Origin of the sequence: Kitasatospora sp. NPDC101157, assembly GCF_044768255.1 — a bacterium.
Lineage (GTDB): Bacteria > Actinomycetota > Actinomycetes > Streptomycetales > Streptomycetaceae > Kitasatospora.
Genome location: NZ_JBIWPL010000002.1, coordinates 449738 through 507408 on the forward strand (window position 1 = coordinate 449738; position 57671 = coordinate 507408).

Annotated in this window: 43 protein-coding genes and 1 pseudogene (1 of these 44 cut by a window edge); 27 read left to right on the forward strand and 17 right to left on the reverse strand. The window is 73.8% G+C overall.

Annotated elements, in window-relative coordinates; genetic code table 11:
* Window positions 1-120: 120 nt before the first annotated feature.
* Genes ACIRVF_RS05400 through yjfF form a run of 3 tightly spaced genes read left to right on the forward strand, consistent with a single transcriptional unit; the run spans window position 121 to window position 3691 of the window.
* Window positions 121-1644 carry a sugar ABC transporter ATP-binding protein gene (locus ACIRVF_RS05400; protein ID WP_402814008.1) on the forward strand — a complete coding sequence of 508 codons (1524 nt, stop codon included), beginning with the start codon at window positions 121-123 and terminating at the stop codon, window positions 1642-1644.
* Window positions 1641-2723 (forward strand): ABC transporter permease, encoded by a 1083-nt coding sequence (locus ACIRVF_RS05405; protein WP_402814011.1) that lies wholly within the window; start codon window positions 1641-1643, stop codon window positions 2721-2723. The genes ACIRVF_RS05400 and ACIRVF_RS05405 overlap by 4 nt, the downstream gene beginning before the upstream one ends.
* Window positions 2720-3691, forward strand: a complete 972-nt coding sequence (yjfF, locus tag ACIRVF_RS05410; protein ID WP_402814014.1) for a galactofuranose ABC transporter, permease protein YjfF — start codon at window positions 2720-2722, stop codon at window positions 3689-3691. The genes ACIRVF_RS05405 and yjfF overlap by 4 nt, the downstream gene beginning before the upstream one ends.
* 155 nt (window positions 3692-3846) lie before the next feature.
* Here yjfF and xylA read toward each other — a convergent pair whose 3' ends face one another.
* Complete coding sequence (gene xylA, locus ACIRVF_RS05415; protein ID WP_402814018.1) at window positions 3847-5019, reverse strand: xylose isomerase; 1173 nt, start codon at window positions 5017-5019, stop codon at window positions 3847-3849.
* Between the two features lie 94 nt (window positions 5020-5113).
* Between xylA and xylB the strand changes: the two genes are divergently transcribed.
* Both xylB and ACIRVF_RS05425 read left to right on the forward strand, forming a co-directional pair.
* Window positions 5114-6544: a xylulokinase gene (gene xylB / locus ACIRVF_RS05420; protein ID WP_402814020.1), complete on the forward strand. Its 1431-nt coding sequence runs from the start codon at window positions 5114-5116 to the stop codon at window positions 6542-6544.
* Between the two features lie 72 nt (window positions 6545-6616).
* Window positions 6617-7774 carry an ROK family protein gene (locus tag ACIRVF_RS05425; protein WP_402814623.1) on the forward strand — a complete coding sequence of 386 codons (1158 nt, stop codon included), beginning with the start codon at window positions 6617-6619 and terminating at the stop codon, window positions 7772-7774.
* A 113-nt stretch (window positions 7775-7887) separates the two neighbouring features.
* On the opposite strand, the gene ACIRVF_RS05430 is transcribed toward ACIRVF_RS05425, so the two are convergent.
* Window positions 7888-10122, reverse strand: a complete 2235-nt coding sequence (locus ACIRVF_RS05430) for an alpha-L-fucosidase (RefSeq protein ID WP_402814023.1) — start codon at window positions 10120-10122, stop codon at window positions 7888-7890.
* Between the two features lie 562 nt (window positions 10123-10684).
* Between ACIRVF_RS05430 and ACIRVF_RS05435 the strand changes: the two genes are divergently transcribed.
* On the forward strand, window positions 10685-12247 hold the full coding sequence (locus tag ACIRVF_RS05435) for a ricin-type beta-trefoil lectin domain protein (protein WP_402814625.1): 1563 nt from the start codon (window positions 10685-10687) through the stop codon (window positions 12245-12247).
* A 357-nt stretch (window positions 12248-12604) separates the two neighbouring features.
* Here ACIRVF_RS05435 and ACIRVF_RS05440 read toward each other — a convergent pair whose 3' ends face one another.
* The 6 genes and pseudogenes from ACIRVF_RS05440 to ACIRVF_RS05465 all read right to left on the reverse strand — a co-directional run bounded on the left by ACIRVF_RS05440 (window position 12605) and on the right by ACIRVF_RS05465 (window position 16369).
* Window positions 12605-12988: a FadR/GntR family transcriptional regulator gene (locus ACIRVF_RS05440; RefSeq protein ID WP_402814628.1), complete on the reverse strand. Its 384-nt coding sequence runs from the start codon at window positions 12986-12988 to the stop codon at window positions 12605-12607.
* Window positions 12979-13306: pseudogene (locus ACIRVF_RS05445) on the reverse strand (FadR/GntR family transcriptional regulator); the annotation flags it as partial. The gene ACIRVF_RS05440 and the pseudogene ACIRVF_RS05445, both read right to left, overlap by 10 nt.
* A gap of 249 nt (window positions 13307-13555) precedes the next feature.
* Entirely contained in the window at window positions 13556-14554 is a 999-nt protein-coding gene (locus ACIRVF_RS05450; protein WP_402814025.1) for an aldo/keto reductase, read from the reverse strand.
* On the reverse strand, window positions 14551-15315 hold the full coding sequence (locus ACIRVF_RS05455; RefSeq protein ID WP_402814028.1) for an SDR family NAD(P)-dependent oxidoreductase: 765 nt from the start codon (window positions 15313-15315) through the stop codon (window positions 14551-14553). Before ACIRVF_RS05455 ends, ACIRVF_RS05450 begins: the two co-directional genes overlap by 4 nt.
* Window positions 15312-15506 (reverse strand): hypothetical protein, encoded by a 195-nt coding sequence (locus ACIRVF_RS05460; protein WP_402814030.1) that lies wholly within the window; start codon window positions 15504-15506, stop codon window positions 15312-15314. Before ACIRVF_RS05460 ends, ACIRVF_RS05455 begins: the two co-directional genes overlap by 4 nt.
* Before the next feature lie 11 nt (window positions 15507-15517).
* On the reverse strand, window positions 15518-16369 hold the full coding sequence (locus ACIRVF_RS05465) for a fumarylacetoacetate hydrolase family protein (RefSeq protein ID WP_402814033.1): 852 nt from the start codon (window positions 16367-16369) through the stop codon (window positions 15518-15520).
* 373 nt (window positions 16370-16742) lie between these two features.
* Here ACIRVF_RS05465 and ACIRVF_RS05470 point away from each other — a divergent pair, with 373 nt between their 5' ends.
* Window positions 16743-19781: a glycoside hydrolase family 2 TIM barrel-domain containing protein gene (locus ACIRVF_RS05470; protein WP_402814035.1), complete on the forward strand. Its 3039-nt coding sequence runs from the start codon at window positions 16743-16745 to the stop codon at window positions 19779-19781.
* A 202-nt stretch (window positions 19782-19983) separates the two neighbouring features.
* Here ACIRVF_RS05470 and ACIRVF_RS05475 read toward each other — a convergent pair whose 3' ends face one another.
* Entirely contained in the window at window positions 19984-20736 is a 753-nt protein-coding gene (locus ACIRVF_RS05475) for a DUF72 domain-containing protein (RefSeq protein WP_402814037.1), read from the reverse strand.
* Between the two features lie 264 nt (window positions 20737-21000).
* Between ACIRVF_RS05475 and ACIRVF_RS05480 the strand changes: the two genes are divergently transcribed.
* Window positions 21001-21423, forward strand: coding sequence for a hypothetical protein (locus ACIRVF_RS05480; protein WP_402814040.1), 423 nt, complete (start codon window positions 21001-21003; stop codon window positions 21421-21423).
* Here ACIRVF_RS05480 and ACIRVF_RS05485 read toward each other — a convergent pair.
* Entirely contained in the window at window positions 21375-22415 is a 1041-nt protein-coding gene (locus ACIRVF_RS05485) for a GlxA family transcriptional regulator (protein ID WP_402814042.1), read from the reverse strand. The genes ACIRVF_RS05480 and ACIRVF_RS05485 overlap by 49 nt on opposite strands.
* Window positions 22416-22559: 144 nt before the next feature.
* On the opposite strand from ACIRVF_RS05485, the gene ACIRVF_RS05490 reads away from it, so the two are divergent.
* The 5 genes from ACIRVF_RS05490 (at window position 22560) to ACIRVF_RS05510 (ending at window position 27661) form a co-directional block, all read left to right on the forward strand.
* Window positions 22560-23483, forward strand: a complete 924-nt coding sequence (locus ACIRVF_RS05490) for an NADP-dependent oxidoreductase (RefSeq protein ID WP_402814044.1) — start codon at window positions 22560-22562, stop codon at window positions 23481-23483.
* 233 nt (window positions 23484-23716) lie between these two features.
* Window positions 23717-25372, forward strand: coding sequence for a hypothetical protein (locus tag ACIRVF_RS05495; protein ID WP_402814047.1), 1656 nt, complete (start codon window positions 23717-23719; stop codon window positions 25370-25372).
* Between the two features lie 327 nt (window positions 25373-25699).
* A complete protein-coding gene (locus ACIRVF_RS05500) occupies window positions 25700-25960 on the forward strand; it encodes a GlsB/YeaQ/YmgE family stress response membrane protein (RefSeq protein ID WP_402814049.1) in 261 nt (86 codons plus the stop codon).
* A gap of 278 nt (window positions 25961-26238) precedes the next feature.
* A complete protein-coding gene (locus ACIRVF_RS05505; protein WP_402814052.1) occupies window positions 26239-27027 on the forward strand; it encodes a phytanoyl-CoA dioxygenase family protein in 789 nt (262 codons plus the stop codon).
* 79 nt (window positions 27028-27106) lie between these two features.
* Complete coding sequence (locus ACIRVF_RS05510) at window positions 27107-27661, forward strand: hypothetical protein (RefSeq protein ID WP_402814055.1); 555 nt, start codon at window positions 27107-27109, stop codon at window positions 27659-27661.
* Window positions 27662-27687: 26 nt separating this feature from the next.
* Here ACIRVF_RS05510 and ACIRVF_RS05515 read toward each other — a convergent pair whose 3' ends face one another.
* The 4 genes from ACIRVF_RS05515 to ACIRVF_RS05530 form a co-directional block, all read right to left on the reverse strand.
* Window positions 27688-28791, reverse strand: coding sequence for a glutamate--cysteine ligase (locus tag ACIRVF_RS05515; protein WP_402814057.1), 1104 nt, complete (start codon window positions 28789-28791; stop codon window positions 27688-27690).
* 156 nt (window positions 28792-28947) lie between these two features.
* Window positions 28948-30219: a sugar ABC transporter permease gene (locus tag ACIRVF_RS05520; protein ID WP_402814060.1), complete on the reverse strand. Its 1272-nt coding sequence runs from the start codon at window positions 30217-30219 to the stop codon at window positions 28948-28950.
* Complete coding sequence (locus ACIRVF_RS05525; protein WP_402814063.1) at window positions 30216-31004, reverse strand: ATP-binding cassette domain-containing protein; 789 nt, start codon at window positions 31002-31004, stop codon at window positions 30216-30218. The genes ACIRVF_RS05520 and ACIRVF_RS05525 overlap by 4 nt, the downstream gene beginning before the upstream one ends.
* A 169-nt stretch (window positions 31005-31173) precedes the next feature.
* Window positions 31174-32268 (reverse strand): sugar ABC transporter substrate-binding protein, encoded by a 1095-nt coding sequence (locus tag ACIRVF_RS05530; protein WP_402814064.1) that lies wholly within the window; start codon window positions 32266-32268, stop codon window positions 31174-31176.
* Between the two features lie 645 nt (window positions 32269-32913).
* Here ACIRVF_RS05530 and ACIRVF_RS05535 point away from each other — a divergent pair.
* Window positions 32914-33654 (forward strand): ATP-binding cassette domain-containing protein, encoded by a 741-nt coding sequence (locus ACIRVF_RS05535; protein ID WP_402814067.1) that lies wholly within the window; start codon window positions 32914-32916, stop codon window positions 33652-33654.
* Window positions 33651-34433, forward strand: coding sequence for an ABC transporter permease (locus ACIRVF_RS05540; protein WP_402814070.1), 783 nt, complete (start codon window positions 33651-33653; stop codon window positions 34431-34433). Before ACIRVF_RS05535 ends, ACIRVF_RS05540 begins: the two co-directional genes overlap by 4 nt.
* Before the next feature lie 89 nt (window positions 34434-34522).
* Here the strand turns inward: ACIRVF_RS05540 and ACIRVF_RS05545 are convergent, their stop codons facing one another.
* The gene (locus ACIRVF_RS05545; protein ID WP_402814073.1) at window positions 34523-35365 is read right to left on the reverse strand and encodes a TauD/TfdA family dioxygenase; all 843 of its coding nucleotides are present in this window, start codon (window positions 35363-35365) and stop codon (window positions 34523-34525) included.
* 4 nt (window positions 35366-35369) lie between these two features.
* Complete coding sequence (locus tag ACIRVF_RS05550) at window positions 35370-36872, reverse strand: IucA/IucC family protein (RefSeq protein ID WP_402814076.1); 1503 nt, start codon at window positions 36870-36872, stop codon at window positions 35370-35372.
* 48 nt (window positions 36873-36920) lie between these two features.
* On the opposite strand from ACIRVF_RS05550, the gene ACIRVF_RS05555 reads away from it, so the two are divergent.
* The 3 genes from ACIRVF_RS05555 to ACIRVF_RS05565 all read left to right on the forward strand — a co-directional run bounded on the left by ACIRVF_RS05555 (window position 36921) and on the right by ACIRVF_RS05565 (window position 42114).
* Window positions 36921-38453 carry an IucA/IucC family protein gene (locus tag ACIRVF_RS05555; protein ID WP_402814078.1) on the forward strand — a complete coding sequence of 511 codons (1533 nt, stop codon included), beginning with the start codon at window positions 36921-36923 and terminating at the stop codon, window positions 38451-38453.
* 297 nt (window positions 38454-38750) lie between these two features.
* Window positions 38751-41294: a collagenase gene (locus ACIRVF_RS05560; RefSeq protein WP_402814081.1), complete on the forward strand. Its 2544-nt coding sequence runs from the start codon at window positions 38751-38753 to the stop codon at window positions 41292-41294.
* 202 nt (window positions 41295-41496) lie between these two features.
* A complete protein-coding gene (locus tag ACIRVF_RS05565; RefSeq protein ID WP_402814083.1) occupies window positions 41497-42114 on the forward strand; it encodes a YbaK/EbsC family protein in 618 nt (205 codons plus the stop codon).
* Between the two features lie 17 nt (window positions 42115-42131).
* Here the strand turns inward: ACIRVF_RS05565 and ACIRVF_RS05570 are convergent, their stop codons facing one another.
* The gene (locus tag ACIRVF_RS05570) at window positions 42132-42986 is read right to left on the reverse strand and encodes an erythropoiesis-stimulating protein (protein ID WP_402814086.1); all 855 of its coding nucleotides are present in this window, start codon (window positions 42984-42986) and stop codon (window positions 42132-42134) included.
* A 513-nt stretch (window positions 42987-43499) separates the two neighbouring features.
* On the opposite strand from ACIRVF_RS05570, the gene ACIRVF_RS05575 reads away from it, so the two are divergent.
* The 9 genes from ACIRVF_RS05575 to ACIRVF_RS05615 all read left to right on the forward strand — a co-directional run.
* Window positions 43500-45041 carry a nitroreductase family protein gene (locus ACIRVF_RS05575; RefSeq protein ID WP_402814089.1) on the forward strand — a complete coding sequence of 514 codons (1542 nt, stop codon included), beginning with the start codon at window positions 43500-43502 and terminating at the stop codon, window positions 45039-45041.
* Between the two features lie 78 nt (window positions 45042-45119).
* Window positions 45120-46301 carry an acyl-CoA dehydrogenase family protein gene (locus ACIRVF_RS05580; RefSeq protein WP_402814092.1) on the forward strand — a complete coding sequence of 394 codons (1182 nt, stop codon included), beginning with the start codon at window positions 45120-45122 and terminating at the stop codon, window positions 46299-46301.
* Entirely contained in the window at window positions 46294-47781 is a 1488-nt protein-coding gene (locus ACIRVF_RS05585; protein WP_402814094.1) for a class I adenylate-forming enzyme family protein, read from the forward strand. Before ACIRVF_RS05580 ends, ACIRVF_RS05585 begins: the two co-directional genes overlap by 8 nt.
* Window positions 47778-48074, forward strand: coding sequence for a hypothetical protein (locus ACIRVF_RS05590; RefSeq protein WP_402814097.1), 297 nt, complete (start codon window positions 47778-47780; stop codon window positions 48072-48074). The genes ACIRVF_RS05585 and ACIRVF_RS05590 overlap by 4 nt, the downstream gene beginning before the upstream one ends.
* The gene (locus tag ACIRVF_RS05595; RefSeq protein ID WP_402814099.1) at window positions 48071-49093 is read left to right on the forward strand and encodes a hypothetical protein; all 1023 of its coding nucleotides are present in this window, start codon (window positions 48071-48073) and stop codon (window positions 49091-49093) included. The genes ACIRVF_RS05590 and ACIRVF_RS05595 overlap by 4 nt, the downstream gene beginning before the upstream one ends.
* Window positions 49090-49839, forward strand: coding sequence for a 4-hydroxy-tetrahydrodipicolinate reductase (locus ACIRVF_RS05600; protein ID WP_402814101.1), 750 nt, complete (start codon window positions 49090-49092; stop codon window positions 49837-49839). The genes ACIRVF_RS05595 and ACIRVF_RS05600 overlap by 4 nt, the downstream gene beginning before the upstream one ends.
* Window positions 49836-50528 carry a 4'-phosphopantetheinyl transferase superfamily protein gene (locus tag ACIRVF_RS05605; protein WP_402814104.1) on the forward strand — a complete coding sequence of 231 codons (693 nt, stop codon included), beginning with the start codon at window positions 49836-49838 and terminating at the stop codon, window positions 50526-50528. The genes ACIRVF_RS05600 and ACIRVF_RS05605 overlap by 4 nt, the downstream gene beginning before the upstream one ends.
* Before the next feature lie 51 nt (window positions 50529-50579).
* Window positions 50580-52505, forward strand: coding sequence for an AMP-binding protein (locus tag ACIRVF_RS05610; RefSeq protein ID WP_402814106.1), 1926 nt, complete (start codon window positions 50580-50582; stop codon window positions 52503-52505).
* Window positions 52505-57671, forward strand: partial view of an SDR family NAD(P)-dependent oxidoreductase gene (locus tag ACIRVF_RS05615; RefSeq protein ID WP_402814110.1) — the 5' portion only. 503 nt of this gene lie beyond the right edge of the window; only the first 5167 of its 5670 coding nucleotides appear in the window; the start codon lies at window positions 52505-52507; its stop codon lies off the right edge, out of view. The genes ACIRVF_RS05610 and ACIRVF_RS05615 overlap by 1 nt, the downstream gene beginning before the upstream one ends.

The following is a 57671-nucleotide window of genomic DNA, read 5'->3' on the forward strand; positions in this document are numbered from 1 at the left end:
TCGCGTCCCCCGGGCCCACCCCCCCCCCCTCATTGCGGCGGCTGGCGGGGGCGGGGGGTGCGGGGGGGCGGCGCCCCCCCCCCCGCCCCGGCCGGATCGCACGAGGAGAGGAGAGCCGGGGTGCGGCAGCAACCGGTCCTGGAAGTACGGGGAATCCGTAAGGAGTTCCCCGGGGTGGTTGCACTGGACGGGGTCGACTTCCGGCTCTTCCCCGGTGAGGTGCACGCCCTGATGGGCGAGAACGGCGCCGGGAAGTCCACGCTGATCAAGGTGCTCACCGGCGTCCACCCGTCGGACGGCGGCGAGGTGGTGCTGGCCGGCGAGCAGGTGTGGATCGCCGGGCCGCTGCAGGCGCAGGAGGCCGGCATCAGCACGGTCTACCAGGAGGTGAACCTCTGCCCGAACCTGTCGGTGGCGGAGAACATCTTCATCGGCCGCGAACCCCGCAGGTTCGGCCTGATCGACTGGGCGGCCATGCGCCGGCGGGCCGCCGAGCTGGTCCGGGAACTCGACCTGGACGTCGACGTCAGCGCGCCGCTGAACAGCTACTCCATCGCCGTCCAGCAACTGGTGGCGATCGTCCGCGCGGTCGACGTCTCCGCCAAGGTGCTGATCCTGGACGAGCCGACCTCCAGCCTGGACCGCGACGAGGTACGCCAACTCTTCGCCGTCATGCGGAGGTTGCGCGACCAGGGCGTGGCGATCCTGTTCGTCTCGCACTTCCTGGACCAGATCTACGAGATCTGCGACCGGATGACCGTGCTGCGCAACGGCCGGCTGGAGGGCGAGTACCTGACCAGCGAGCTGAACCAGGTCGAACTGGTCTCCCGGATGATCGGTGCCGAACTCGCCGGACTCGACCGGATCGGCGGCGGCAAGCGGCGCGAGCGCACCGCACCGGCCGACGGGGCGGCGTTCCTGCAGGCCGACGGGCTGACCCGGCGCGGCGCCGTCGAGCCGTACGACCTGGCCATCCGGCCCGGCGAAGTGATCGGCCTGGCCGGGCTGTTGGGCTCCGGCCGGACCGAGGCCGCCCGACTGCTGTTCGGTGCCGACCAGAGCGACGGCGGCACCCTGCGGATCGAGGGCGCCGTGACCGCGCTGCGCAGCCCGCGCGACGCGATCGCCCACGGCATCGCGTTCTGCTCCGAGAACCGCAAGACCGAGGGCCTGGTCGGCGAGCTGACCGTCCGCGAGAACATCGTGCTGGCGCTGCAGGCCGCCCGCGGCTGGACCCGCCCGCTGTCGCGCACCGCGCAGGAGGAGTACGCGCTGCGCTGGATCCGCGCCCTGGACATCCGCCCCGGCAACCCCGAGGCGCTGGTGCGCAACCTCAGCGGCGGCAACCAGCAGAAGGTGCTGCTCGCCCGCTGGCTGATCACCGACCCCAAGCTGCTGATCCTTGACGAACCCACCCGGGGCATCGACATCGGGGCCAAGGCCGAGATCCAGAAGCTGGTGGCGAACCTCGCCGAGGACGGCATGGCGGTGCTGTTCATCTCCGCCGAGCTGGAGGAGGTGCTGCGGCTGAGCCACCGGATCGGCGTGCTGCGCGACCACCGGATGGTCGCCCAGCTGGACAACGACGGCGAGCTCACCCCGGAGCGCGTCATGGCCACCATCGCGAGCGGAGCGCAGGAATGACCACGGCACCGATCACCCCGCGGACCAGGGCGGTGACCAGGTCCCGGCTGTTCTGGCCGGCCGTGGTGCTGGCCGTGCTCCTGGTCGCCAACCTCGCCTTCACCCCCGACTTCTTCTCCGTCCACCTCCAGGGCGGCCACCTCTACGGCTCCCTGATCGACATCCTGCACTTCGGCGCCCCGTTGATCCTGGTCTCCCTGGGCATGACCCTGGTGATCGCCACCGGTGGCATCGACCTGTCGGTCGGCTCCACCGTCGCGATCTCCGGCGCCCTGGCCTGCCTGCACATCAGCGATTCGGCCGACCCGGGGAGCCTGGGCACCGTGCTGACGGCCCTCGGCATCGCGCTGGGCACCGCCCTGGTGCTCGGCGCGGTCAACGGGGTGCTGGTGGCCAGGGTCGGCGTCCAGCCGATCATCGCCACCCTGATCCTGATGGTCGCCGGGCGCGGTGTGGCCCAGCTGATCACCGACGGCCAGATCATCACCGTCACCAGCGACCCCTACAAGATGATCGGCGGCGGCTACTGGCTGACCATGCCGTTCGCGATCCTGCTCAGTGCCGTGGTGGTGCTGGCCGCCGTGCTGCTGACCCGCTCCACCGCGCTCGGGCTGCTGCTGGAGTCCGTCGGCGGCAACCCGGTGGCCAGCCGGCTGGTCGGCATCCGGGCGATGCGCCTGGTCGCCCTGGTCTACGTGTTCAGCGCGCTGTGCGCGGCACTGGCCGGCCTGATGGTGTCCTCCAACGTCTCGGCCGCCGACGGCAACAACGCGGGCCTCTGGATCGAACTGGACGCCATCCTCGCGGTGGTGCTCGGTGGGACGTCGCTGAACGGCGGCCGGTTCTCCATCGGCGGCACCGTCCTGGGCGCGCTCATCATCCAGACCCTCTCCACCACCGTCTACACCATCGGCATCCCGCCGGAGACCACCCTGGTCTTCAAGGCGTTCGTGGTGATCGCGGTCTGCCTCGTCCAGTCGCCCAAGTTCCGCGCCGGGCTGGCCGCCCGCGGCCGGCGGACCCGGCGCAGCACCCGGTCGCACGCCGCGGCCCCCACCAACCGGGAGGTCGGCGCATGAACGCCAACGCCCTGCTGACCCGCCTGCGCGGTCAGATCCCGCTGCTGGTCACCGCAGTTCTGCTGGTGTCGATGTTCGGCGCCGGCTCGGTCCAGTACGACGGCTTCTTCTCCGGCCAGGTCGTGCTCAACCTGCTGATCGACAACGCCTTCCTGCTGGTGGTCGCGGTCGGCATGACCTTCGTCGTGCTGACCGGCGGCATCGACCTGTCGGTCGGCGCGGTGGTGGCGCTGTCCACCATGGTCTCCGCCTGGCTGGTGGAGAAGCACGGCTGGCCGCCGCTGCTGGTGATCCCGCTGGTCCTGCTGATGGGCACGGCCGGCGGCTGGCTGATGGGCTGGATCATCCACGTCTTCGAGATCCAGCCGTTCATCGTCACCCTGGCCGGCATGTTCCTGGCCCGCGGCCTGTGCTACACGATCAGCGTCGAGTCGATCTCCATCACCGACCCGCAGTACACCGCGATGGCGCAGACCCGGATCCCGCTCGGCGACCTGTTCGTCTCACCGAGCGCGCTGGTCGCGCTGCTGGTGGTCGCCGCCGCGTTCGTCGTCCTGCACTACACCCGGCTCGGCCGCAACGTGTACGCGCTCGGTGGCAGCGAGCAGTCCGCGCTGCTGATGGGCCTGCCGGTGCAGCGCACCAAGACCGCCGTCTACGCGATCAGCGGATTCTGCTCCGCCCTCGGCGGCGTCCTGCTCACCTTCTACATGCTGTCCGGCTACGGCCTGCACGCGGTGGGCCTGGAACTCGACGCGATCGCCGCGGTCGTCATCGGCGGCACCCTGCTGACCGGCGGCTCCGGATACGTCCTGGGCACCCTGCTCGGCGTGCTGGTGCTCGGCCTGATCCAGACCGTGATCAGCTTCCAGGGCACCCTCAGCTCCTGGTGGACCAGGATCGTCATCGGCGCCCTGCTGTTCGTCTTCATCGTCCTGCAGCGCCTGATCACCGCTCGCCGGCGGTAGGGCCTGTCCGGGTGCACCGCGCCGCCCCGGCACGGCCTGTCCGTGCCGGGGCGGCGCGGTGCTCGAACACCGGGCGGTCGCGTCGAGGCGCTCGATCGCACGTGTCGGGGCGGGTCGTGGCCCTCGCACGCCCCGGCCCGACACGGCGGCCGGGGTCAGCGGGCGCCGAGGAGGTGCTCCAGTGCGAGCTGGTCCAGCTGCTCGAAGGCCATGCCGCGCGCGGCGGCGGCGTCGACGTCGAACTCCTCGAAGGCGGAGCGGTCCGCGAGCAGGCCGGCCAGGCCGTCCCCGGCGGTGGGCAGGGCCAGTTCGGGCAGGCGGGAGGCGGCGAGCGCGGCCTTCACCTCCGGGTCGGCCCGGAAGGCGCGGGAGCGCTCGGCCAGCAGCAGGTAGTTGCGCATGCAGCCGGCCGCGGAGGCCCAGACGCCGTCGAAGTCCTCGGTGCGCGGCGGCTTGAAGTCGAAGTGCCTGGGGCCCTCGTAGCCGGCCGTCTCCAGCAGGTCGACCAGCCAGAAGGCCTGCCGCAGGTCGCCCGCGCCGAAGCGGAAGTCCTGGTCGTACTTGATGCCGGACTGGCCGTTGAGGTCGATGTGGAACAGCTTGCCGTGCCACAGCGCCTGGGCGATGCCGTGCGGGAAGTTGAGCCCGGCCATCTGCTCGTGGCCGACCTCCGGGTTGAGGCCGACCCGCTCGGGGCGCTCCAGCTCGTTGATGAACGCCAGGGCGTGGCCGACGGTGGGGAGCAGGATGTCGCCGCGGGGCTCGTTGGGCTTGGGCTCGATCGCGAAGCGCAGGTCGTAGCCCTGCTGCTCGACGTACTCGCCGAGCAGGTCGAAGGCCTCCTTCAAGCGGTCCAGCGCGGTGCGCACGTCCTTGGCCGCGCCGGACTCGGCGCCCTCGCGCCCGCCCCAGGCAACGTAGACCGAGGCGCCGAGCTCGGCCGCCAGGTCGATGTTGCGGATGGTCTTGCGCAGCGCGTAGCGGCGCACGTCGCGGTCGTTGGCGGTGAAGGCGCCGTCCTTGAACACCGGGTGGGTGAACAGATTGGTGGTCGCCATCGGGACCTTCATCCCGGCGGCGTCCAGCGCGGCGCGGAAGCGCTTGACGGCGGTCTCGCGAGCGGCGTCGTCCGACCCGAAGGGGATCAGGTCGTCGTCGTGGAAGGTGACGCCGTGGGCGCCGAGCCCGGCCAGGCGCTGCACCGTCTCGACCGGGTCGAGGGCGGGGCGGGTCGCGTCGCCGAAGGGATCGCGCCCCTGCCACCCGACGGTCCACAGGCCGAAGGTGAACTTGTGCGCGGGGGTGGGGGTGAGGCTGTCGCTGGACATGGAGCGGCTCCGGATCGGATCCAGGGGTGTTTGTAATGGCTCTCAACAAACTAGTATGCCGGAACGTCAGAAGGAACCCCCTCCGGAGGAACGCATGCCCGAGCAACGTGTCGTGATCGGCTTCGACAGCTCCACGCAGTCCACCAAGGCCCTCGCCGTCGACCTCGACACCGGCACCGTCCTCGGCCAGGGCCGCGCCCCGCACACCGTCAGCACCGGGGCCGGCCGCGAGAGCGACCCCGAGCAGTGGTGGCGGGCCCTCGGCGAGGCCGCTGCGGCGACCGGCTGGGCGGACCGCGCCGCCGCCGTCTCGATCGCCGGCCAGCAGCACGGCCTGGTCGCCCTCGACGCCGACCGCGCACCCGTCCGCCCGGCCCTGCTCTGGAACGACGTCCGCTCCGCACCCCAGGCCGCCGAGCTCCGGACCGCCTACGGTGCGGCGGAACTCGCCCGCCGCACCGGCAGCGTCCCCACCGCCGCCTTCACCGCCGCCAAGTGGGCCTGGCTGCGCGCCGAGGAGCCCGCGGCCGCCGAGCGCGTCGCCGCCGTCCGGCTGCCGCACGACTTCCTGACCGAGCGGCTCACCGGGCAACCGGCCACCGACCGGGGCGACGCCTCGGGCACCGGCTGGTGGGGCCCGGACGGCTACGACAAGTCCATCCTCAACCGGATCGGCCTCGATCCGGCCCTGCTGCCGCCGGTCCTCGCACCGGGCGCCCAGGCCGGCGTCGTCCGCGCGGGTACCCCGCTGCGCGAGGGCACCCCGGTGGCCACCGGCACCGGCGACAACATGGCCGCCGCCCTCGGTCTCGGCCTCCGCCCCGGGCAGCCGGTGCTCAGCCTCGGTACCTCCGGCACCGTCTACGCCGTCGGCAGCGCCCGGCCCGCCGACCCGACCGGCACCGTGGCCGGCTTCGCCGACGCCCTCGGCGGCTGGCTGCCGCTGGCCTGCACGCTCAACTGCACCCTCGCCGTCGACCGCATCGCCGTGCTGCTCGGCCGCGGCCGCGACGAGGTCGAGGACGGCGGCACCGCCGTTGTCCTGCCATACCTGGACGGCGAGCGCACCCCGGACCTGCCCGGCGCCTCCGGCCTGATCCACGGACTGCGCCACGACACCACCCCCGGCCAACTGCTCCAGGCCGCCTACGACGGCGCCGCCCACGCGCTGCTCTCCGCACTGGACGGAGTGCTGCGCGCGGGCGGCACGGACCCGGAGGGCGACGAGCCGCTGCTGCTGATCGGCGGCGGCGCCCGCGGACAGGCCTGGCAGCGGACCGTGCTACGGCTCTCCGGCCGGGCGGTCCAGGTGCCCGAGGCAGAGGAACTGGTCGCGCTCGGCGCCGCCGCCCAGGCGGCCGCGCTGCTCACCGGCGAGCCCGCCGACGAGGTGGCCCGCCGCTGGCGGACGGCCCGCGGCCCGGTGCTGGACCCGGTGAAGAGGGACGACGACGCACTGATCCGGATCGGCGATACCCTGCGTCGGGCCGGAGCCTTGCAAGGTGCTCCGGCCGAGGACCAGTAGGAGGAGCGACGCGTGACGGTGGTCGGCAGGGCGGGCAGGAACACGGAGAGCGGGCCCGCCTGGCAACAGGACATGCGCCGCCAGAACCTCGCGGTGGTCCTCGGCGCGGTCGCCGCGCACAGCCCGCTCTCCCGCGCGGACGTCGCCGGCCGCGTCGGGCTGACCAGGGCGGCCGTCTCCTCGCTCGTCGACGAGCTGATCGGGCGTGGGGCGGTCACCGAGGCGGCGGCCACCGCCAGCGGCCGCCCCGGCCGCCCCGGCCGGGCGCTGGCCGTCAGCGACGAGGGGCCGGCCGGCCTCGGTCTGGAGATCGGCGTCGGCCACCTCGGCGCCTGCGTGGTGGACCTGCGGGGCGAGCCGCGCGTCTGGCGCCGGGAGGAGCGGTCCAACGCCGGCCGGCCCGCCGGGGAGGTGCTGGCAGAGGTCGCCGCGCTGGCCGCCGCGGCGGAGGCGGAGGCCGCGGCCCTCGGGTTGCGCGTCGAGGGCCGGATCCTGGCCGTGCCCGGGGTGGTGCCGAACGACCCCGGCGGCCTGGTCGAGCGCGCGCCGAACCTCGGCTGGCGCGGTGTCCGGCTCGCCGACCACTGGCCGGGACGGGACACCGTGCCCGAGCCGGAGAACGAGGCCAACCTGGGCGCGCTGGCCGAGTACTGGAGCACCGGGCAGCAGGCGGAGACCATCGTGCACGTCTCCGCCGACACCGGGATCGGCGCCGCCCTGGTCATCGACGGGAGGCTGTTCCGGGGCGCCCGGGGCTTCGCCGGCGAACTCGGCCACCTCCCGGTGCACCCGGACGGACCGGAGTGCGCCTGCGGTGCCCGCGGCTGCCTGGAGCAGTACGCGGGCGAGACGGCCGTGCTGCAGCAGTCCGGCCTCGCCCAGTACCGCCCGGGCGACGCGACAGCCCTGCTCGCCGAACGGGCGGGTGCCGGGCACGAGCCGGCCCTGGCGGCGCTGGACCGCGCCGGGCGCGCCCTCGGCCTGGCCCTCACCTCCGCCGTCGACCTCGTCGACCCGGACGCCCTCGTCCTCGGTGGCGCCTACGCCGAGCTCGCCGAATGGCTGCTGCCGGCCGTACGCGCCGAACTGGCCGCCCGGGTCACCGTACGGCCCTGGGCCCCGGAGGCGCTGCGCCGCTCCACGCTGGGGCGGCGCGGGCCGCTGCTGGGCGCGGCGCTGACGACGGTCCGCCGGATCATGGCGGATCCGACGCTGCTGCCCGTCGGCTGACGGCAGGGACGGTCCGCCGGCCTGCCCTTCGCCGGCCTGCCCTTCGCCGGGCTCCCGGCTGGGGGAGTCCGGCGAAGGATCCTCAACTGCCGGTGGGCCGCCCGTTCGCAGGCCTACTGCGGGGTGAAGGACCACTGCAGGTTGGGGCTGCCGTTCCAGCCCCACTGCTTGGTGACGGAGCCGGCGGCGACCTGGCCGCCGCCGTCCAGGACCAGGCCCGTGGTGCGGTTGGCGATGCTGTACAGGCCGTTGCCGTGGTCGGTGATCTGCCACTGCTGGTTGGTGCCGCCGTTCCAGGTCGCCTGCTGCGCGGGTGACCCGTCGGCGGTGGCGCCCCAGCCGTCGGCGACCATGCCGTTGGTGCGGTTGACCAGCTTGTAGTAGCCGTTGCCGAGCTCGACGGCCTGCCACTGGAGGTTGGGGCTGCCGTTCCAGGTCCACTGCTTGAGGTTGCTGCCGTAGGCGACGTTGCCGCCGCTGTCCAGGGCCAGGCCGTCGGTGACGTTGCCGATCCGGAAGTAGGCGGCCGGATCGAAGATCACCTTCAGCGAGGTGATGGCGTCGTTGTTGCCGGTGTTGCGCAGGTCGGGGTTGTCCGCGCTGAACGTCCACGCCGTCCCGGTGAAGTCGTCGCCGGAGTAGCCGATCACCTGGTAGCCCGCCGGCACCCGCACGGAGGAGATGGTCCGCGCCGCCAGCCCCGCGCTCTGCAGCTGGGCGGCCGTGTAGCCGCCCAGCACCAGTGCGGCCGCCGTGCCGGCGTAGGAGACATCGCCGTACGCGGTGGCCACGCCGGGGCCCCCGGGCCGGAGGACGGGGATCTGACCGGCGAAGGTGAACTTCAGCACGTAGGCGAGGGCGTGGAACGGGGCCGAGGACGACGGCAGGGTGATGTGCAGGCCGTCGCTCGCCTGGGTCGGGGTGGGGAGGCTGGTGTACGTGCCCGCGGTCGCGTCGAGCAGCTGGACCGAGGTCAGCGAGCCGAGGTCGATGCGGCCGCTCGCCAGGGTGCTGATGGTCGTCGAACTCCCGGGCCAGCCCAGGACGGTGGCGTACAGGACGGTGTTGTCCTTGGTGCGGGTGAACCGGAAGTCCTTGTTCGTGCCCGCCACGGGGGTGGTGAAGGAGCCGCCGCCCATCTTGGTCGGCCCCTCCCCGTAGACCGTCCAGGCGCGGGTGGCGTACAGGGACTCGCCGAACCGGTGGAGGTGGTCGCCGATGCCCAACAGGACGTCCTTCTGGCCCTGGGGGATCGTCCCGTCCGCCATGGGAGCGATGTTGAGCAGCATGTTGCCGTTCTTGCTGACCCGGTCGATCAGCGCGTGCAGCATCTGCTGGGTGGAGTAGTAGCCGATGCCGACCGTGTAGCACCAACTGGAGCTGCTGATGCTGTCATCGGTCAGCCAGTACGGGTTCGCGATGTCGCCCGGGCCGCCGCGTTCGTAGTCGAAGACCTCGCCCTTGTTGTCGTAGCCGTCCTTGTACGTGGCCACGACCTCCCGGCCCCAGCCCAGGGCCTGGTTGTAGTAGTACGACAGGAAGTTCAGGCGTTGCGTCTCGTCGACCTTGGAGAGGTCGAAGTCCTCCCACAGGATGTCCGGTTGGGCCAGGTCGACGACCTCCTTGAGCTTGTCGTACCAGAGCTGGTTCTCCGCCGTGGTGCCCAGCTGGCCGAAGAGCTTCTGCAGGCTCGCGGTCGGCTGCGCCGGCACGTGGTCGTAGTAGCCGTTGAAGTTGTAGGCGTGGTGCATCGCCACCAGCAGTTTCAGACCCTTGCCGCGGATCGAGTCGCGGAAGATCTGCAGGAGGTTCAGCTTCGGCCCGTGCTGCACCGAGTTCCACTCGTTGACCGTGCTGTTCCACATCGAGAAGCCGTCGTGGTGCTCCGCCACCGGCCCGGCGAACCGGGCGCCGGCGTCCACGAAGAGCTGGGCCCAGGCGTCCGGGTCGAAGTTCCCGCCCTGGGAGGTCAACCTGGGCGAGAACTGCACCCAGTTGCCGGCCTTGTCCCGGGCCCCGTCGAGGAAGTTCTCGTACGGCCACACCGACGGGTCCCCGTAGGTGGCGATGTGGTGGTCGTTCTCGGCGCTTCCGGCGATGTACATGGTCCGCGGGTACCACTCGCTGCCGTACGCCGGAACACTGAAGGCGCCCCAGTGGAAGTAGATCCCGAACTTGGCGTCCTGGAACCACTCCGGCGCCGGCGGGTGCTGATCCACCGAGGCCCACGTGGGGGAGTAGGACGACGGAGCCGCGAGCGCCCCCGCCGTACCGATCGTCAGGTTCGTCGTCGCGGCGGCAACGATGCCGGCGGCACTCGACAGGAAGACACGTCTGTTGATCGCCATGGCTGGATCCTCCGTCGTTGGGTGGGGGCGTGTTCCGGGCCGCGACAGCGAAGTCCGGGCAGCCGCCTGCCGTGCGGCTCGACACGGCCTGCCGCGTGCAACGCGTGGAATGTGAGCGGTAACAGACGCGGCCCAGCTGATTCTGGCAGCCTCGTGACGACTGTCAAGGCATCGGACAGCGCGAGCTGCCCGCCGGCGATACATGGGATGTCTCCGGGTGCTCGACAGGGCCTCTGACCTGGCCCTGAGGCAGATTCGGGCAGGACTGAGCCGTAATCTGACGATCTGTCCCCTCCAGGTCGGGTTGGATGACCGCTCGGCACACATAGGATGTTTGGCGCCCAGGGAGGCGTGATATCTCCATGAGGGCATGCCCGCCGGCATCGAGTCCGGCCGGGGCCGACCAAGCCGACTGCCCCCGCTCCCCTCCGGGTGAGGGGCTGGACCACCCGGAGATCCTCCGCGCGTCTGCCCGGCAGTCCGCGGATCTCCGGGACCGTCCTGGTCAGCGCTCACGTTCCGCTCGATCAGCTCCACACCCCAAGGAGACTGCGTGGACACGATGGACCGGCACTTCTTCCGCCGTTCGAAAGACGCGGCAACGGACGAACCCGCGAACTCTCGGACCGCCCCCGGGGGCCGCCCGCGTACCGGCCGCGGCCTTGGGCGGGCCGCCCGGCACGCGATCGCCGGCCTCGTGGCCACGGCCCTGGCTCTGTCCGGGCTGCTGACCGCCGGCGCGGCACAGGCCGTGCCGACCACGCAGGCGAGCCCGGCGGCATCCGCCACCGGCCAGTTCCACGGTGTGAACTGGGCCGACCCCGACGACAACTTCATCACCGGCCCCAACGTGCCCGTGGGCCTGTCGACTTCGGACGACTACTCGACCACCTACGCGAAGTCCACGGCGATCCTCAAGGGATTCCAGGCACTCGGCGCCAACACCGTCCGGCTGGGCTTCAACGCGGCGACCACGTCAGGGCCCTGGTGGAACAGCTACACCGCCGCACTGGACGCCGCCACCGCGCTGGGCATGAACGTCGTCGTCGCGCCGTGGCTGCAGGGCGGGAAGGTCAGTGACGTCGCGTCCTTCCATCAGATGTGGGACACCGTCATCAACAAGTACGGCTCACGCGGCAACTTCTACTTCGACATCATGAACGAGCCCTACAACTACAGCGCCACCGACCTCACCGACTTCGAGGCCGACTGGCTCGCGCGCTACCCCGACCTGCCCCGCGGCCACGTGATCGTGCCCGGCTTCTCGGCCGACCTCAACCTGTGCGCCGTCGGCTCCGACTCCCGGCTGTCCGGCACCCTGCTGTCGATTCACATCTACGGCATGTTCGGCGACAGCCACACCACCGAGGCCGACTGGGTCAAGGACTTCACCGACAACCTCTGCGGCCACGCCGACCGGGCCCTGGTGACCGAGTTCGGCGTCCCGATGAACACCGGCGTCGACTACGACGGTCCCAAGGACGGCAGCAACGACCTGTCCTACCTCTACGCCGTCACCGACACCGTGCGCAGCCTCGGCATGGGTTCCGTCCTGTGGACCGGCGTCAAGGAAGCGGCCCGGACGCAGGGCCCGGGCCCGTGCGAGAACGCCTCGTGCGCCATCACCTCGCTTAACGGCAGCGGCACCAACCTCTCGCTGACCGTCACCAACCGATCCGGCCTCGACCGGCTCCAGTGGGGCTGGGGCACCGGGACCAATCCGGGCGGCGGGAGCAGCGCCGGCACCGCGCTGCGCGGCACCGGCTCCGGCCGCTGCCTGGACGTGCCGGGCGCCGCCACGACCAACGGCCTGCAGACCGAGATCTGGGACTGCAACGGCGGCAACAACCAGCAGTGGCCCCTGAACCCCGCCAAGGAACTGCGCGTGTACGGCAACAAGTGCCTGGACACCTACGGCTCCGGGACCTCGCCCGGAACCAGGGCCATCATCTGGGACTGCAACGGCGGCACCAACCAGCAGTGGAACGTCAACAGCGACGGCACCATCACCAGTGCCCTGTCCGGACTGTGCCTGGACGTCTCCGGCTCCTCCACCGCCAACGGCGCGCTCGTCCAGCTGTGGACCTGCAACGGCGGCAGCAACCAGCAGTGGAGCCGCAGGTAACGAGATCGAAGCCGCGCCGACGGCTTCGAGAGCCCCCGGCGGCCCGTTTCCTCCGGGCCGCCGGGGGCTCGGCCGACGCACCGTCAGCGGGACCGGCCGTCAGCGAACCCGCCCGTAACCCTGTCTCGACGAGCCGGACCTGGCACCGATCCGCCGCACCTTCACCCCCGCCGACCTGCCCGCCACCGCCATCGGCACGGTGGCGGGCCGCCGGCTCGGACGCACGGTGGCCGTGCCGTGCGTACCGGACGTCCCCGGGACCGAGGACCTGCTCCAACTCGCCGTCCATGAGCCGCTGATCGCGGGCGTGGCGGGCCGGGGACCGACGACGACACGCCGCCGGGGTGTCGCCGTGTGTCAGCTGTCGACGAGGGCCGATCCCGGCTCGCCGAGGGATTCGCGCAGCCAGTGCTCGACCCCGGCGACGTGCACGGTCGCCCAGGCGTGGGCGAGCTCCGGGCGCCGGCCGGCGATCGCGTCGTAGATCGCGCGGTGCTGCTGGCGGGTGCGCTCGGCCGCGCCCTCCTCGGTCAGCCCGCGCCAGATCCGCGCGCGCGTGGTCGGCCCGGACAGGCCGTCGATCAGCGAGGAGAGCACGGTGTTGCCCGAACCGGCCGCGATCCTGCGGTGGAACTCCAGGTCGTTGGCGATGATCTCGTCCAGCGTGGCGGCCTCGTCCAGGTTCCGCAGCAGCTCGGCCAGGCCGGTGATGTCCTCCTCGGACATCACCCGGGCGGCCATCGCGGTCGCGGCGGGCTCCAGGATGCGGCGGACCTCCAGGAACTCCAGCACCGTGTGGTCCTGGTGGAAGTCGACGACGAAGGCCAGGGCGTCCAGAAGGAGGTCGGGCTCCAGGCTGGTCACGTACGTGCCGTCGCCCTGGCGCACATCGAGCACCCGGATGAGCGAGAGCGCCTTGACGGCCTCCCGCAGGGAGTTGCGCGACAGGCCCAGCCGGTCGGCGAGGTCCGCCTCCTTCGGGAGCTTGGCACCCGGGCGGAGCTCACCGCTCACGATCATGGCTTTGATCTTCTCGATCGCCTCGTCGGTGACTGGCACTGCCTCGCCTCTCCTGGTCGTCCGATCATCGCGGCATACGGGTTGCGCCCGTCCCGGCCGTGGCGCTCCGAGGCACCCGGGCCGGGACCTGCGGCCGGGAGGGCTGCTCCTCGGTCGGCTCCTCGACAGGAGTCGGTCGGGTACGCGATGAGCGCCCCGGACCGCACGCTGTCGCGGGCCGGAGCGGGCAGGGCGGTCCCAAGGCTGTTCCACCACCGCGACACACCGCACTCGCAGGCATGCCACCCATCAGGGGCACTCCTGCGGGGTGGGGACCTCCGGCAGCAGCAGCCCGCGCTCCTTCAACTCCGCCCACAGCGCCTGCGGCACGGGGTGCCGGAGCATGGCAGCGGCGTCCCGCACCTCGGTGGCGTTGCGGGTGCCGACCAGCACGCTCGCCACGGCGGGGTGCCCGAACGGGAAGCGCAGCGCCGCGGCGCGCAGCGGCACGCCGTGCTGCTCGCAGACGGCCTTGAGGTCGAGGGCGCGGGCGAGCAGCTCCTCGGGCGCGGCGGCGTAGTCGAAGGTCGCGCCGGGGTGGGGGTCGGCGAGCAGGCCGGAGTTGAAGACGCCGCCGATCACCACGCCGACGCCGCGTTCGGCGGCCAGCGGCAGCAGCTCGGTGAGGCCGCGCTGGTCGAGCAGGCTGTAGCGGCCGGCCAGCAGGACGGTGTCGAGGTCGGTCTCGCGGACGAACCGGGCGAGCAGTTCCGCCTGGTTCATCCCGGCGCCGATCGCGCCGACCGTCCCTTCGGCGCGCAGCCGGGCCAGCTCCGGGTAGGCCTCGGAGATCGCCTGGTCCGCGTGGTCGTCGGGGTCGTGCAGGTAGACGACGTCGATCCGGTCCAACCCGAGCCGTTCCAGGCTGTCCTCGATCGAGCGTCGGACGCCCGCGGCGCTGAAATCCCAGACCCGGCGGTGGGTGGCGGGGACGGCGAAGCCGTCGGCGAGGTCGTCGCCCTCGGCCGCCGGGGCCGGCCGCAGCAGCCGGCCGACCTTGGTGGAGAGGACGTACTCGTCCCTGGGGCGGCCGCGCAGGGCCTGGCCGAGCCGGCGCTCGGACAGGCCCAGGCCGTAGTGCGGGGCGGTGTCGTAGTACCGCACGCCCGACTCCCAGGCGGCGGTGACCGCCGCTTCGGCGTCGGCGTCGCTCACCGGCGTGAACAGGTTGCCGATGCCCGCCGCGCCGAAGGCGAGTTCACCGACCTCCACCGTGCTGTGCCCCAGGGGGCGGCGGCGCCCGGTCACGATGCAGCCTCCGGTCGCAGGCGCAGGTTCGCCATCCCGCCGTCGACCTGGAGGGTCGCGCCGGTGGTGCTGCCGGCGGCGGGGGAGGCCAGGTAGGCGATGGCGGCGGCCACCTCCTGGGGGGTGACCAGACGCCCGTGCGGCTGACGGGCGTTGAGCTGCGCCCGTTCGGCGGCCGGGTCGTCGGCGGTCTCCAGGAGTCGGCCGACCCAGGGGGTGTCCACGGTGCCGGGGCTGACGCAGTTGACCCGGATGCCCTCGCGGACGTGGTCGGCGGCCATGGACAGGGTGAGCGCGTGCACGGCGCCCTTGCTCGCCGCGTACAGTGCGCGCTGCGGCAGACCGGTGGTGACGACGATGGAGCCGAGGTTGACCACCGAGGCCCGGGTGGAGCGGCGCAGGTGCGGCAAGGCGGCCCGGGTGGTGCGGACGACACCGAGCAGGTTGACGTCGAGGACGCGGTGCCACTGCTCGTCCGGGTTGTCCGCGACCGTCCCGGTCGCGCCGATGCCCGCGTTGTTGACCAGGATGTCGATGCCGCCGAGCGCCTCGGCGGCCGCCTCGACGGCACGGGACACCGAGGCGTCGTCGGAGACGTCGGCGGTGAAGCCGAGCAGCGGCTTCGGCACGGCCGCCGGGTCCAGGTCCAGCACGGCCACCCGGGCGCCGCGCCCGGCGAGCAGGGTGGCGGTGGCCAGGCCGATTCCGGAGGCGCCGCCGGTGACGAGGGCGGTCAGTCCGTCGAGTTCCGGGGCGGTCATGCGATCGCCTCCTGGTGCCGCACCGGCTCCCCGGTCCGGAAGGAGTCGTGGCGGTAGCGGTAGGTGTCCGGCGCGGACCGGTGCATGGCGGCCGGGGACCCGGGCGCGGTGGGGGCGCGGTAGTGGCCCGCGGAGATCCAGCGGACGTCGTGGGTGTCGACGGCGGTGATCCGCGCTGTGGTTGCGGACAAGGGGATGCCTCTCACGCGTTGACGAGCGTCTGGCGCTGGGCGCCGAGGCCGTCGATGGACAGTTCGACGGTGTCGCCGTCGCGCAGGTAGGGGTTGCCGGGCAGGCCGAGGGCCACGCCGGCCGGGGTGCCGGTGTTGATGACGTCGCCGGGGCGCAGCACCATGTACTGGCTCAGGTACCGGACGAGGTAGCCGACTTCGAAGATCATGTTCTTGGTGCTGCCGTCCTGGCGGGGCTCGCCGTTGACGGCCAGCCGCAGCCCCAGCTGCTGCGGGTCGCCCACCTCGTCCGGGGTCACCAGCCAGGGCCCGAGCGGGTTGAAGCTCTCGCAGGACTTGCCGAGGTCCCACTGGGCGGAGTACTCCAGCTGGAACTCCCGCTCCGAGACGTCGTTGCTGATCGCGTAGCCCGCGACGCACTCCGCCGCCTCCTGCGAGGAGGTGAGGTAGCGGGCCTCCCGGCCGATGACGACGGCGAGTTCCACCTCCCAGTCGGTCTTCACCGAGCCGCGCGGGATCAGCACGGGGTCGAAGGGGCCGACGACGGTGGACGGGTCCTTCATGAAGACGACCGGCCGCTCGGGGACGGCCGCCCCGGTCTCCTCGGCGTGGTCGCGGTAGTTGAGGCCGATGCAGACCACCTTGCCCGGCCGGGCGACGGGAGCCCCGATCCGCAGGCCTGCCGTGTCCAGGACGGGCAGCGACCCCTCGGCCAGGGCGGTGCGGACCCGGTCGATCCCGCCCGAGGAGAGGAACGCCCCGTCGATGTCGTCGGTCAGGCCGGCGAGGGTGCGGGTCGTTCCGTCCTCGTCGCGGACGGCCGGCGTCTCCGCTCCCGGCTCGCCGACGCGAAGCAGCTTCATGTGATGGCTCCCATCGACACATCGGATGTATCCGCAGTGCCTGACGATACGAGCCCGCCCCGGGAGCCGCAAGGATTCCTCCGGTGTCTGCTCGCCGCCGGACCCGAGCTGTCGTCAACTGTGCACCACAGATGGTGTACTGGGGCCCTCGGGGAAGGCGGGGAGGTAGTGGGATCGCGGTTCCGAGTCCTCCGAGGCTTCCTCCTGTCAGCCGGACTTCCGGCTCGTAAGGTCCTCCGCATCACCAGCCATCCGATGACTGCCGACGGGATGACGTGTGCCGGACCACGACGGGCGGTGGGGGGTGCTTCCCGGAAGAAGCCTTCGATAGTACGGTCGCGCGCATCACCCGAGACCGTTCGGAGGACTGTGCATGTCGGCACGCTACTTCGAGGACTTCGCGATCGGCCGTGGGGGTCTCGCGCCGCGCGCGGTCCTGGACACCGATGCTCCCGTGCTCGACCTCAACGGGCACTGGGCGTTCCGTTTCTCGCCGACGCTGAAAGGCGACCCGGACGGCTTCCAGGACCCGGCGTTCGACGACAGCTCCTGGGACGCCCTGCCCGTTCCCTCGCACTGGCAGTTGCGCGGTCACGGCCGGCCGGTCTACGTCAACGTCGCCTACCCCATCCCCCTGGACCCGCCCTTCGTCCCGGACGAGAACGAGACCGGGGACTACCGCCGGGTCTTCGAGCTGCCCGATTCCTGGCACGGCGTGCCGGCCGTGCTGCGCTTCGAGGGCGTGGACTCCTGTGCCCGGGTCTGGCTCAACGGCACGGAGTTGGGCGTGACCTACGGCAGCCGTCTGCCGGCCGAGTTCGACGTGAGCGCCGCGCTGCGGCCCGGCCGCAACGTGCTGGCCGTGCGGGTGCACCAGTTCTCCGCCGGTACGTACCTGGAGGACCAGGACACCTGGCGCCTGTCGGGCATCTTCCGCGACGTGCGACTGCTCGCCCGCCCGGTGGGCGGGATCCGGGACGTCTTCGTCCACGCCGACTACGACGCCGCAACCGGCGAGGGCCGGTTGCGCGTGAACGTGGACGCGGACGCGCCCGTGCGGATCACCGTGCCCGCCCTCGCGATCGACGACCGGCCCGCCGAGGGCGAGTTCCGGGTGCCCGCGGTGCGGCCGTGGAGCGCGGAGGAGCCGCACCTGTACGAGGCCGAGCTGAGCACCGCGACCGAACGCGTCCGGGTCAGGGTCGGCTTCCGCACCGTCGTCGTGGACGACGACGGCGTGCTGCGGGTCAACGGACGGCGCGTCGTGCTGCGCGGGGTCAACCGGCACGAGTTCGACCCCGACCACGGCCGCGCCCTCTCACCGGAGACCATGCGCCGCGACGTGGAGCTGATGAAGCGGCACAACATCAACGCCGTCCGCACCTCCCACTACCCGCCGCACCCGGCCTTCCTCGACCTGTGCGACGAGCTCGGGCTGTACGTCGCGCTCGAATGCGACCTGGAGACCCACGGGTTCGAGTACGCCGACGCCACGCCGTGGGAGCGCAACCCCTCCGGCGACCCGCGCTGGCACGACGCCTGTCTGGACCGCATCGAGCGCACGGTCGAGCGGGACAAGAACCGTCCGAGCGTCATCCTCTGGTCACTGGGCAACGAGGCCGGCGACGGCCGGAACCTGCGGGCGATGGCCGACTGGCTGCACCGGCGCGACCCCTCCCGCCCGATCCACTACGAGGGCGACCGGCTCGGCGAGTACACCGACGTGTTCGCCGAGATGTACCGCCCGCCCGCGGCCGTCGCCCGCATCGGCCGCGGACAACTGCTCCCGGGCGAGACCTCGTACCCCGCACGGCCCGGGTCCGGTGACCCGGCGGACGACCCGCGCAACCACCGGCCGTTCCTGCTCACCGAGTTCGCCCACGCGATGGGCAACGGCCCCGGCGGCCTGACCGAGTACGCGCGGCTGTGGGACGAGTACCCGCGGGTCCAGGGCGGTTGGGTCTGGGAGTGGATCGACCAGGGGCTGCGGACGCACGACGCCGAGGGCCGCGCGTTCTTCGGATACGGCGGTGACTTCGGCGAGGACCTGCACGACGGCAACTTCATCTGCGACGGTCTGCTCTTCCCCGACCGCACCCCCTCGCCCGGCCTGCTGGAGTACGCCAAGGTCATCGCCCCGGTCCGCATCGGCCCCGGCCCGGAGCCCGGGACGCTGACCGTGGAGAACCGCTACGAGGTGCTGGACCTGTCCCACCTCCGGTTCACCTGGTCGCTGGCGTGCGAGGGCACCGAGCTGGCCCGGGGAGAGCTGCCCACCCCGCGGCTGGCCGCAGGGGAGAACGGCCGGCTGGCGCTGCCCGCGCTGCCGACCGGGCGGGACGACGAGGGCGAACTCTGGCTCACCGTCCGGGCGGAGCTGGCCAAGGCCACCGCGTGGGCCCCCGACGGCCACCTGGTCGCCTGGGGCCAACTCCCGCTGCACGCACCCGAGCCCGGCCCCCGTCGCCGGCGCCCGCACGGCCCGCCGACTGCGGTGCGTGCCACTGGCCGCCACCTCGCCCTGGGGCCCGGCCGCTTCGACCCCGCCACCGGGCGTCTGCTCGACCTCGCCGAACTGCCGCTACGGGGGCCCCGGTTGAACCTCTGGCGAGCCCCCACGGACAACGACCGCGGCGGCTGGGCCCAGCAGGACGCCGCCTACTGGAAGGACCGGGGCCTGGACCGGCTACGGCACCGCACCGTGTCCGTCGAACCGGACTCCGAGGGCCTGACCGTCGTGGTCCGCAGCGCCGCGGCCGCGGTCGCCTGCGGCTATCTGACCACGTACCGCTGGACCGGCGACGGAACCGGCCTGCGGCTCCACGTGCACGCCGAGCCGGACGGGCACTGGCCCGAGTACCCGGTCCGCTCCACCGACGCGGTGGTCGATGCCGGGCTGCCGCCACAGGAGCAGGGGGAACTGCTCCGCAGGAACGCCGCACCTCCGCTGGCCCGGATCGGTCTCGCCTGGGAACTGCCCGCCGACTGGTCGCTGGTCGAGTGGTTCGGCGCGGGCCCGGGGGAGGCCTACCCGGACTCGCGCCAGGCGGTCCGGGTCGGACGCTTCCACGCCACGGTCGACCAACTGCAGACGCCCTACGTGCGCCCGCAGGAGAACGGCAACCGGACGGACGTGCGGTGGGCCGAGATCGGCGACGGATCCGGCGGGCGCATCCGCGTCCAGGGCGAGGAGCTCTTCCACTTCTCCGCCCGCCGCTGGACGGACCGGCAACTCGCCGCGGCCCGGCACCCCACCGAACTCGTCCCCGGTCCGCTGGTCCACCTGCACACCGACCACGCCGTCCAGGGCCTCGGAAGCGCCGCCTGCGGCCCCGGTGTCCTGCCCCAGTACCGGCTCGAAGTCGGCACCGCCGACTTCACCGTCCTCCTCACGCCGCTCCACCGTCCTTGACGCCGGCAACGGCCCGCCGCACCGGATCACGTGCTTCGGCGTCACGACCACGAGCGGGCCCCCGTCGACGGCCTGCCGGAGCCGGAGGGCCGCCACCTGTAGGCGAATTCGAGGGGCGGCCGTCCGGGTTTCCTCAGGGTACGGGGAGACTAACGCGGGCCACTGACACCGGACTGACACCGGACCGGTCACCGCCCACCCGCTACGGCGTCCGGGTCACGGTACGGCCCGCCCGCGCGGCGGCCGCCGCGAACGCGCTCGCGTCGAGCACCGCCGCGCCACCCGGGTCGTTGTTGAAGTACACGAAGACATCGGCCGCGTCCGCCCAGCTGTCGGCGATCCGGCTCACCCAGCCGGCCAGCGCCTGCCGCCCGTACCGGGGCCAGGGCCGGGCCCGCCCGGCGTGGCAGCGCAGGTAGCCCCATTCGCAGGTCCGCCACAGCGGGGCGACCGGGCGTGACCCCCGGTCCGCCCAGCACAGCGCGGCGGCCCGGCCGGTCAGCACCGCACGGATCTCCGGCGTCCACCAGGACGGGTGCCGCGGCTCGACGGCGACCCGCACGCCCGCCGGGAAGGCGGCCAGGCAGCGGTCCAGCAGCTCGGCGTCCGCGCGCAGCGTGGGGGGCAGCTGGAGCAGGACGGGGCCGAGCCGCGCCCCGAGGCCCTGCGCCGCCGTGAGCATCCGCTGAACCGGCTCGGCCGGCTCGCGCAGGCGCTTGATGTGGGTGAGGTAGCGGCTGGCCTTCACCGCGAACACGAAACCCTCCGGGGTGCGGGTGCGCCAGTCGGCGAAGGTGTCCGGCGAGGGCAGGCGGTAGAAGGCGGCATTGCTCTCCACCGTGGCGAACCGCTCGGCGTACTCCTCCAGCCAGCGCCGCTTGGGCGTCCCTTCCGGGTAGAGGAGCCCGCGCCAGTCGTCGTACTGCCAACCCGAGGTACCGACGATCAACGACATGACTCCAGCAAACACCCGTCCGCCGGGCCGGGCACGCGACGGAGACCCGATCGGCCATGCCCGGGCGCGGAGCGCCGTGCCGGGGGCGCGTACCGGCAGGGCCCGGTCGGCACAGGAAGGGTCCGAATTGCTCTGGACCAATGTGGTCCAGACCATTGACCGGGCTCCCGGAGCTGAGCCAAGATCATGCGCGCCGCCGCGAACGGGAGTCGACACCGGTCCGGCGTGGTCCCTGGCACAGCGAACAAGGGAAACGTGAGAGCAATGCGCAACATCCTCAAGACCGCCGCCGCCCTCGCCCTCGGCGGAGCACTCGCCGTCGGCGTCTCCGGAACGGCCTTCGCGGCCGGCGGCCCGACCAACCTGACCGGCAAGGGCTGCCCGTCCTCCTACTCCAACAACGCGGACAGCGGCACCTACATCCAGACGCTGACCAGGAAGTTCGTCGGCCCCCAACGGCTTCCAGTACGGCGACTACAGCGTCGTCTTCTACAACTCGGCCGGCATCAAGTCCACCCTGCCCGTCCACGAGTACCGCTGCTACTGAGCCCGCGGCGGCACGGTGCACACGGCACGCCCCGGGACCGGTCCGGCCGGTCCCGGGGCGTGCCGCTGCGCCCCCGCGTTCCGGGCGGCGGTCACCGCGCCGCCGCGACCCGCGCGTCCGTGCCGAAGGTGCGGCGGTAGGAGGCGGGTGAGACGCCGAGCGTCGTCCGCATGTGGGCGCGCAGGGAGTTCGCGGTGCCGAAGCCGACCCGGTGGGCGACCAGGTCGATGGAGAGGTCCGTGGTCTCCAGGAGCTGTTTGGCCAGTTCGAGCCGCTGGGCGGTGAGCCACTGGACCGGGGTCATGCCGACCTCGTCGCGGAAACGCCGGGTGAAGGAGCGCAGGCTCATCCGGGCGTGCTCGGCGAGCCGGTTGAGGGGCAGTGGTTCGCCGAGGTGGTCGAGCGCCCAGGCCCGGGTGGCACTGGTGTCGGCGATCGTGGGGTCGGGCACCGGGCGGTCGATGTACTGCGCCTGCCCGCCGTCCCGCCACGGCGGTACGACGCACATCCGGGCGGTCCGGTTGGCGACGGCCGCGCCGTGGTCGCGGCGGATGATGTGCAGGCAGAGGTCGACGCCCGCGGCCACCCCCGCGGAGGTGAGCACGTCACCGTCGTCGACGAAGAGCACCTCCTCGTCGACCCTGACCGCCGGGTAGGCCCGGCGGAACTCGGGGGCGAGGTTCCAGTGGGTGGTCGCCGGCCGGCCGTCGAGCAGCCCGGCCGCGGCGAGCACGTAGGAGCCGGAGCAGATGGACACCAGCCGGGTGCCGGGGCGGATGCGGGCGACGGCGGCGGTGACCTCGGGCGGCAGCGGACCGCCGCGCCCCAGTTCCGGCATCGCGTGGGTGGGCGGGACGACCACCGTGTCGGCCGCGGCCAGGGCTTCCGGGCCGGCGGCCGGCTGCACGGTGAAGCCGGCGTCGCTGAGCACGGGGCTTCCGTCGGCGGTGCAGACCGTGACCTCGTAGAGCGAGCTGCCCTCGGTGTCCTGAGCGCTGCCGAAGACGCGCGAGGGGATGCCCAGCTCGAACGGCGGGACCCCGGGCAGGGCCAGCACGGCGATCCGGTGCGGAGCGGGCGCCGCCGCCCGGTTGGAGGCGTTCTGCGGTGCTTCTGCCAGGATCCGTCCCATGGCCAGATCCTGTCACATAGTGGCCGGACGGCCAACACCATGGACGCCCCGGGTGCCGGATCGTTGACCACGTCGTGCCGGGGAGCCCGGCGGCGAAGCGAGTCGACCGATCCGATCGGTCCGGACAGAACGAGGCGTACGGACATGCGTGCAGTGGTGGTGGAGCAGTGGGGCGGACCCGAGCAGCTGGTCGAGCGGGAGGTGGCGCGGCCCGAGCCCGGACTGAACGAGGTCCTGGTGCGGGTGCACGCGGCCGGGGTCAACCCGGTGGACTGGAAGACCCGGGCGAGCGGGGGCCTGATCGAGTGGGGTGACGTACCGGTGGTCGGCTGGGACGTGTCCGGCACCGTGGAGGCCGTCGGCCCCGGGGTGGGCATCCACCGCCCCGGCGACGAGGTCTACGGGATGCCGCTGTTCCCCCGCCAGGCGGGCGCGTACGCCGAGTACGTGGTGGCGCCGGCCCGGCACCTCGCCCCGAAGCCGGCCGGCCTGACGCACGTGGAGGCGGCGGCCCTGCCGCTGGCCGGGCTGACCGCCTGGCAGGCCCTGGTCGACGCGGCGGACGTGCGCCCCGGCGAGCGGGTGCTGGTGCACGCGGCGGCCGGCGGGGTCGGCCACCTGGCCGTCCAGATCGCCAAGGCCCGCGGCGCCCACGTCATCGGCACGGCCAGCGCGGGCAAGCACGGGCTGCTGCGCGAGCTGGGTGCGGACGAGGTCGTCGACTACCGGGCGGTGCGCTTCGAGGACGCCGTGTCCGACGTGGACGTGGTGCTCGACGGGCTCGGCGGCGAGACCGCCGAGCGTTCCCTGGCGGTCCTGCGGCCCGGCGGCCGGCTGATCACGCTGCCCGGCCCGGACGACGTCCCCGCCGCCCGCGACGGCGTACGGGCGAGCTGGGTCCTCGTCGAACCCGATCACCTGGGCCTGCGCGAGCTGACCGCCCTGGCCGACCGGGGCGCACTGCGGCCCGTGGTCGAGACCGTCCTTCCCCTCGGCCAGGCCGCGAAGGCCCATGAACTCGGCGAACTCGGCCGCACCACCGGCAAGATCGTCCTGACCGTCGCCTGACGGTCGCGGGGGCCGTGGCCGGACGGTCGCCTGACCGCCGCCCGACCGCTCGGCCGGGCGGCGGGCCCCACCCGCCGTCCGGCTGCTCGTTCGCCCGGACGGCGTGCTGAGTCACGACGACGGGAGCGGGCAACGGCTGACCTGGCTGCCCGGGGCCGGGCGGACTATCGTGTCCGGTCCGGATGGGGGCCGCCTCGTGCGGCACGCCAAGCGGTCGATCGGCGGGGGCGCGCGTGGTGAAGGGACTGGCCCAGTGGGGGCCGGAGCTCTACTGGACGAGGTACGGGGACCAGCGCCTCGGCCCGGCCCCGCCGGGCAGCGGAGACAGAGGCCTGCTGCGCAGCGGGTTCGCCCCGTGCCTGCTGACGGTCCTGCGGCTGGCGGCGCACCAGGAGACGGACCGCAGGAGCGATCCGGACCTGGCGGCGGCACTGGTGCGGGCCGGTCATGTCGACCGGGCGGTCGAGCTGGTCCGGTCGGGCGGGAGCCGGTCCGGGCCGGAGGCGGATCTGGCCCGTCTGGTGCGGGTGGCGGGCGAGGCCGGGGACCTGGACGGCGCGCGGGTGCTCCTCGACTCGCTGACCGACCGCGCACTGCGGGACGACGCCCTGGTCGCCCACATCGCGGCGGTGGCACGCGCCGGTGACCACGAGCGCGCCGCCCGCCTGGCTCAGACGGTCCGCTACCCGCACAACTGGCCCCGTGCCTGGGCCGGGCTGGCGAAGGCGGTGGCGGACGGCGGTGACTTCCCGGCTGCGCTCGAACACCTCGCCAGAGCCGTCGAGTGCGCCGGCCGTGGCGCGGAGTCGGGGCGCGTACTCGTGACGGCCGTGGAGATCGCGCACGCCGCGGGCGACCGCGTACTGGCGGGCGACTTCGCCGACCGGGTGGAGGACCTCGTCCGCTCCGAGGGCCGCGAGAGCGTCGGACAGCGCGCGTTCCTGGTCGCGGTGCTGGCCGTCGAGGCCCGCCTCGGCGACCTGGACCGGCTCGACGCCGTGCTGCGCAGCGTGGCCCGGGCCGCCGCCGCGAGGTCAGCCGCGGAGGCCGAGGCCGCGGCTGCGGCGGCGGGGCCGGGGGATGGTCAGGCCGACCCCGATGTCCTGTGTCTCACGATCCGCGCGCGGCCCAGCCCGCACTTCGACGCGCGGATCGTGCCCGAACTGCTGGAGGCGTTGGCCGAGAGCGCCGACCGGGAGGTGGCCCTCGCCGTGGCCGACCGGGCCGAGGAACTGCTCCGCCGCGACACCTGGTTCGAGGGCTTCGCGTTGCGGGAGGCCGTGACCTCGCTGCTGGCCCGGCACGGGCGGGTCGAGCGGGCCATGGCGCTCGTCGACCGGATCGACGATCCCGACCTGCGGACGGCGCGGACGGCCCACGTCGTCGAGGTGCTGGCCCGGTCCGGGGACACCGACCGGGCCGAGGCCCTCGCCCGTGCCCTGGCCGACCGCCGGGCGCGGAGCCGGGCGTTGATGGCGGTCGTCGGCGAGCTGGCCCGCAGCGGCGAGACGGCCCGGGCCGAGGCCCTCGTCCCCGCGATTCCCGATCGCTGGGGGCGGGGCGAGGCGCTCATCGACGTCGTCGCTGCGCTGGCCCGCCAGGGTGAGCCGGAGCGGGCCGAGGACCTGGCCCACACCATCCCCCACGGCCGGGCGCGGGCGTGGGCCCTGGCCACCCTGGTGGGGCTGTCGGAGCCCGCCCGCGCCCGCAGGCTGGCGGCCCGGGCCGTGTTCCTCGGCGGCTTGACGATGGTCCTCGACGCCCTGGAGGAGATCGCCCCCGGTGCGGTGGTGGCCGTCGCCGACGAGCTGATGAGCCAGCGGAAGGCACGCACCCCCGGCCCGGAGGAGGCGCAACGACCCGGACGGCCCGCGGGCGGACGGCCGTAGCGCGGGGCCGAGCGCGCGGCAACGATTCCTCCAGGCCGTACCGGTAGCGGTCGTGGACACCCCTCGCGCCCGGCCGCCGGTGTGTGGTCGTCACGGTGGCCGGGCTCTGAGCCGTCGGCGGCGGCCCGGACGGCGGCCCCGAGGGGAGGGGGTGGACGCCGTCCGGGCCGTTCCTGCCGACCCCTTCCTCGTGTCACCCCGATCCGGCCGGCCAAACCTGCGGACCGCTGCGCCGGGCCGGGCCGGGCGGTGCCGGGCATGAACCTCCAACACCGGGGCACACGACGGGCGTTGTGGACGGTTGTGAGCGAACGAGAGGAGATGACCATGACGATCCTGTGGGCCCTGGTCGCGGGTCTGGTGGTAGGCGTGCTGGCGAAGCTCGTGCTGCCGGGCCGTCAGCCCGTGCCGCTGTGGCTGACCGTCCTCGTCGGCGCGGCCGGAGCGGTGCTCGGCAACGCCGCGGCCTCCTACTTCGGAGTGCGGCACACCGGCGGGATCGACTGGATCCGGCACCTGCTGCAGGTCGGCGTGGCGGCGGTGCTGATCGCGCTGGTGTCTCCCGCCTACGCGGGACGGCGCCGCTGACCGGTGCGGCGGAGCCCCCAACTCGGCTGCCGCGACCGGAGGTCGGTGATCGGCGGACAGTGCCGCCCGCTCTCGGCGCGGCGGTCCGGGTTCCGCCGCGGGCGACCGCTCAGGTGCCGTGCCGGGCACCCGGTCCCAGGCCGGCATCGCGTCCACCCTGCGCCCCGCCGGCGAGGTCGACGTCCTCCGACGCGATGGCCGCCGGCCGGTGCGCGCCCGACAGAAGCGGTGCGGGGAATGTCGGGTGAGGGGCACGGGCGTCGCCGCACGATGGAGTCATGGATGACACGACGTTGGTTTCCTCGTTCCTGCGCGACGGCTTCGTGAAGCTGGAGGGCGCCGTCGCGCCGCGGGTGGCCGCCGACTGCGCACGACTGCTGTGGCGGGAGACGGGCTGCGACCCGGACGACCGCTCGACCTGGACGCAGCCCGTGCACCGGGTGGCCGGCATGGCGCAGGGACCGTTCGCCGCCGCGCCCAACTCCCCGTCCCTGCACCGCGCGTACGACCTGCTCGTCGGCGCGGGGCGCTGGGAGCCGCGCTATTCGCTGGGCACGTTCCCGCTGCGCTTCCCGCACGAGGAGGAGCCGGACGACGCGGGCTGGCACATCGAGGGGAGCTACCTGCCGGAGGGCGAGAACTGGTACTTCACCAATCTGAGGTCCCGGGGCCGGGCGCTGTTGATGCTGTTCCTGTTCAGCGAGGTCGGTGAGGAGGACGCCCCGACCCGGATCCGGGTCGGTTCGCACCTGGACGTGCCGAAGGTCCTGGCGGAGTACGGCGAGGAGGGGGCGAGCGGGCTGATCCTCGCTCCCGATCTGGTGGCGGCGTCCGAGCACCGGCCCGTCGCGCTCGCCACCGGTTCCCCGGGCGACGTCTTCCTGTGCCATCCGTTCCTGGTGCACGCGGCCCAACCGCACCACGGGGTGCGGCCGCGCTTCATGGCCCAGCCGCCGCTGATGCCGGCCGCGCCGTACGAACTGGAACGGGCCGACGGCGCGTACTCGCCCGTGGAGATCGCGATCCGCCGGGGCCTGGGGCAGGACGCCCCCGGCCCCGCCTCCTGACGGAGCACCGGCCGCGTCACGTCGTTGATCAATCCCGGCGTAGGCTCTCGCCAGACCGTAGCCGTCACGAGAGGCAGACATGGGGCAGAAGATCATCCGGTTCTCGGACCTGACCGGTACGCACGTGGAGAACGACGACGACCTGGTGCGCATCGTGGTGCGTCAGCACCCCGATCTGGAGGACGGGCCGGTCGAGATCGAGGCCCTCGGCAGTGAGCTGACCGGTGTGGAGGAGCTGGCGCTCGACCTGGTGACGATCGAGCTGCACCACCCCGGTTCCGACGAGCCGGAAACGGTGGTACTGGAGGCCGAGGCCTTCGACCGGCTGGCCTCCGCCGCCCCGATGGCCGAGGTGCTGCGGGGCGCCAAGAAGGTCGCCCGCACCTTCCCGGCCCAGGTCGTGCCGGCCGGCGCCAGGGAGCGGGTCAACTACGCCAGCCTGGAACACGCCGGCCGGCCGCACAAGGGCCGCACCACCGACGCCGAGAAGCAGCTCGTGCGGCAGCACCTGGACGAGATCAACGAGCGGCTGGCCGACGAGGGCGTCCGGACGATCGACCTGGGCAACGCCGAGCACGTGGCCCGGTACGGGCTGGAGGACCTGGCCCGCGAGCGTGGCGTCACGCTCGGCTGACCAGCGGCGCGACGGGCGGCCCGGCCTCAGGGCGTACGGGTCACGGTGGAGCCCGCCAGGTGCTCCGCCAGCCCCGCCCAGCCGTGCTCGCGGTACCAGCGGCGCTGCCGGTCGGCGCCGCTGCCCGCACGTTCGAACACGCGCCACAGCTCGGCCACCCGGGCGGTGTCACCGGCCGCTTCCAGGCCCGGGGCGACGTAGGCGCGCAACTCCTCGACCACGGCGGCGGCCGGGTGGGCGGTGCCGTCGGCGGGGGAGACCAGCTGTCCGTGCACCCCGGTGCGGGCGGCGTGCCAGGTCGCCGCCCGCAGCAGCTCCTCCGGGGGCGACGGACGCGGGCGCCCCTCGCGCTCCTCCAGGACGGCGGTGGTCACCAGGGCCCGGACGAGACCGGCGAACAGCTCGGCGTCGGCGACCGTCAGCTGGACGTCCGCCGCCCGCACCTCCACGGTCGGGTAGCGCTCCGACAGCCGGGCGTGCCAGTACAGCTGCCCCGCGTCGGCGATCGCGTCCGCTGCCCGCAACGCCGCCACCCGCCGCCGGTAGTCCGCGGCGTCGCGGAAGGCGGGCGGCGGCCCGCTGACCGCCCACTGGTCGAAGTGGACCGTGCGCCAGCTGGCGAAGTTGGTGTCGTGGGCGCGCCAGTAGGGCGAGTTCGCGCTCAGTGCGATCAGCACCGGCAGCCAGGGCCGGAGTCGCACCAGGGCGCCCAGCCGCTCCTCCTCGTCGGGGACGCCGACGTGGACGTGCATGCCGTTGAGCATCAGGTCGTCGACCAGCGCGGGCGCCTGCCGGCGGGCCCGCCGGTAGCGCTCGTGGTCGGTGACGGGTATCGGGCCCGGCGGCCCGAACGGGGCGGAGCCGACCGGGACGACCCGGCAGCCGTGCTGGGCCGCGGCCGCGTTCAGCCCGGCACGCACCCGGGTCAGGTGGCGGGCCACCCCCGCCAGGTCCTCGCAGACCGGGGTCGCGCTCTCCACCTGTACCTGGAGCAGTTCGTGCTGCGCCTCGGCGGGGCGCAGCGCGGGCGCCAGCGAGGCGGTGGCCAGGACCTCGGCGGCCCGGGGCAGTGGCGTGCCGTCGCGGGGATCGACCAGCAGGTACTCTTCCTCGACTCCGAGTGTCAGCATGCCGCTCAGCTACCCCGGAGCGGCTTCCCTACACGACCGGCGGCCCGGTCGTCCGTGACGGGCCGGCCGGATCCGCCGGTACCGCGGCTGCTCGGGCCCGGGAATGCCGAAGGCCCGGCATCCGTGGGGGTGGATGCCGGGCCGGGTGTGACGGGGTCAGCGTGCCGCGGTCTTGCGGGTGCGGCGGGAGACGGAGTCCAGGACGACGGCGGCGAGCAGCACGGCGCCGGTGATCATGTACTGGATGGCCTGGCTGACGTGGACCATGTCGAGGCCGGTGGTGATCGACTGAATGACCAGGATGCCCAGCAGGGCCGACCAGGTCTTGCCGCGTCCGCCGAACAGGCTGGTGCCGCCGATGACGGCCGCCGCGATGGAGTTCATCAGGACGTTGCCGCCGCCGAGGATCTTGTCCGCGGAGCCCTGCTGGGAGGCGTAGAAGAGGCCGCCGAGGGCGGCCATGCCGGCGGAGATCATGAAGACCGAGATCCGGACCCAGGAGACGTTGATGCCCGCGCGCCGGGCCGCCTCCACGCCGCCGCCGACGGCGAAGATCTGCCGGCCGTAGCTCGTGCGGCGCAGGACGAAGTCGGTCACGACCACGATGGTCAGGAAGATCAGCACGGGCAGCGGCAGACCGCGGTCCTGGTTGAGCATGTAGGCGGCGGCCAGCACGACGACGGCGAGCACGCCGGTGCGCAGCGCGATCTCGCTGACGGGCCGCGCGGCGAGGCCGGCGGCGGTGCGGCGGCGGGCGTCGAGGAGCTGTCCCGCGGCGTAGAGGGCGATGGCGAGGACGGCGAGGCCCCAGGCGTACGCGATGTCGCCGTCGCCGAGGAAGTAGTTGTCCAGGTTGGCCAGCACGCCGTCGTGGACGACGTTGACGGTGCCCTTGTCGCCGAGGACGTACTCCTGCAGACCGCTCCAGGCGAGCAGGCCGGCGAGGGTGACGACGAAGGCCGGGACGCCGATCTTGGCGAAGAAGAAGCCCTGCAGGGCGCCGATGGCGACGGCTACGGCGACGGCGATGAGGCAGGAGAGCCACTCGTTGTAGCCGGAGCGCGCGGACAGGACGGCGGCGATCGCGGCGGAGGCGCCGGCGACGGAGCCGAGGGAGAGGTCGATCTCGCCGAGCAGGAGCACGAAGACGATGCCGACGGCGATCAGGCCGGGGCCGGCGATCCACTGGGTGATGTGGGTGATGTTGTCGGCGTTGAGGAAGTCGCCGGTGACGCCCTGGAAGATGGCGGCGATGAGGATGAGGCCGAGGACGACGGGCACGGAGCCGAGGTCGCCGTTGCGCATCTTCTGCTTGAACTCGGCGAGGTAGCCGGCGATGCCGGCCTCGCGGACGAGCAGGCGGGGGTCGACCGCGGGGGCGGCCGGGGCCGGGGCGGGCTTGGTCGGGGTGGGCTGTTCGGTGGTCACTTCGCTTCCTCCGCGAGTCGGGCCTGGCGCCGGGTGACGGCGTTCTCGGTGGCGCCGGTGATGGCGGAGATGATCTCCTCGTGCGAGGTGCCGGCCACCTCGAAGACGCCGTTGTTGCGGCCCAGCCGCAGGACGGCGACGGTGTCGGCGACGGCCTTGACGTCGGCCATGTTGTGGCTGATCAGGATGACGCCGAGGCCCCGTTCGCGCAGGCGCTCGACGAGGTCGAGGACCTGGGCGGTCTGCTCGACGCCGAGGGCGGCGGTGGGCTCGTCCAGGATGACGATCTTGGGGTCGCCGACGAGGGCACGGGCGATGGCGACCACCTGGCGCTGGCCGCCGGAGAGTGCGGCGATCGGGATGCGCACGCTCGGGATGCGGATGGAGAGGGTGTCGAGCAGTTCGCGCGCCCGCTTCTCCATGGCGACCTCGTCGAGCGTGCCGAAGCTCTTCAGCTCGCGGCCGAGGAAGAGGTTGCCGACCACGTCGAGGTTGTCGCAGAGCGCGAGGTCCTGGTAGACGGTGGCGATGCCGAGGGCCTGGGCATCGTGCGGGCGCGCGATGGAGACCTCCCCGCCCTCCCACTCGATCGTTCCCTCGTCGATGGGGTGCACGCCGGCGATGGTCTTCACCAGCGTGGACTTTCCGGCGCCGTTGTCGCCCACCAGGGCCACCACCTCGCCTGCGTGTACCTCCAGATGCACGTCGGTCAGTGCCTGGACGGCGCCGAAGCGCTTGGAGACTCCGCGCAACGCCAGTACGGGTGCGCCTGTCACGTGAACCATCTCCTTCTTCCCGGGCACGCCGCGAGGGCGCGGCGGTGGCCGGGCTGGCCCGCGCGCCGTGCGGCGCGGGCGGGTGAGCGTGGGAACAGAGGGTGCCGGAGCGGGGTGGGCCCGCCGCGCGGCGCGGGCGGTGCTCCCCGGGGAGGTGGGGAGCTCCGCCCGGGCGGAACTACTTCAGGCCCGCGGCGGCGCAGGCGGCGGCGTAGTCCGCGGTGCAGATGTCGGAGACCTTGTAGAGGCCGTCGGCGATCACGGTGTCCTGGATGTTGGCCTTGGTGACGACCTTGGGGTCGAGCAGCTTGGCCGGGATGCCCTTGTCGGTGGCGCTGTCGACGCTGGCGGTGGCGACGGTCTTGACGTCCTTGCCCTGCAGCAGGTCGACGGCCAGCTCGGCGGCGCTGTCGGCGAGCGGCTTGTAGGCCTTGTAGATGGTGTAGGCCTGGTCGCCGTTGACGATGCGCTGGATGGCGTCGAGGCCGGCGTCCTGGCCGCCGACGGGGACCTTGATGCCGGCGTTCTGGAGCTGGGTGATGATGGCTCCGGCCATGCCGTCGTTGGCGGAGTAGACGCCCTGGAAGCCGTCCTTGCCGAGCTGGGTGATCGCGGCGCCGATCTTCTGGCCGGCGACGGTGGGCTTCCACTCGCCCGACTGCTCGTAGACGACCTTCTTGACCTTGCCGTCGAGGACCTTGTGGGCGCCGGCCTTGAACTGGCCGGCGTTCGGGTCCGCGTCGTCGCCGTTGATCATGACGATGTTGTCGTTGGAGGCCTGGGGGCCGAGCGCGTCCAGCATGGCCTGGCCCTGGAGCTCGCCGACCTTCTCGTTGTCGAAGGAGGCGTAGGCGGCCACCGGGCCGGTGGCCAGGCGGTCGTAGGCGACGACCTTGACACCCTTGGCGGCGGCTTCCTTGACCCAGCCCTCGGTCGAGGTGGCGTCGAAGGCGTCCAGGACGATCACCTTGACGCCCTGGGCGATCAGGGTGTCGAACTGCTGCTTCTGCTTGGCGGCGCTGCCCTCGGCGTTGTTGTAGAGCACCTTGCAGTCCGCGCACAGGGCCTTGACCTTGGCCTCGATGAAGGGCTTGTCGAAGGACTCGTAGCGGGTCGAGGACGCGTTCTCGGGCAGCAGCAGGCCGATGGACTTCGTGTCGCCGGAGGCGGCGGAGTCCTTCTTGTCGCCGCCGGCCTTGCCGCACGCGGCCAAGGACAGGGCCATCGAGACGGCTGCGGTGGCGATGACGGCGCGACGCGTCGTTGCGTTCATGGTGGGGTGCCTCCCTGACGTCGCCGCGACGGTGCGGCGGGGTGGCTGGAGTCAACCCTCCTCGGCCAGATTGAGTCAAGAAGTAAATCCAAGACGAGACCTGTCCACACCTATTCGTTATCTTCTTGAACGCAGTCTGGCCGAAAGGAAGCCGCTGTCGGCCAACGGTCGACGATCGCACGATCCGGCGAGCCGGGCCCCGGCCCGAGGGTGAGCGCCATGTACACACAGATACCCAGGTTGAACCGTGGGTAACGGCAGCCGGGATGGCCGGGTCCACGCCGGGGCGGGACGAGGGGTTCAGGAGGCGTACGTGCCGCCCGGCTACTTGTGGGGGCTATGCGTTCAAGATGTGCCGTCCGGCTTTCTCTCGGCCGGACTCGCCCTCCAGCAGGGGACTTTGGCGCCCCGTCAGAGACGAGCGCTGCGTGGCCTCCGTACGGGCGGGCGGCAAGCATCTGGACCGGTCCGGCCGTGGCCCGGGGGGTGACCGTCAGTGGTGGCCAGGTGGCAGTCATCCGTACGAGTGGGCGCGACGGTGATCACCGCCGGTGCCGGCGGTGCCACTGGCACGATGAGGCGAATGGACCGATTCCCGGTCGGGCGGGCCGGCCCCGCCCGCCGCCCCACCGGCAACGGAGGCCCGTGGACCAGCCCTTCGCCATCGCCGTTCGCACCCGCACCAGCGGTCGGGGCGGCCCCGGGGCGGAGGCGCCCCCGTCGTTCCTGCTGGACCGGGTGACCGTGCGCCGTGCCGGGAGGGTGCTGCTGGACGGTCTCTCGGCGCAGATTCCCGGCGCCGCCTGCACGGCGTTGGTCGGGCCGTCGGGAGCGGGCAAGTCGACGCTGCTGCGGTTGCTGAACCGGCTGGCGGAGCCGACGTCGGGTGAGGTCCGCTTCCGGGACACGCCGCTACCGCGGCTCGACGTGCTGGAACTGCGCCGCCGGGTCGGATCGGTCGGCCAGCAGCCGGTGCTGCTGACCGACCGTGTCGTGGACGACCTGCGGGTGGGCCGCCCCGACCTCGACGAGGACCGGGCCGCCGCGCTGTTGGAGCGGACCGGTCTGCCGTCCGGGATGCTGGCGCGGGCCACGGCCGGGCTGTCCGGTGGCGAGGCCCAACGGGTCTGCCTGGCCCGGGCGCTGGCCGTCGGTCCGGAGGTGCTGCTGCTCGACGAGCCGACGTCCGCCCTGGACGGGGAGAGCGCGCTGGCGGTGGAGCACATGATCAGGGACCTGGTCGCGGACGGACTCGCGGTGGTGCTGGTCAGCCACAACGTGCCGCAGGCGCGCCGGGTCGCCGACCACGTCCTGGTCCTGCGCAGTGGACGTCTGGTCGCCTCGGGACCGGCGGACCGCGTCGACTACCTCCGGACGGGCGCGTGAACGCGGCCGTACCGGGCTGGGCCGGGGTCGCCGCCTCCGTCGCCCTGGTGCTGCCGGCGATCGCGGTGGCCTGGCACCGGCGACTGGACCTCGCTCGGGACATCGCCGTTGCCGCGGCACGCGCCGGTGTCCAACTCGCCGCCGTCGGCGCGGTCCTGCTCCTCGTCTTCCGGCACACCGGCGTGGCCGGCGCCGTCGGCTGCCTCACGCTCATGGTGACCACCGCCGCGCGTGTCTGCGCGGGCCGCTCCGCCGGGATGCCCCGCGCACTCCCGATCGCCGCCACCGCGGTCGCCGTCGGCTCCGGCGCGACCCTCGGCGTGCTGCTCGCCCTGGGGGTCGTCGCGACCCAGGCCCGGGTGGTGATCCCGGTCGGTGGCATGGTGGTCTCCGGCGCGATGCAGGCCACCACCCTCCTCCTGGTGCGCCTTCGCGACGAGGCGGGTACCGCGCGCCCCGCCATCGAGGCCCGCCTCGCCCTGGGACTGCCGGCCGCCGACGCCTTCGCGCCCCACCTCCGCTCGACCCTGCGCACGGCGCTGATCCCCGCCGTCGACGCCACCAGGACCGTCGGGCTGATCAGCCTGCCCGGTGCGATGACCGGCCTGATCCTGGCCGGTGTCGACCCGCTCACCGCGATCCGCTACCAGATCGTCGTGATGTACATGATGCTCTCCGCGGCTGCCCTGGCCGCCCTCACCGCCGCCCACCTCGCCGAGCGGGCCCTGTTCGACGAGGCCCACCGACTGCGGCCGCTCACCGCCGGGACCCGACGATGACATCCCGTTCGTGGGGCGGCGCCGCCCCGGACCCGCGGAGCGGCCCCCCGCGTTCGCCGGGCCCCCGCGGGGGCGGGGCCGGCCCGTGCTCAGTCCGCCCAGACGCGGATGAGGCAGCGGGGAGCGGCCGGGGCGGGCGGGTCGGTGAAGGCCGTGCGGCCGTGCAGGACGACGGTGTTGTCCAGCCAGAGGAGGTCGCCCGGGTGGAGGGGGATGCGGAGCACGGTGCCGGGGTCGGAGAGGAGCCGGTCGACGGCGTCGAGGGCCGCGTGGTCGTCGGGGGTCAGGGGCGCGCCGGCCTCGCGGTGGGCGCGTTCGATCCCGCGCCGGTTGTAGTGGACGCGCAGCTCGGCGCCGTGGCGCTGGAAGACGGGGCGGACGCGGTCGAAGCCGACGCCCCGGCCGAAGCGGAAGTCCCGGTGGAGGCGGGGGAGGGCCCAAGGGGCGTCGGTGAGCAGCCGGTTGTGCACGGTGTGGCCGCTGACGAGGAGGGTCTCGCCACCCTGCGCGGCCGGTCGTACGGTCAGCAGGCCGAGCAGCCCGGGCGGACGGGGAGCCGGCGTCCGGTCGGTGTGCGGGGGGAGGGCGAGGTCGGTCTTCCCCAGTCCGGCGTTGTCGGCGACGGTGATGAGGTCGCCGGGGTCGGCCGGCCACGGGGTGCCCAGGGAGGCGGCGAGCCGGTGGCACAGCGCGGCGCACTCCTGGTCGGTACGGCCGTCCACCGGGACGCCCCGGAGGACGACGAACCCCCGCCCGTGCCGCACCCGTCGGGCGACCTGCGCGGCCAGTTCGGCCAGTTCCGGCGCCGGATGCGCCGGCGGGCCGTCCAGCGCGCGTGAGCAGGCGGGTGGCAGGAGGACCAGCCAGTCGGACTCGCTGAGGCCGGGGCCGTTCCATGCCGTGGGTGCTTCGACGGGGACGGGCTGGGGCATCTGCTCACCTTTCCGCGGCGCCTCGAACGGGGTTGGGCAGGTGCGCCCACCGGTCGCCCGCCGGTGAGAGCCGCATCAACGTCAGGGCCTTGACCGGCAGTTCCTCCGTGCGCAGGGCCAGCAGGTCCGCAGTCGGGGGGAGGTCGCGGGTGGCGGCTTCGAGGAGGGCGCCCAGTTCCGCGGTGCTCCCGGCGAGGGGGCCGAGAGCGCCCGTGAGCAGGCAGCCGAGGACCTTGCGGCGGAGGACGGCGGGGTCGTCTTCGAGCAGCCGGCCGGTCATCGGCGGCGCCGGGAGGCCGTTCCGGGCCAGCCGGGCCGGGCTGATCCGGATGTCGGCGAGGTCCCGGTAGACGAGCCGGCGGGGCCGTCCCTCCCGGTCGACCACCGCGAGGAGGTTCTGCCCGTGCGCCTCCAGGGCCACGCCCAGGTCGAGCAGTTCCAGGCAGACGCCGAGGGCCAGCCGCGCGAACTCGGTGACGTGCGCGGATCGTCGGTGCGGGTCGTGGGTGGCGAAGTGCCCGGCCAGCTCGGCCACCGGCACCACCTGTTCGTCCGTCCCGGCATGGACGTACGGTGATTCGCGCAGGACCGCCGCCAGGTCCGGCGTGCCCGCCCCGGCCGCGGCCAGCGTCCGGGTGATGTGCAGCCGGCCGCCCAGGCGCTCCGCGACCCGGGCGGCCAACGCGGACGTGGCCAGCGCGTGGTCGACCGAATAGGCCGAGATGTCCCGCACCTGGGACGTGAGCCGGGTGCTCAACGCGGTCTTCAGGTGGACGTGGTGGTCGAGGGCGAGCGTGCGAAGGGACAGCAGCGGATGGGCCGGCGGACCGGGCAGCAGCGGCCGGCCGCCGAGGACGTGCCCGGCCTGCCAGGGGTGCACCGGGAGCAGCACCGTCTCCCCGTCCCGCCACTGCGAGGGCCACGGGCCCCGCACCGTCGCACCCTTCACCGGCGTGAGCCGCAGACCGACCACCGGCCGGTGCTCGGGAGCGTAGGCCAGCTGCTCGGCGGCCGAGAAACCGGGCCGGGAACGGCAGGTGGGGTGGTACGGGTGGCCCTCCGGTGACCGCTGCTCCCACTCCCAGGGCTCCGACGGCGGCCCGGCCGGGGGAGCGGCCGTCCGGGAGAGCGCCAAGGAGGCGGTGCTGTGGTCGAGTTCGTCGGCGAACGGCTCGCCTCCGGGTACCTTCAGGGCGGCCATCAGCGGTGCCGGATGGTCGTACGGGACGCCGTCCAGCTCCACGGCGGCGACCGCGGTTCCCGTCGCCCAGGGGTCCGACGGCGGACCGTACAGCCGTCGCCCGTCGGTGAGCCGGACCGAGATCCCGTCACCGCCGCGGGCGCGGTCGGCGATCCAGGGCAGCGGTTCGTGGACCAGCCCGCGCCACAGCCGAGCCAGCACCGCCGCCCGGGCGCCGGGCAGGGCGGCGAGGTAGGCGGGCGTCAACTCGGGGCGGAAGCTCGCCAGCTCCTGGGCCAGCTCGCGCTCGGCGGGGGTGTCGCACACCCCGATGTTCTACCGCGGGCGAACACCCGCCACACATACTGCTCCTCGATGAATACTTTCGCCCGCGAAGCCGATGCGCTGGCCATGGCGCCCCTGCTCAACTGCCTGCTGAGGGAAGCAGCCCTGCCGACCGGGGATGCGGCCGACGGTCGCGCGGTCCACCGCCTGCACGCCACCGGCCGGCTGCTGCGCGTGCGCACCGGCCGGCCCTTCGGCGAACCCGAGTTGTGGACCGGTACCACCTGGCAACCCGTGCGTCACAGCGGCCTCATCCGCCTCGCCGCCCAGGAGATGCTGGCCGTCACCGGGCACGCCAACGCCGCCCTGGCCGCCGAGATGGCCGCCGGCCGGGAGGTCGTCGAGGCCGTCCTCGCCGCCCGCTCGCGGGCCGTCCCGCCCGAGAGCCTGTGGCTGCGCTCCGAACAGGCTCTGGTCATGGGCCACCCGTACCACCCGGCGCCCAAGGCCCGCAGCGGCGGCGGCCCGCCGGGCTCCTGGCTGCGCTACGCGCCGGAGGCGCACGGCCGCTTCCCGCTCGTGCTGCTGGGCGTGCGGGAGGACGCGGTGGTCGAGGACGGTGACACCCGTGCCCTGGACGCCCTGGGCCGGGCACCCGACGGCCACCGGCTGCTGCCCGTCCATCCCTGGCAGCTGGACCTCACCCGCCACCGGCCGGCGGTCCGCGCCGCCTTCGCCGAGGGCCGCCTCGTCCACCTGGGCCGCACGCCCTGGGACGCCCGGGCCACGGCCTCGGTGCGCACGGTGCACGTCCCCGGCGGGGACGAGCGGCCGGGGGCGTCCGGGGACCTCTTCCTGAAGTTCAGCCTGGAGGTGCAGATCACCAACGACGTCCGGCGGATCCGGCGGCACGAGCTGCGCCACGCGCTCCGCACCGACCCGCTGGTCAGCGCGGCCTTCGGGGCGATGGACGGCCCCGCGGCGTGGCTGAGCGAACGCGGGTACCGCACGGTCCGCGGCCTGGAGGAGACCTTCCCCGTGCTGGTCCGCGACGGCCTGGACGACCACCTGCTCCCGGGCGCCACCGCGCTGCTGGCGGCGGCGCTCACCGAGGGCTTCGACGGCGATCCGCTCGACCGCCTCACCGACCCGCTGCCCTGGTGGTCGGCCTACCTGGACCGGGTGGTCCCGCCCGTGCTGGAGGCGTACGCCCGCCACGGCGTCGGCGTCGAGTGCCACCTCCAGAACACCCTGATCGCCGTGGGCCCGGACGGCCTGCCCGTCCAGGCCCTCTTCCGCGACGCGGAAGGCGCCAGGGCGATTCCGCCGACGCCCCGGGAGGAGGCCTGGAAGCGGCTGACCTACTGCCTGGTCGTCAACAACCTGACCGGGATCGCCGATGCGCTCACCCGGCGCTTTCCCGACGCCGCCGCGGCCCTGTGGCCGATGGCGCGGCAGGTGGTCCAGCGGTGCGACAAGGAGTTCGGCCTGCCTGCGGCCGAGACGCTGCTCGCCGCGGCGACCGTCCCGTGCAAGGCCAACCTGCTGTCCCGCTGGATCGGGGCGGACGGCACCGAACCGCGCTACGTCCCCGTCCCCAACCCGCTGGCCGTCCGCCCCTGAAACAGCCCTGTCCGGGGGCCGCTCGACGCGGTCGAGGAAGGCGAGCACCCGGCGGTGACCTGGGCGGCCGCCGGCCCGTCGTACGAGGGCAGGCGTCAGTGGACAGGCGTGCCGGTAGCCGGGCCGGCCCGGGGGAGCCGGGCCGCCGTCACTCCGCATCCGAAGGGTCCACTGCAATTTCAAAGTGATATGTCACACCCTATTGATTGTGCCGGGTCGCCCGTGACACCGTGCCAGGCGACGCCTTCACGGCAAGCGCCTGAGGCTCACCCCCCACCCCCCCAGCAAGGAGTGACGATGCGTCACCGACTTCGGCTGCCCCGAGCGCTGGCCGTGCTCGCCGCCGCAAGTACCGCCATCACCGGCCTCGCCGCCGCGCCGAGCTTCGCCGCCCCCACGGCGACCGGCCGGCAGGTGAGCCAGGACCCCCACCCCGGGCACCTCGGCGGCATAGCCCCGACCGGCACCGCCTTCGGTCTCGACACCCACGCGCAGACCCAGACGGGCCGGCTCGCACCCGCGCAACTCCCGCCGCGCTCCCCGCAGTCGGCCGCGCCACAGGCCCCGAAGCCCGAGCTCGCCAAGGCCCCGGCCCTGGCGAGGTCCGGCCGGGCCGCCGCCGGGACGGCCGACACCTCGTGCACCCCGGCCGACTTCAGCGGCCGCACCGGCGCGGACCTGGTCGGCCACGTCCAGGGCTCGACCGTCGACTGCATCAGCTCGCTGTTCCGCATCACCGGCGGCGACGCCAACGGGGTGTTCAAACAGAGCCAGATGCTCGCGGTGGCCGACGGTCTGCGCAGCGCCGCCGCCTCGTACACCGGCGACAACTCGAACGGCATCTACCAGCTGGTCTACTTCCTCCAGGCCGGCTACTACGTGCAGTACTACCACCCGGCAGACGTGGGCACCTACGACGCGATCCTGACCAACGCCGTCCGGGCCGCGCTGGACACCCTGGTGGCCGGCCCGCACTTCCTCGACGTCAACGACGGCAACGGCCAGATCGAGGGCCAGGCGATGATCCTCACCGACAGCGCCAACCTCCAGGCCCACTACCTGAAGACGTACCAGCAGGTGCTGAACGCGTACAACAGCTCCTGGGACTCGTCCTGGTACATGGTGAACTTCGCCAACAGCGTGTACACCCCGATCTTCCGCGGCCACCAGAACGCCGACTACGTCGCCGCCGTCACCGCCGACCCGAGCCTCATCAACACCCTCGACAACTTCGCGCTGAACCACAAGGGCATGCTCGGTGGCAACAACTCCTTCCTGGACTCCAACGCCGGTCTGGAGACGGCCCGGTTCATCGAGCACCCGGCGCTGGTGAACACCGTCCGGCCACTGGTCAAGGGCCTGATGGACGTGTCGTCGATCACCGGCCCCACCGCGCCGCTCTGGGTCGGCGTGGCCGGCATGGCCGCCTTCTACGACAAGGCGAACTGCTCGTACTACGGCGTCTGCGACCTGCCGACGCAGCTCAAGGCCGCCGCCCTGCCGATCAGCCACACCTGCGACTCCACCCACACCCTCCTGGCGCAGAGCCTGACCGCCGCCGACCTGGCCGCCGTCTGCGCCAGCCTGCAGAACCAGGACCCGTTCTTCCACAAGCTGGTCAAGGACAGCGGCCCGATCGCCGGCCAGTACGAGAACTCGCTGCAGATGGTGGTCTTCGCCTCGCCGCGGGACTACCAGACCTACGCGGGCGGCATCTACGGCGTCAGCACCAACAACGGCGGCATCACGCTGATCGGCGACCCGACCGCCCCCGCCAACCAGCCCATCTCGCTGACCTACCAGAACGGCGACGACGGCTTCACCGCGGGCGTCTGGAACCTCAACCACGAGTACACCCACGCCCTGGACGGCCGCCTCGACATGAAGGGCGACTTCAGCCGGCAGATCTCCGTGCCGGACGTCTGGTGGATCGAGGGCGTCGCCGAGTACGTGTCCTACAGCTACCGGAACGTCACCGACACCGGGGCGATGGCCGAGGCGCCCAAGCACACCTACGCGCTCAGCACGCTGTTCCAGAACACCTACGACAACAGCGACACCACCCGCACCTACCCGTGGGGCTACCTGGCCGTCCGCTTCATGGTCGAGAAGCACCCGGACGTCGTCCAGACCATGCTGGGCCACTTCCGGACCGGCGACTACACCGGCGGCTACGCGGTCTACAACTCCATCGGCACCGCTTACGACGCCGAGTTCAACACCTGGCTGGACGCCTGCGCCGCCGGTGCCTGCCAGGTGGGCGGCGCCCCGACCGCGGCCTTCAGCGCCGCCCCGTCCGGCCTGAACGTCCAGTTCACCGACCGGTCCACCGAGTCCGGCGGCGGCAGCATCACCTCCTGGGCCTGGAACTTCGGTGACGGCGCCACCTCCACCGCCCAGAGCCCCTCGCACGGCTACACCACGGCCGGCAGCTACACCGTCAGCCTGACGGTGGCCGACGGCAACGGCCGGACCAACACCGTCACCCAGTCCGTCACGGTCAGCCTGGCGGGCTGCACCGCCGCCGACACCCGCGTGCTGGACCGGAACTGCTCCCGCACCAAGCAGTCCGCGACCGCCGGGAACCTGGACTACTACTACATCTACCTGCCGGCCGGCACCACCACCCTGAAGGTCGACAGCTCCGGCGGCACGGGCACCGCGTACCTGCTCTACAACCCGGACAGCTGGGCCACGCCGAACGCCTACACCAACGGCTCGACCACCTACGGCACCACCACCCAGAGCCTGACCGTCACCAACACCACCGCGGGCTACCGCTACATCAGCCTCTACGCCCAGACCGACTTCAGCGGGGTGACCATCACCACCCGGTACTGACCCCGACCCCCGCGCGCGGCGGCCCGGAGCACACCGCTCCGGGCCGCCGCCCCGCGTGCCCGGACAGGCGCTACCGCGTTCCCGCCCTCGATCCGGACCAGCAGCTGATCATCCGTCAGCGAGCCCGGAGTCCTTCGTCGTCAACGGTCGTCCCGGTGGGGTTGACTGGCTGCGGGCGGCGGGCGTTCGCTAGGGTGCTCGCATGAGCGACCAAGTGACGCCTCCCTTCGGGAAGTTCCCGACCGTCCGCCCGGCACTCGACGTGCGGAGCGAGCTGGCCCCGCCGGTGGCCGAGGCGCTCGGCGGCTGGGACGCGCCGGAGGCGGCCGGGGCGGTGCTGTACGTGGACACCGACCCGGAGAAGGCGGACACCGCGGTGTTCTGCGAGACCTACGACGCGCCGCTGGAGTACTCGGCGAACTGCGTGGTGGTCGCCGCCAAGCGGGGCGGGGAGGTCACGATGGCCGCGTGCGTCGTCCTGGCCACGACCCGGCTGGACGTGAACCAGGCGGTCCGCAAGCACCTCGGGGCGCGCAAGGCCTCGTTCGCCCCGATGGACGCCGCGGTCGAGGCGACCGGGATGGAGTACGGGGGCATCACGCCGGTGGGACTCCCGGACGGATGGCCGCTGCTGGTCGACGAGGCGGTGGCGGCGGCGCCGCACGTCCTGGTCGGCAGCGGGCGCCGCCGCGGGAAGCTGATCCTCCCGGGGGCGGCGCTGGCCGCGCTGCCCGGTGCCGAGGTCGTCCCCGGTCTGGCCCTCGCGGTCGGACCCGCCGCCGTCGAACCCGCCGCGGGGCCCACCGCCGTCGAGAGCTGAGCGGTGCGCGGGGCGGGTCAGGAACAGCCCTCCCGGGAGCGCGGGGGGACGAGCCAGCCGCGGGCCTGTGCGGCCATGCCCGCGCTGAACCTGCCGGTGGCGTCCAGCTGTTCGAAGAGCTCGCGGACGATGCGCCGCATCGTCCGCGAGGAGACGCCGATCTCGCGGGCGATCGCCTCGTCCTTGTACCCGAGCTGCATCAGCCGCAAAACCTGGTACTGGCGCGCGGTGGGCCCCTGGCGGGGCGGCGGAGCGACCTCGGCCGGGCGGGCCTCCTGCCAGCAGAACTCGAAGGTCTGCACGAAGAGGCTGACCAGGTCGGGGTTGCGGACCACCACCAGGGCGGGTTCGGCGCCGTCGCCGCTGCCCGGCGGCGGGACGAAGGCCAGGCTGGCGTCCAGCACGATCAGCCGGTAGGGGAGGGTCGCGGAGATGCGGATCCGGCCGCCGGCCTTGCGCAGCGCCTTCAGGTGGGCCCGGCCGCGCGGGACCCGGAGCATGGACTCGCTGTGGATCGCCCGGATGGACACGCCCCGGCCCAGCACCTCCTCGTCCCGGCGCCGTCCGGCGACCAGGAGCGGCGCCGGAGGCGGCGCGCCGGGGTTCATGCTGAGGACCTGGCCCCGCACGGTCGTGGTGGCGTCCTCCAGCAGCTGACGTACCGCCGCCTCGCCGCGGAAGACCTCCACCCCGTGGCCGCCCAGGCGGTCCAGGTGGGCGGGGATCGCCGAAGTGTGGACCTCGGCCAGCTCGCGCCCCAACGCCTCGACCGTGCAGGCGAGTTCGCCGATCGCCTGACGGGCCGAGTCGAGGATCCGGCCCATCTGGGCCTCGGGTAACGACGGCTGGCGCCGGTCGGACTGAACCTGCATGCGCGGCCCCCCAGCTCTGCTCGACACACCCCGCGGCGGCCCCGGCCGGTGCGCGCGCCCTCCCCGGGCCATACGCACGGCCAGTTGCGCCGCGTGTACGAATCGCAACCATGCTCCTTCACGGCCCGTACCTGGAACAACCCCGCATCTCAGTTGCCGGACGTGATCGGACTGTGGCCTGCGTCACACCGCGGGACGGTCCCCGGCGCGTGCGCCGATGGCCGGTCGGGGCCATGGCCGGACTGAGCCATCGGCGTTCGCTGGACAGCCTCGGCGGTCGGCTGATTGGTTGGCAAATGGCCGCTGAGTGATCGGCACCGTCCCGCGATGAGAGACGGACCGTGGTGTTCAGCGACGGGTAGGGGGTTGTTCCACGGCTGTCCCTCCGATGCACCGAGCCGCGATCCGGCAGGTCAGCGCCGGCCGGGGGCCCGGCCCGGAGCGCGACCTGAGCCGGGGCCGATCCCGTTGTGCGAGGCGCCGCACCACCGATCCGAGAACGCGAGAGGACCTATGGGCGTCGAAGAGTTGACCAATCCGCTGCTGGCCGGGTTCTGGAACGAGACGCGCCTGCGATCGAGTCTGGGGACGGTCTCCCCGGCCGCCGATCACACCGGTCCCGGGACGAGCGTCCAGTGGACGCGGATCGCCGAGGCCCTCGGCCTGGGCTACGGTGAGCGTTCGGGCGCGGTGATCACCAAGGGCAAGACCCTGATGCGGGCCCGGACCACGCCGTCCGCCGGGGCGCTCTACCCCTTCGAGGTCCTGGTGGCCTTCCAGGACGGCCGCGACTACGCCCTCTACCACTACGACGCGGCCGGTTGCAGCCTCCGCCGGCTGGCCGCCGTCGGCCGCCACGAGATGGCCGGCATCCTGACCGCCGCACCTCCGTCCGGCCCGCCGACGGCAGGCGCGGACGCGAGCTCCGAACTGCCCGCCGCGGTGGTGGCGGTGGTGGCCCGGCCCTGGTACGCGATGCGCAAGTACGGCCGGCGCGGCTACCTCTACACCCACCTGGACAGTGCCCACGCCGCCACCAACATCGCCCTGGCCGCCGCCGACGCGGGCTTCGACCCCACCGTCCGGCTGCGCTTCGACCGCCGCGCGCTCTCCCGGCTGTTCGGCCTGGAGAACCTGTGCCGGGAACCCCAGGCGCTGGTCACCCTGACCGCGCCCGCCGAGGTCCGCCCGGGTGCGACCGACGGCCGGACGGCCAACCCCTTCGCCGTACCGATCTGGTGGCACGACGGCGGACGCGGCCTGGAACAGCCCGACGGCCCCGAACGCGAGGCGTGGGACCTGGTCAGCCCGGTCAGCACCTACCACCAGCCCCGGGGCCTTCCCCTGCGGTTCGGCACCACCGCCTCGGTGCGAGCGGTGGGCAGCCGTTCCTGCGCCGCAGCCCCGGTGACGCTGGCCGGCCCGGACGACACCGGCGCCCTCGACGACTTCGGCCGGGTCGTGCTCAGCCGGCAGTCCGCCAAGGGCTTTCTGGCGAAGCCGGTCGAGGCCGACGCGCTCGGACGGGCGCTGGCCGCCGTCCGCGGCGGCATCGCCGTCGACTGTGCGGACGGCCCGCTGGCCGGCCTGCGGGTGCTGGTCCGCAACGTGGACGGCCTCGCCCCGGGCGCCTACGAGTACGACCCGGCCGGCCACCGGCTGCTGCCGGCCGGCGGCGACGGCGGCTCGGAGGAGGCGGTGGTCGCGGCCTGCATGAACCAGGGCGTAGCGGCCGGCTGCGCCGCGCTGGTGGCGCTGCACGCGCCGGTGCGCCAACTCCTCGGCGAGCGCGGCCAGCAGGGGCTGGCCGAACTCCACTTCCACGCCGCGAGCGCCGCCCAGCGCCTGTGCCTCGGGGCGGCCGCGCAGCACGTCGGCATCACCTGCCTCGGCGGGTTCGACGCCGGCCGGATCGCCGGACTCGCGCGGCTGGCGGACGAGGAGGAGGTCATCTACGTGACAGCGGTCGGCATCGCCGACGAGAACGCCGTCAAGTGGGACCGGGCGCCGATCGCCTACAGCCACGGACGGGACCCGCGGCAGCCGACCGGCTGACCGCGCCACGGACGAGACCCGCAGCCCGAACCGACCTCCGAGCCGAGGTTCGACCAGAGAGAGCAGTGTGTGGTTCCCATGCTGAGCAATGGCATCCTGTCCGCTCAACTGACGGACGGTCACCGCGATTTGCGGGCCCGGGCGGCAGATCACTTCACCCCGCAGTGGCTCGACAAGTGGCGCACCTCGCCCGACGGGCACCTGCGCCGGGAGACCTGGCAGGACCTCGCGGCGAACGGCTTCATGGGCGTGTCGCTGCCGCGCGAACTCGGCGGCCAGGGCCTGGGCCTGCTCGGCGCGCTGGTCCTCGGCGAGGCGCTGGCCGGCGCCCGGGACGGCGGCATCGCCCTCGCGATGCACGTGCAGAACGAGATCGCCTGCGAGTGGCTGGTGTCCGCCCGGGACGAGGCGCTGCGCGACCGCTACCTCCCCGGGCTGACCACCGGGGACCTGGTGGCCTGCCAGTGCGACACCGACCCGTCCCCCGAGGAGCCCACCACGGCGACCACCGAGGGCGACCAGGTCGTCATCCACGGCCGGAAGAAGTTCGTCATCAACGGCGCCACCGCCGACCTGTGCTTCGTCAGCGCCGTCCTGGACGGCGCGCCCGCGATCATCGCGGTGGAGAAGACCACCCCGGGCGTCCGGGTCGCCGAGGTGTACGACAAGCTCGGCACCCGCAGCGTCGACTCCGCCCTGGTGGAGTTCGACGGCGTCCGGGTCGCCGCCGGGCAGGTGGTCTCGCGCAGCGGGATCAGCCAGCTGATGCGCTGGAACCGGGTGATGTCCCGGATGCGCCTGCTGATCGCCGCCGACGCCTTCTTCACCCACCGCGCGCTGCTGGAGCACATCACCGGCTACGTGCGCGGGCGCAGTCTCGGCGGCCGCCCGCTCGGCGCCTGGCCGGTCAACGCCCACGCGCTGGCCCGGGCCCGCGCCCACCAGGAACTGATGGAGGCGGGCATCGCCGACGCGTACCTGCGGGTCACCGCCGGGGGCAGCACCGTGCCCGAGATCGCCGAACTCAAGTGGTTCTGCGTGGAGAAGGCCAACGAACTGGCCGTCCTCGCCACCGACCTGGAGGGCGGGGCGGGCTACATGTGGGACAGCCCCTCGCTGCGCGCCCACGCCCAGCTGCGCGGCTTCCGGATGTCCGGCGGCAGCCAGACCACCATGCTGACCATCGCCAACCACAGCATGGCCTGCCGGGCCGAGCTCGAACTCGCGCCCGCCGGAGCGGAAGGAGCCCGCCGTGGCTGACGGGCGGCGGCTCGGCGCCGCGTTCCTGGCCGCCTGCGACCGGCACGGCGATCGGCGGGCCGTCGTCGCGGCGGGCCGGGAACTGACCTACACCCACTTCGCCGCCCTGGTCCGGGAACGCGCGGGCACCCTGGACGCGCTGCTCGGACCGGACCTGGTCAACGTCGGCGTGCACGCCGCCAACAGCATCGACTACCTGGTCTCGTACTACGCCCTGCTGGTGGCCGGACGGCTGCCGTTCCTGATCGACGCGACCTTCGGGGCCGCCGAACTGGAGGGCATCCGGACCAGCTGCGGCGTCCCGGCCTTCCTGTTCGACGGCAAGGAGCCGTTCCCGCTCGGCGGCGAGATTTGGGCCGTCCCGGACAGCACGCTGTCGCTGGCCGTGCTGCCCGCCACGACCGGGGCACCCGAACCCCGGCCGTCCACCGCCACCTGCCGGTTCACCTCCGGCACCACCGGCGCCCCCAAGTGCCTGGAGTTCACCGCCGACGCGGTGATCGCCGCCGCCGACACCTGGGCGGCCGGCACCGGCCTCGGCCCCGGCGACCGGGTGCTGTGCCTGGCGGGCTTCACCAACGGTCTGGCGTTCAACACCTCGCTGCTGCCGGTCTTCACGGCCGGCGCCGAACTCCACCTCTACCAGGGCCTGCCCACCTCCGGCGGCATCTCCCGGGCCGTCACCCGCGCCGCCGCGACCAGGCTGGTGGCCTTCCCGTTGGCCTACCGGCTGCTCGCCGACGTGGCCCGGGCCGACGTCGACGCCTTCGCCACCGTCACCCGGGCCGTCTCCGCGGCCGCCGTCCTCGACCCGGAGGTGCGGCGCGGCTTCGAGTCCCGGTACGGCGTGCGGATCGCCGACTACTACGGCATCGCCGAGACCGGCCCCTGCACCTACGAACGCGAACCGGACCGCTCCGAAGGGCTCGGCACCGCCCTGCCCGGCGTCTCCGTCAAGGCCGTCGAACTGCCCACCGGGGAGTCCGAGGTGAGGGTCCGCACCGCCTCGATGGCGGCCGGCTACCTGAACGCCCCCGGCGCGTTCGCCGACCGGCTCGACGCCGACGGCTACTACCGCACCGGCGACCTCGGCCACCTGGTCGACGGACGGCTGTTCGTCACCGGCCGGCTCGGCGGACCGATCAACCTGGCCGGCCGGAAGATCGACCCGGCCGAGATCGAACGCACCCTGCTCGCCCTCGACGGCGTCACCGACGCCGCCGTGTTCGCCGACACCGACGCCAACGGGGAGACCGTCCTGCACGCCGCACTGGCCGGCACCGGACGGATCGGCCGCACCGAGGTGGTCGACGCCTGCCGCGCCCGCCTCGCGCCGTTCAAGGTACCCGGACGGGTGACCTTCCTCCCCGCCATCCCCCGATCGACCGTCGGCAAGGCCCGGATGACCGAACTGCGCCGCCTGGTCCAGGACGTCCGCGCCGCCGACGGCACCGCCCAGGAACTGGAGAAGCACGCATGAGCAGCAGCACAGCCGACGAGGCGGCCCGCACCGGAACGGACCTGCGCGAGGAGATCGAACTGCTCGTCGAGACGGCCACCGGACGGGTCGTCACCGTCGCAGACCTGCGCGCCGCGGACGGCGAACTCGACCGGGCCGGCGTCAACTCCATCGGCTACATCAACCTGATGGAGGTGCTGGAGCAGCGCTACGACGCCGTGATCGACCCGGAGGCCGACCCCGAGCACCTGTACTCCGTCGACTCGATCGTCCGGTTCGTCCGCGCCCGGCTCGCCGAGGGAGGCCGCGCATGACCGCCGCCGACCAGGCCCTCGCCGCCCTGCGCGGGCTGCTGACCGGCCGCGGCCTCGACCTGCCGCCCACTGCCGGAGCCTCCGCGGATGCCGGCCTGTCACCGGCGGAGGCGCTGGACGAGGCCCTGGACCGGATCTGGGAGACCCGGCCGTTCGCCGTGGCGGCCGCGCTCACCGAACAGGTGCACGGCGTCCTGCCGCTGCTCGACGCCTTCGACGCCACCGTCCCGCTGCTCGACGACATCCGCGCGGGCCACGTCACGGCCTCGCTCGGCCTGTTCACCCCCAACGCCCTGCTCAGCCTCACCGCCCCCGCCGTCCGGGCCGACCGGGACGGCGGCCGGACGCTGCTGACCGGCCGCTACCGGTACGCCGTCCAGGACGCCGAGGCGTCCCTGGTCCCGGTCCGGCTGGACGGCGGGACGCGGCTGGCGCTGGTCCCGCACGACGCGGCCGGCGTCCGGCTGCACGGCGCGGGCCGGGCCGTCGGCTGGGGCTGGGCCGAACTCGACGGCGCGCCCGCCGCCGCGCTGTCCCGCCCGGTCGACTGGGCGTCCGACGGGGAGCTGACGGCCGCGCTCGACGCGTACGCCTGGGCGTTCGCCCGCCGCGCGCTCGCCTGGCCCGCCCGGGTCGTCGCCGACCTGCGCCGGGCGCTGGCCCGGACCGGTGAGGGCGTGGAGGCGCTCTCCACCTCCCAGTACCTGGCCCACGAGCTCAGCAAGCTGGAGATCGAGGTCTCGCTGGCCTCGGCCGCCGCCCGGTTCGGGGCGGGGTTCAAGGACGAGGGGCCCGGTGGCCAGGCCGCCCTCGCCACCCTGCTGAGCGCCGTCGACCTGATCCGGCGGGCCGCCCGGACCGCCGAGGACATGGCCACCGAACTCGGCCTCGAAGACGCCCCGGTGGCCGAGGCCGACCGGCCCGACGCCGCCCTCCAGGCCTGGTTCGGCGGCCGGCGCGTCGTCGAGAACGAACTCGCCCGCCGGATGGGCCTGGTCCAGGAGGCGGTCGGCGCATGACCGTCCCCGTCGCCGTCTGCGGTCTGACCGGCCGGATGGCGGGCGTCGTCCGGCAGGCCGTCCTGGACGCCCCCGACCTGGCGCTGTCCGCCCGGCTCAGCCTCCGGCCCCCGGCACCCGGACCGGCCGAAACGGATCCGCCCGCACCGGTGGTGCACCGCCTCGCCGACCTCCCCGACCCCGATCCGGTGGTCGTCGACTTCACCGCCGAGGAGGCCACCGCCGAGCTGCTCGACCAGGCCCGCGCCGTGCCCTGCGCGCTGGTCATCGGCACCAGCGGCCTCGGCGACCGTCACCAGCGGCTGCTGGCGGAGGTCGGCCGCAGCCACGCCGTCGTGGTCGCCGCCAACTACAGCCTCGCCCTGCTGGCCGTCACCCGCTTCGTCGAGGACCTCGCCGCCCAGAGCGACGACAGCTGGAACGCGGGCGTCGGCGACCTGCACTTCGCGGGCAAGCAGGACCGCCCCAGCAGCACCGCCCGTCACCTCGCCGCCGCCTGGCAGGGCGCCCGCGGCCCCGGCGCGCCCGCCCCCGACATCACCTCCTTCCGCCTCGGCGACGCTCTCAGCGAGCACCGGGTGGTCGCGGCGGGCAGCGGCGAACACGTCGAGGTCCTGCACCGGATGGCCGACCGCCGCGCCTTCCTGCCCGGCGTGCTCCGCGCGATCCGGTACGCGGCCACCGCCGGGCCGGGCGTGCGCGGCCTGGCGGACGTGGTGCGCGAACCCCTCCCCGTACGGCGGTGACCGGCGTGCGGCTGCTGCGGGACGAGGTGCGGCGCGGCGCGGCACAGGCCGCGCACCGGCGCAGCGGCCACACCGGCGCCGCCCGCCAGGACCAGTGGTACGCGGCCCGGCAGACGCTGAGGACCGGCCTGGTCCGGCTCGGCCGGGTGCCCGACCTGCCCGACGCGCACCGGCGGATCGGGCTGGCCGGCCCGGGCGCCGTCCGGCAGGTCAGCCGGGACGGCGCCGCCCTGCGGCCCGCCGTGCAGTTCTCCGTCGCACACACCGCCGAGCAGGTGGTGGTGGCGCTGCGCCGGGCCGAACCGGCCGACGGCGCGGCACCGGCCGGGCCGGGCGTCGACGCCGAGACCGAATGGGCCACCGCCGAGCGCAACCTGCACCGCTTCGGCACCCCGGCCGAGCTCGACGCCCTGCGCCGGGCCTGCGGCCCGGTGGTCCGTCCGCTGCACCTGTGGTGCGTCAAGGAGGCCCTGGCGAAGGCCTCCGGCCTGGGCTTCGTCCGGATCCCGCCCCGGCGCTACCGCCTGCACGCCGCCGGCGACACGGCACCCCACCGCCTGACCGTCGAGATCGCCGGAGCCGACCCGCCGGACGGTGGCCCCCGCCGAGCCCTGGTCCGCACCGGCACCCGGACGACCGCCGGCCGGACGCCCACCGCCTGGGCGGTGGCCGAACCGCCGACGCGCTGAACCCCGGAATCCACCGACGCGCTGAACCCCGACCAACGAAGCAACTGGGAGATGACCGTGACCGAGGACGCCCCGATCACCGGCCTCAGCCGCCTGATCGCCGACCGGGCCGCCGCCCGGCCGGACGCCGCCGCCCTCCTCGCACCCGACCGGACCCCGCTCACCTACCGGGCGCTCGCCGAGCGGACCGAGGAGATCGGGCAGGCGCTGAACACCTTCGGAATCGGCCGTCCCCACCGGGTCGCCCTGGTGCTGCCCAACGGCCCCGACCTCGCCACCGCGTTCCTCGGCACGGCCGCGTACGCCCAGAGCGCCCCGCTCAACCCCGCCTACCGGGAGCAGGAGTTCGCCTTCTACCTCGCCGACATGCGGGCCGACGCCCTGCTGGTCGAGGCCGGGGACGACTCGGCCGCGGTGGCGGTCGCCCGGCGGCTCGGTGTCCGGATCATCGAGCTCAGCTCCCGGCCCGGCACCCCGGCGGGCGAGTTCGAGCTGCACTGCGCCGACCCGGGCGCACCGGTCGCCGCCGCCGACGGCGGCCCCGCCGGCCCGGAGGACACCGCCCTCATCCTGCACACCTCCGGCACCACCGACCGGCCCAAGCTCGTCCCGCTCACCCACGCCAACCTGCACGTCGCCGCCCGCAACACCGGCGCCGCCTTCGCCCTCGACGAGCAGGACCTCTGCCTCAACCCGATGCCGCTGTTCCACGCCCACGGCCTGACCAGCACCCTGCTGGCCACCCTGGTCCGCGGCGCCGGAATCGTCTGCACCCCCGGCTTCAGCGACACCGGCTTCTACACCTGGCTGGAGCGGTTCCGCCCGACCTGGTACACCGCCGTGCCGGCCATGCACCAGGCACTGCTGTCCGTGGCCGACGACCACCGCGAGGTCCTCGCAGCGAGTCGGCTCCGGTTCATCCGCTCCGCCTCCGCGCCGCTGCCGGGCCCCACCCTGACCGCCCTGGAGGAGGCCTTCCACGCCCCGGTCATCGAGGCGTACGGCATGACGGAGGCCGGCTCGCTGGTCACCAGCAACCCGCTGCCGCCCGGCCGGCGCAAGCTCCGCTCGGTCGGCCTGCCGGTGGGCGGACCGGTCGCCGTGCTGGACAAGGCGGGGCAGCCCGTACCGGTCGGCGAGTCCGGCGAGATCGCCATCCGCGGGGCCAACGTGATGGCCGGCTACGAGGCCAACCCGGAGGCCAACTCCCGTGCCTTCACCGATGGTTGGCTGCGCACCGGCGACGAGGGACGGCTCGACGAGGACGGCTACCTGTACGTGGTCGGCCGCAGCAAGGAGATCATCAACCGGGGCGGCTCCAAGGTCGCCCCGGTCGAGATCGACGACGTCCTGGCCGGCCACCCCACCGTCAGGCTCGCCGTCGCCTTCGGCGTCCCGCACCCCACCCTGGGCGAGGACGTCGCGGTGGCCGTCGTCCCGCAACCCGGCGCCCTGGTCGTCGAGCGGGACCTGCGCGAGTACGCCCGGGAGCGGCTCGCCGACTTCAAGGTCCCCAGCCGGGTGTTCGTCGTCGACGACGTCCCGCGCAGCCCCACCGGCAAGGTGCAGCGCCTGCGGCTCGCCGAACGCCTGGCCACGGCCGCCGCCGCGCCCGGCCACCGGGCCGCCCCCGCCGACCCCCTGGCCCGGCGGATCGCCGCCGTCTGGTCCGAGGTGCTCGGCACCGAGGAGTTCGGCGTGGAGGACAACTTCTTCGACCTCGGCGGCAACTCGCTGCTGCTCAAGCGCGTCTCCGCCCGGCTCGGCGAGCAACTCGGCCGCGAGGTACCGCTGCTGACACTGACCATGTGCCCCACCGTCGAGACCCTCGCCGCGCACCTGGCCGAGGAGCCCGGCGGGCCCGGCGGCCCCGGCGCCGCCGCCCCCGGGGCCCGGGAGCGGCTCGACCGCGGCCGTGACCGGCTGCGCCGCCAGCTCGACCAACGGCGGGCCGGCACACGGAAGGAGAACGGCTGATGGAGCACAGCGACGACACGACCGGCCTGGAGATCGCCGTCATCGGCCTCGCCTGCCGCTTCCCCGGCGCCGACGGCCCCGAGCAGTACTGGGAGAACCTGAGCACCGGCACCGAGTCGATCACCTTCTTCACCCCCGAGGAACTCGCCGCCCAGGGCGTCCCCGAGGCCCTGCGCAACGATCCCGACTACGTCGCCGCCCAGGGCGTCCTGGCGGACGCGGACCGCTTCGACGCCGACTTCTTCGGCATGAGCCCGAAGGAAGCCGACCTGATGGACCCCCAGCACCGGGTGCTGCTGCGGTGCGCCTGGGAGGCCCTGGAGGACTCCGGCCACGATCCGCTCGCCGTGCCCGGCCCGGTCGGGGTGTACGCGGGCACCTACTACAACAGCTACGTCGACCACGTGGACGGCCGGATCGACAGCGGGGACCCGGGCGAGGTGTTCGCCCGGAACATCGCCAACGAGAAGGACTTCCTGGCCACCCGGATCGCCTACAAACTCGATCTGTCCGGCCCGGCCCTCACCGTCCAGTCCGCCTGCTCCACCTCCCTGGTGGCCGTCCACCTGGCCTGCCAGGCGCTGCTCAGCGGGGCCTGCGACACCGCGCTCGCGGGCGGCGCGACGGTCCGCGCCCACCAGCACCAGGGCTACCTGTTCCAGCCCGGCGGGATCTTCTCCGCCGACGGCCACTGCCGGCCCTTCGACGCCACCGCACAGGGCACCGTCGCCGCCAACGGCGCGGGCATGGTGGTGCTCAAGCGGCTGGAGGACGCCCTCGCCGACGGCGACCCCGTCCGGGCCGTGATCAAGGGCTCGGCGGTCGGGAACGACGGCGCCCGGCGGATCGGCTTCACCGCCCCCGGTGTGGCCGGCCAGGCCCGGGTGATCCGCGCCGCCCTCGACGTGGCCGACGTCGACCCGGCCACCATCGGCTACGTCGAGACGCACGGCAGCGGCACCCCGCTCGGCGACCCGATCGAGATCGAGGCCCTGACCCAGGTCTTCCGCGGCCTCGCCCCCGGGAGCTGCGCGATCGGCGCGGTCAAGGGCAACATCGGCCACACCCACGCCGCGGCCGGCGTCGCCGGGCTGATCAAGACCGTGCTGGCGCTCCAGCACCGGCAGATCCCGCCGAGCCTGCACTTCGACGTCCCCAACCCGGCCATCGACTTCGACGCCGTCCCGTTCCGGGTCAACACCCGGCTCACCGACTGGCCGGCCGGGCCCGCACCGCGCCGGGCCGGCGTCAGCTCCTTCGGCATGGGCGGCACCAACGCCCACGTCGTCCTGGAGGAGGCCCCCGCCCCCGCCCGGCGCACACCCGGCCGGGCCCGCGTCCTGCTGCCGGTCACCGCCCGCACCGCCGCCGCCCTGGAGGCCGCCACCGACCGGCTCGCCGACCGCCTCGACGGCGCCACCGCCCCCGACCTGGCCGGCACCGCACGCACCCTGCAGACCGGCCGCCGCCACTACGGCCACCGCCGCTTCCTGATCGCCGAGTCCACCGCCGAGGCCGCCCGCGCCCTGCGCGAGCGCGCCCCGAACGCCGTCCGCACCGGCCACCACGACGGCACGCCCCGCCAGGTCGCCTTCGTCCTGCCCGGCCTCGGCGAGCAGCGCATCGGCATGGGGCGCGAACTCCACGCCACCGAACCGGTGTTCCGCGACGCCCTCGACCGCTGCGCCGAAGGCTTCCGCCCGCACCTCGGCATCGACCTGCGCGAGCTGCTCCACCCCGCCGGGGCGCCGGGAAGCCCGCCCGCCGGCCCCGACCTGCGCCGGATGCTGCGCGGGGGCCCGGCCGCCGCCGAGCGCACGGAGCTCGACCGCACCCGCTACGCGCAGCCCGCGACCTTCGCCGTCGAGTACGCGCTGGCCCGGCTCTGGGAGTCCTGGGGGGTGCGGCCGAGCGCGCTGATCGGCTACAGCATCGGCGAGTACACCGCCGCGCACCTGGCCGGCGTCCTCTCGCTGGACGACGCCCTGAAGCTGGTCGCGCACCGCGCCCGGCTGATCGACGGCCTGCCGGCCGGCGCCATGCTGGCCGTGCCGCTGCCCGAGGAGCGCGTCCTCGGCCTGCTGGACGACGACCTCTCGCTGGCCGCCGTCAACGGGCCCGCGCTGTGCGTGGTGGCCGGCACCGCCGAGGCGGTCGGCGCGCTGGAGGCCCGGCTCGCCGCGGACGGCGTCGCCGCCCGGCAGTTGCAGACCACCCACGCCTTCCACTCGCACATGATGGATCCGATCGCGGCCGAGTTCGCCGAGCTCGCCGCCGGGGTCACCCTCCACCCGCCGACCGTCCCGTACGTCTCCAACGTCACCGGCGACTGGGCCGACGCCGAGCTGGTCACCGACCCGGCCTACTGGGTGCGGCACCTGCGCCGGCCGGTCCGCTTCGCCGACGGCATCGGCCGGCTGTGGCAGCAGCCCGGGCGGGTCCTGCTGGAGACCGGTCCCGGCCAGTCCCTGACCAGTCTGGCCCTGCAGCTGCGGCCCGCGTCCGCCGCGCCAGGCGTGGCCGTCGCCTCCATGCCGGGCCGCTTCGACCGGCAAGGGGAGGAGCGGTTCCTGCTGAACACCGCCGGTGGGCTGTGGGCCGCCGGCGTGGACCTCGACTGGCCCGCCGTCAGCGGCGGCAACGACGCCGCCAGGGTCGCCCTGCCGCCGTACCCGTTCGAGGAGACCCGGCACTGGATCGACCCGGCACCCCGCAAGGCCGCGCCCTCGCTCGCCCGCCGGGCGGACCTCGCGGACTGGTTCCACACCCCGGTCTGGGAGTCGCTGCCGCCCCGCCCGGCCGCCACCGCCCCGGCGGCCGGAAGCTGGCTGCTGTTCACCGACGAGGAGGGCGTCGGCGAGGCGCTCGCCACCCGGCTGCGCGCCGACGGCCACCGCGTCACCACCGTCCGGGCGGGCCTGGTCTGGCGCGAACTCGGGTACGCCGCGTACGAGTTGGCCCCCGGAAGCGCCGCAGACCACCGGCGGCTGGTCGAACGGATCACCGCCGACGGCGGCCCGCCGGACCGGATCGTCCACCTGTGGAGCGTCGGCCCGCGCCGCTCCGCCGAGGAGACCCTGGCGCGCGGCTTCCACAGCCTCCTCCGGCTCGACCAGGCCCTCACCGCCACCGCCCCCGGCGCCCCGCTGGACCTCGCCGTGGTCTCCAGCGACGCCTTCGCGGTGCTCGGCACCGAACCCGTCGCCCCGGAGAAGGCCACCGTCACCGGCCCGGCCCTGGTCCTGCCGCTGGAACAGCCCGACACCGTCTGCCGGGCCGTCGACCTCTCCCTGCCGCCCGGCCGCGGCTGGACGCCGGAGGACACCGAACTGCTGTACGCCGAACTCCTCGACGAGCCGACCGGGCCGCTCACCGCCCTGCGCGGCCGCCGCCGCTGGCAGCGCACCCACCGGCCGGTCCGGGTGGAGGCCGTCGCGGACGGCCGCACCCCGCTGCGCGAGGACGGTGTCTACCTGATCACCGGCGGCTTCGGCGGCGTCGGCCTCTCCCTGGCCCGCCACTTCGCGGCCGCCGCCCGGGCCCGGCTCGTCCTGGTCGGCCGCACCCCGCTGCCGCCCCGGGAGAGCTGGGACACCCTGCTCGCCGACGGCTGCGAGGACGCGGCGGCGGGGGAGCGGATCCGCGCCGTGCTGGAACTCGAAGGGCTCGGCGCCCAGGTGATGACCGCGGCCGCCGACGTCACCGACTCCGCCGCCATGCACCGGATCGCCGACGAGGCGGTGGAGCGGTTCGGCGCCGTCCACGGGATCGTGCACGCCGCCGGGGTCCCGGCCGCCGGACTCGCCCAGCTCAAGACCGCGGAGGCCGCCGACCGGGTGCTCGACCCCAAGGTCCGCGGCGGCCTGGTGGTCGACGCGCTCGCCCGCCGGCTCGCCCCCGACTTCACCGTCCACTGCTCCTCCAGCCTCGCCCTGACGGGCGGCGTCGGGCAGATCGACTACGTTGCCGCCAACGCCTTCCTGGACGCCCTGGCCCAGCACAACGAGGCCACCGGCGGCCCGCGCACCGTGTCGGTGAACTGGGACGGCTGGCAGGAGGTCGGCATGGCCTTCCGCACCATCGGCGCCGGTGCCGAGCGGCCCGCCGACGGCCGTACCGGCCCCGTCGACCACCCGCTGCTCGACGCCTGCCTGCGCGACGACGAGGCCGTCGCCGTCTACTCCGTCGCGCTCAGCGTCGCCACCTCCTGGCTGATCGACGAGCACCGGATGGCGGGCAACGCCGTCGTCCCCGGCACCGGCCACCTCGAACTCGCCCGCGCCGTCCACGAGCACCAGAGCGGCGACGCCCGGGCGGTGCTCGACGAGGTCACCTTCCTCTCCCCGGTGGTCATCGGCGAGGACCAGCGGCGCGAACTGCGGGTCGTCCTCGACAAGCGGCACAGCCCGCCACGCTTCGCCGTGGTCAGCCGGGAGAGCGGTGCCGGCCAGGACCCGGCCGAGGAGGACGGCTGGCAGGTCCATGTGACCGGCGCCGTCGGCCCGGTCGGCGAGGACGCCGCCCCGCGCCGCCGCCACGACGTCGCCGAGCTGATCGCCCGCGCCGGCATGCGCGACCTCGGTGCCGTCACCCACACCGGCCCGATGGGCTTCGGCCCGCGCTCCCGCTGCCTGCGCCGGGTGCACCTCGGCGAGAAGGAGGCGCTGGCCGAGCTCGAACTGCCCGCCGAGTTCGGCGGCGACCTGGAGCGGATCGCCCTCCACCCCTCCCTGCTCGACCTCGGCGCGGGCTTCCACGGGATGAACCTCGCCGAGGAGTTCCGGATCCCGCTCAGCTACGGCCGCCTCACCCTGCTCGCCCCGCTGCCGCGCCGGATCTACAGCCACCACCGCTTCCACGAGGCGGACCGCCGCGGCAAGGAGACCTTCACCGCGGACTTCACCCTGCTGGACGAGACCGGCCTGGAGACCGTCCGGGTCGAGGACTTCGTCCTCAAGCGCGTCGCCGACCTGGAGACCCGGCTCGAAGCGCTGCGCGACGGGACCTCCCGCGAGACCGCCGCCTACCGCTTCCCGCCCGCCACCACCGCCCCCGGACGACCGGGCGAGGGCGGACCGCTGCGCGACCACCTGGACCAGGGCATCCGGCCCGCCGAGGGCGTCGAGGCGCTGCTGCGGCTGCTCGCCGCCGGGCTCGGCCCGCAGG

Bases quoted from the DNA above. Each gene is read 5' to 3' on its own strand.
- ACIRVF_RS05405 (WP_402814011.1), top strand. From the start codon at position 1,641: ATGACCACGGCACCGATCACCCCGCGGACCAGGGCGGTGACCAGGTCC.
- yjfF (WP_402814014.1), top strand. From the start codon at position 2,720: ATGAACGCCAACGCCCTGCTGACCCGCCTGCGCGGTCAGATCCCGCTG.
- xylA (WP_402814018.1), bottom strand. From the start codon at position 5,019: ATGTCCAGCGACAGCCTCACCCCCACCCCCGCGCACAAGTTCACCTTC.
- xylB (WP_402814020.1), top strand. From the start codon at position 5,114: ATGCCCGAGCAACGTGTCGTGATCGGCTTCGACAGCTCCACGCAGTCC.
- ACIRVF_RS05425 (WP_402814623.1), top strand. From the start codon at position 6,617: ATGCGCCGCCAGAACCTCGCGGTGGTCCTCGGCGCGGTCGCCGCGCAC.
- ACIRVF_RS05430 (WP_402814023.1), bottom strand. From the start codon at position 10,122: ATGGCGATCAACAGACGTGTCTTCCTGTCGAGTGCCGCCGGCATCGTT.
- ACIRVF_RS05435 (WP_402814625.1), top strand. From the start codon at position 10,685: ATGGACCGGCACTTCTTCCGCCGTTCGAAAGACGCGGCAACGGACGAA.
- ACIRVF_RS05440 (WP_402814628.1), bottom strand. From the start codon at position 12,988: ATGGCCGCCCGGGTGATGTCCGAGGAGGACATCACCGGCCTGGCCGAG.
- ACIRVF_RS05455 (WP_402814028.1), bottom strand. From the start codon at position 15,315: ATGACCGCCCCGGAACTCGACGGACTGACCGCCCTCGTCACCGGCGGC.
- ACIRVF_RS05465 (WP_402814033.1), bottom strand. From the start codon at position 16,369: ATGAAGCTGCTTCGCGTCGGCGAGCCGGGAGCGGAGACGCCGGCCGTC.
- ACIRVF_RS05470 (WP_402814035.1), top strand. From the start codon at position 16,743: ATGTCGGCACGCTACTTCGAGGACTTCGCGATCGGCCGTGGGGGTCTC.
- ACIRVF_RS05475 (WP_402814037.1), bottom strand. From the start codon at position 20,736: ATGTCGTTGATCGTCGGTACCTCGGGTTGGCAGTACGACGACTGGCGC.
- ACIRVF_RS05480 (WP_402814040.1), top strand. From the start codon at position 21,001: ATGCGCAACATCCTCAAGACCGCCGCCGCCCTCGCCCTCGGCGGAGCA.
- ACIRVF_RS05485 (WP_402814042.1), bottom strand. From the start codon at position 22,415: ATGGGACGGATCCTGGCAGAAGCACCGCAGAACGCCTCCAACCGGGCG.
- ACIRVF_RS05490 (WP_402814044.1), top strand. From the start codon at position 22,560: ATGCGTGCAGTGGTGGTGGAGCAGTGGGGCGGACCCGAGCAGCTGGTC.
- ACIRVF_RS05500 (WP_402814049.1), top strand. From the start codon at position 25,700: ATGACGATCCTGTGGGCCCTGGTCGCGGGTCTGGTGGTAGGCGTGCTG.
- ACIRVF_RS05505 (WP_402814052.1), top strand. From the start codon at position 26,239: ATGGATGACACGACGTTGGTTTCCTCGTTCCTGCGCGACGGCTTCGTG.
- ACIRVF_RS05510 (WP_402814055.1), top strand. From the start codon at position 27,107: ATGGGGCAGAAGATCATCCGGTTCTCGGACCTGACCGGTACGCACGTG.
- ACIRVF_RS05515 (WP_402814057.1), bottom strand. From the start codon at position 28,791: ATGCTGACACTCGGAGTCGAGGAAGAGTACCTGCTGGTCGATCCCCGC.
- ACIRVF_RS05525 (WP_402814063.1), bottom strand. From the start codon at position 31,004: ATGGTTCACGTGACAGGCGCACCCGTACTGGCGTTGCGCGGAGTCTCC.
- ACIRVF_RS05530 (WP_402814064.1), bottom strand. From the start codon at position 32,268: ATGAACGCAACGACGCGTCGCGCCGTCATCGCCACCGCAGCCGTCTCG.
- ACIRVF_RS05545 (WP_402814073.1), bottom strand. From the start codon at position 35,365: ATGCCCCAGCCCGTCCCCGTCGAAGCACCCACGGCATGGAACGGCCCC.
- ACIRVF_RS05555 (WP_402814078.1), top strand. From the start codon at position 36,921: ATGAATACTTTCGCCCGCGAAGCCGATGCGCTGGCCATGGCGCCCCTG.
- ACIRVF_RS05560 (WP_402814081.1), top strand. From the start codon at position 38,751: ATGCGTCACCGACTTCGGCTGCCCCGAGCGCTGGCCGTGCTCGCCGCC.
- ACIRVF_RS05565 (WP_402814083.1), top strand. From the start codon at position 41,497: ATGAGCGACCAAGTGACGCCTCCCTTCGGGAAGTTCCCGACCGTCCGC.
- ACIRVF_RS05570 (WP_402814086.1), bottom strand. From the start codon at position 42,986: ATGCAGGTTCAGTCCGACCGGCGCCAGCCGTCGTTACCCGAGGCCCAG.
- ACIRVF_RS05575 (WP_402814089.1), top strand. From the start codon at position 43,500: ATGGGCGTCGAAGAGTTGACCAATCCGCTGCTGGCCGGGTTCTGGAAC.
- ACIRVF_RS05580 (WP_402814092.1), top strand. From the start codon at position 45,120: ATGCTGAGCAATGGCATCCTGTCCGCTCAACTGACGGACGGTCACCGC.
- ACIRVF_RS05590 (WP_402814097.1), top strand. From the start codon at position 47,778: ATGAGCAGCAGCACAGCCGACGAGGCGGCCCGCACCGGAACGGACCTG.
- ACIRVF_RS05595 (WP_402814099.1), top strand. From the start codon at position 48,071: ATGACCGCCGCCGACCAGGCCCTCGCCGCCCTGCGCGGGCTGCTGACC.
- ACIRVF_RS05600 (WP_402814101.1), top strand. From the start codon at position 49,090: ATGACCGTCCCCGTCGCCGTCTGCGGTCTGACCGGCCGGATGGCGGGC.
- ACIRVF_RS05610 (WP_402814106.1), top strand. From the start codon at position 50,580: ATGACCGTGACCGAGGACGCCCCGATCACCGGCCTCAGCCGCCTGATC.